Here is a 55,402-nt window from a genome sequence, read left to right on the forward strand (position 1 = left end):
CGGATCACCGAGCCTGGAGCCACTGGGTAAGGGGTCACGACCAGCACGTCGAGGGGGTCGCCGTCGTCGGCCAGGGTGTTCGGGATGTAGCCGTAGTTGGCCGGGTAGAACATCGGGGTGGCCATGAAACGGTCAACGAACAGGCAATCGCTGTCTTTGTCGATTTCGTATTTGATCGGCGCGTGGTTGGCCGGAATCTCGATTGCGACGTAGATGTCGTTCGGCAGGTCTTTGCCAGCCGGAATCTTGCTGTAGCTCATTGGGCGATGCCCCCGTTAGTTGACCAAAATGTCTTGGCCGGATTGACCAAAAAGTGGCGGCGATTATAGGCATATTCCAAGGGCTATGCCACGTACCGAAGGACGTATGGACGCCTTGGGCCAAACGCCGCGAACCCTGTGCAGGAGCCGTCGGTCGACGCTCGATTGCTTGCGAAAAGAAGAGTCGCCGCAGTCTGTTTAGTTCAGAGACACCCGTCAGGATCAGCGATTATTTCGCCAGCGGGCGCGTTCCGGCAGGACGCCTCAGTGTTGCTGGTAGTGCGGGTCGCTGGCCTGCAATTGCTGGAGCCGGGCCAGGGGATTCTGCCGGTAAAACAGCTGCAGTTGCTGGTAGACCTTCGGATAGGCCTCGTGCAGCAGATCCGGGGCGCTGAAGAAGTATTCGCTGGTGACGGCGAAGAATTCCGCGGGGTTTTCCGCGGCGTAAGGGTCGATGGCGGTTTCGGCGTCCGGGTCGTGGTCGAGCTGGCGGTTGAGGTCGTCATAGGCCGCCTGCATCACCTGCGCCCAGTCGCTGATGCGCATGTCGCTGTGCAGCGGCGGCAGGCCGTTGGCGTCGCCGTTGAGCATGTCCAGCTTGTGCGCCAGCTCGTGGATCACCAGGTTGTAGGCTTCCCAGCCGCCGCTGGCGAGCACGCCGGGCCAGGCCAGGATGATCGGGCCCTGTTGCCAGGCTTCGCCGCTGTGTTCGCCGTCCCATTCATGTTCGACGCCACTGGCATCGCGATGGCGCTGGGGGCTGAGGAAGTCGTCGGGGTAGAGGACGATTTCGTGGAAGCCCTGGTACCAGTTCAAATCCCCCAGGTGCAATAGCGGCAACTGGGCCTGGGCGGCCAGCAGCAGGCGTTCGAACTGGTGCAGCTCGACCCCGGGCAGGGCGCTCAGGTGCTTGTCGTCGAGAAACAGGACGCTGGTTTCCCGCAACCATTGATCCTCGGCATCGCTCAGGCCGTCGAGAAAGGGCAGGTGCTGGCGCACCCGTTGCCACATTTCATCGGCAACCGGGTGCTTGGCCAGCCGACGCCGGCGGCGCCAGGCACTGAGGGGCCACATAGCGATCAGTGGCTTTCAGCCTTTGCCGCCGAGCGGCCCAGGCGGCTGCGCACCACGCCGATGATCATCGGCACCAGCGACAGCAGGATGATGCCCACCACCAGCAGCGACAGGTTTTTCTTGATGAATGGCACGTTGCCGAAGAAGTAGCCCAGGGTCACCAGGCCGCCGACCCACAGGATGGTGCCGGCCACGCTGAAGGCGAAGAAGCGCGGGTACGGCATCTTGGCCACGCCGGCGACGAAGGGTGCGAAGGTACGGATGATCGGCAGGAAACGCGCCAGGGTCACGGTTTTGCCGCCGTGCCGGTCGTAGAAGTCGTGGGTCTTTTGCAGGTAGTCGCGGCGGAAGATCTTCGAGTTCGGGTTGCTGAACAGTTGTTCTCCCACCGTTCGCCCGATGATGTAGTTGGTGCTGTCGCCGAGGATCGCCGCCAGCATCAGCAGGCCGCCGAGCAGCACCGGGTCCATGGCGCCACCGGCGGCGACCGCGCCGGCGATGAACAGCAGGGAGTCGCCAGGCAGGAACGGCGTCACCACCAGGCCGGTCTCGCAGAAAATCACCAGGAACAGGATGGCGTAGATCCATGGCCCGTAGTTGGTCACCAACATGTCGAGGTAAACGTCGAGATGGAGGATGAGGTCGATCGGGTTGAAATCCATTGGGGCACCTGTGGTGACAGCCCGGCTCTGCGGGCCTGTGCGATGACTGGGGCAAAAAACTTACAGCTGGCGCAGATTCATCTTACGCCCCGAAAAGGTCGGCATTATAAGACCTGATAGGTGAAATTGGCGTTGAGTTTGTAGCGAGGGATGTCTTGACGGCGCTGGCTGGCCAGAAGCGAAAGATCGTGGCCTTCGGCAGCGTCTTCCCAGGCACTGTCGAAGGTTGTGATCGGGCGGTTGCAGAGGGGGCTTAGTCGTCGCTGATCGGCAATATGTAGTTCTTGAACTGGGTATCTTCGCGAAAACCGATGGATTCATAGGTTTTCTGCGCCACTTCGTTGTCACTGCTGGTGGAAACACGCATGCGCACGGCCTGGGTGTCCTTGGCCATTTTCTTCGCGGTGCGGATCAGGTTGTCAGCCACCAGTTGTCGGCGAGCGTCTTCGGCGACGTAGATGTCGTTGAGGATCCACACGCGCTTCAGGGACAGGGAGGAAAAGCTGGGGTAGAGCTGACAGAAACCGAGGAGTTTCTTGTCGTCATCGTCGGGCAGGGCCAGGTAGATCACCGATTCCTTGCGGCGCAGGCGCTTTTCCAGGAAGGCCCGGGACGAGTCCGGAAAAGGCAGGGCGCCATAGAACTCGCGGTATTTGACGAACAGGGGGGTCAACAGATCCAGGTGTTCGAGGGTCGCTTGAGTAATCCGCATGAGTTGTCCTCAACTTCGAATGGATACGACGGCAAACGGTTCATTACTCGGGCAGCCGTGTTTCGATGCTGCCTAAAGCCTGGAAAAAGCGCAATCGTCTCGAAAAGTCATGGCTTTGCAGGCCCCAGCAGGAAATTGCCCTTGGTGGTGTCGGGCGAGTCGCTGTCCAGCGTGTTCACCTGGGCCTCGTCTTTCAGGTTGACCCCCGAAAGCTGCCGCCTGCAGGCCTCGCGCATCAGGTACAGCAAGCGGTGGGCCGCCATGCCGTAGCTCAGGCCCTCCAGGCGCACGTTGGAAATGCAGTTGCGATAGGCATCGGTGAGCCCGACCTTCGGGTTGTAGGTGAAATATAGCCCCAGGCTGTCCGGTGAGCTGAGGCCCGGGCGTTCGCCGATCAGGATCACGGTCATTTTCGCCCCGAGCAGCTCGCCGATTTCGTCGGCCACCGCCACCCGGCCCTGCTCCACCAGGATTACCGGCGACAGCGACCAGCCTTCGGCCGCGGTCTGTTCTTCAAAACGGGCGAGAAACGGCAGGGTATGGCGATGCACCGCCAGCGCCGACAAACCGTCCGCCACGACCACCGCCAGATCCACCCCGCCCGGGTTGGCGGATGCATGATCGCGCAGGGCCTGGGCCGACTCGTCACTGAGCTTACGCCCCAGGTCCGGGCGTTGCAGGTAGCTGTGGCGATCGCTGGCGGCGCTGTGCAGCAGCAGGCTGTCGCGACCGCGTTCGGCCAGTTGGCTGCTCAACCCGGCATGGTCGAAGGGCAGGTGCACCGCATCGCGGGCCTGGGCGTGGGCGAACTGGAAGTCCAGCTGGGCGCCGGTGGGCAGGCTGGTGCCGGTGCGGCCCAGGGCGATACGCGCCGGGGTCAGGCGGCGCAGATCCAGCCAGGGGTTCTGGCTGTCGGTCGGATGTTTGTCCATGGGCCTGTCCTTACTGAAGCTGTGCCAGCGCCTGGCGGAAGGCCGGCGGCAGGTTGTGGCCGAACTGCACCTTGCCGTCGGGCTGGGTGAAGATGCCGGTTTTCGCCAGCCACTGCTCGAACTCTGGCGCCGGTTTCAGGCCCAGGGTCTGGCGGGCGTAGAGCGCGTCGTGAAAGGAGGTGGTCTGGTAGTTGAGCATGATGTCGTCGGAGCCGGGGATGCCCATGATGAAGTTGATCCCGGCCACGCCCAGCAGGGTCAGCAGGGTGTCCATGTCGTCCTGGTCGGCTTCGGCGTGGTTGGTGTAGCAGATGTCGCAACCCATGGGTACGCCCAGCAGCTTGCCGCAGAAATGGTCTTCCAGACCGGCGCGGATGATCTGCTTGCCGTTGTACAGGTACTCCGGGCCGATGAAGCCGACCACGGTGTTCACCAGGAACGGCTTGAAGTGCCGGGCCACGGCATAGGCGCGGGTTTCGCAGGTCTGCTGGTCGACGCCGAAGTGGGCGTTGGCCGACAGCGCGCTGCCCTGGCCTGTCTCGAAATACATCAGGTTCTGCCCCAGGGTGCCGCGCTTGAGGCTCAGGCCGGCCTCGTAGCCTTCCTGCAACACATTGAGGTTGATGCCGAAACTGGCGTTGGCCGCCTCGGTGCCGGCGATCGACTGGAACACCAGGTCCAGCGGCACGCCACGGTTGATCGCCTCGATGGAGGTGGTGACGTGGGTCAGCACGCAGGCCTGGGTGGGGATTTCATAACGCTGGATGATGGCGTCGAGCATTTCCAGCAGGGCGCAGATCGAGGCGATGCTGTCGGTGGCCGGGTTGATGCCGATCATGGCGTCGCCGTTGCCGTAGAGCAGGCCGTCGAGAATGCTCGCGGCGATGCCCGCCGGTTCGTCGGTCGGGTGGTTGGGCTGCAGGCGGGTCGACAGGCGCCCGCGCAGGCCCAGGGTGCCACGGAATCGGGTGACCACGCGGATCTTCTGCGCCACCAGCACCAGGTCCTGGACGCGCATGATCTTCGATGCAGCGGCGGCCATTTCCGGGGTCAGCCCGGGTGCCAGGGCACGCAGGCTCTGTTCGTCGGCGGCGTCGCTGAGCAGCCAGTCGCGAAAGCCGCCGACCGTGAGGTGGCTGACGGTGGCGAAGGCGACCTTGTCGTGGGTGTCGATGATCAACCGGGTGACTTCATCGGTTTCGTAGGGGATCAGCGCCTCTTCGAGGAAGTGCTTGAGCGGAATATCCGCCAGGGTCATTTGCGCGGCGACCCGCTCGCCGTCGTTGAGGGCGGCGACGCCGGCCAGGAAGTCCCCGGAACGCGCCGGGCTGGCCTTGGCCATGACCTCCTTGAGGCTGTCGAAGCGGTAGGTCTGGGCGCCGATGGTGTGGGCAAATGCAGCCATGGTGCGAGATCCTCCAATCAAGATTTCATTCTGCTTTCGTGTGGGGGGCGGGCTTGCACTTCTATAAGGCAGGCACCAGGCACTGGGCCCGGTGCCGGTGCAACTCACACTCCTTCGAGCATAGCGTCCGCCGGTGCTTCGGAACGTTGCTTGGCGGTCAGCTGGAAGTACAGGTAACCGGCGGCCATGAAACCGAGGAACACACAGCCGATCAGGGTGTTGAACCAGGCCATCGCCACCAGGCACACCAGCGCCAGGAACAGCGCGATGGCCGGCACCACCGGATAACCCGGCGCGCGGAAGGTGCGCTCCAGATTCGGTTCGGTCCTGCGCAGTTTGAACAGGCTGAGCATACTGATGATGTACATCACAATCGCGCCGAATACCGACATGGTGATCATCGCCGCCGTCAGGGTCATGCCTTGCAGGTTGACCAGGCCGTCGCTGTAGATCGCTGCGATGCCGATCACGCCGCCGGCGATGATGGCCCGGTGCGGGGTTTGGAAGCGCGACAGCTTGGCCAGCCCTTTGGGCAGGTAGCCGGCGCGAGCGAGGGCGAAGAACTGCCGCGAGTAGCCAAGGATGATCCCGTGGAAGCTTGCCACTAGGCCGAACAGGCCGATCCACACCAGCATGTGCATCCAGGTCGAGTTGTTGCCGACCACGGCTTTCATCGCCTGGGGCAGCGGGTCGTTGATGTTCGATAGGGTGCGCCAGTCGCCGACGCCGCCGGCCATCACCATCACGCCGATGGCGAGGAACACCAGGGTCAGGATGCCGCTGACATAGGCCCGGGGAATCGTGCGTTTCGGGTCCTTGGCTTCCTCGGCGGCCATGGCCGCGCCTTCGATGGCGAGGAAGAACCAGATCGCAAACGGGATAGCGGCGAAGATCCCCGGAATAGAGCCCAGGGTGAACTCGTTGGCGCCCGACCAGCCGTTGAGCACGAAATTGCTGAAACTGAAGCCCGGTGCGACCACGCCCATGAATACCAGCAGTTCGGCCACCGCCAGTACGGTGACCACCAGTTCGAAGGTCGCGGCGATGCTGACACCGAGGATGTTCAGGGTCATGAACACAAAGTACGCGCCGACCGCCGCGATTTTCGGGTCGAGCCCCGGATATTGCACGTTGAGGTAGGCGCCGATGGCCATGGCGATGGCGGGCGGGGCGAACACGAACTCGATCAGGGTGGCGATGCCGGCGATCAATCCGCCTTTCTCGCCGAAGGCTCGGCGGCTGTAGGCGAACGGCCCGCCCGCATGGGGGATTGCGGTGGTCAGTTCGGTGAAACTGAAGATGAAACAGGTGTACATGGTCGCGACCATCAGGGCCGTGACCAGGAAGCCCAGGGTGCCGGCGGTGCCCCAGCCGTAACTCCAGCCGAAGTATTCGCCGGAAATCACCAGGCCGACGGCAATGCCCCACAGGTGCAGGGTGCCGAGTGTGGGTTTGAGCTGTGTGGTAGAAGTCATAAGTCCTCTCTGTCTCTTTTTATTGTTCGATCTGTTGGACTTTCAGGTGCAGCGTTTGAGGTGGATGGAAGCTGTTCACGCAGCGGCGGATACTGAACGACAGGTACGCAAGGCCCGTGCCAGAGCGGCCAGGCCGTGTGTGTCAGGTCATTGGGGACGCCTTTGCAGGCTTACCTGCAAAGGCGGTTGAACAGGCGACACCGAAGCCCCGGTGTCGCCACGGGGTTTTAGAAGAAGCCCAGCGGATTGATGTCGTAGCTCACCAGCAGGTTTTTGGTCTGCTGGTAGTGGTCGAGCATCATCTTGTGGGTTTCACGGCCGACGCCGGACTTCTTGTAACCGCCGAACGCCGCGTGGGCGGGGTACAGGTGGTAGCAGTTGGTCCACACACGACCGGCCTTGATCGCCCGGCCCATGCGGTAGGCGCGGTTGATGTCGCGGGTCCAGAGGCCGGCGCCAAGGCCGAACTCGGTGTCGTTGGCAATCGCCAGGGCTTCGGCTTCGTCCTTGAAGGTGGTGATGCTCACCACCGGGCCGAAGATTTCTTCCTGGAACACACGCATCTTGTTGTGGCCCTTGAGCAGGGTCGGCTGGATGTAATAACCGCTGGCCAGGTTGCCCTCGAGTTTCTCCACCTTGCCGCCGGTCAGCAGCTGCGCGCCTTCGCCCTTGGCGATTTCCAGGTACGAGAGGATCTTGTCGAACTGCTGCTCGGACGCCTGGGCGCCGACCATGGTGTCGGTGTCCAGCGGGTCGCCGCGCTTGATCTGCTCGACCTTTTTCATCACCACTTGCATGAACTCGTCGTAGATCGACTCTTCCACCAGGGCGCGCGACGGGCAGGTGCAGACTTCGCCCTGGTTGAAGAACGCCAGCACCAGGCCTTCGGCGGCCTTTTCGATGAAGCTCGGTTCGGCCTGCATGATGTCGGCGAAGAAGATGTTCGGCGACTTGCCGCCCAGTTCCACGGTGGACGGGATGATGTTCTCGGCGGCGCATTTCATGATGTGCGAGCCCACCGGCGTCGAACCGGTGAAGGCGATCTTGGCGATGCGCTTGCTGGTGGCCAGGGCTTCGCCGGCTTCTTTGCCGAAGCCTTGCACCACGTTGAGCACGCCCGGCGGCAGCAGGTCGCCGATCAGCTCCATCAGCACGCAGATGCCCAGCGGGGTCTGCTCGGCCGGCTTGAGTACCACACAGTTACCGGCGGCCAGGGCCGGGGCGAGCTTCCAGGCGGCCATCAACAGCGGGAAGTTCCACGGGATGATCTGCCCGACCACGCCCAGTGGTTCGTGAATGTGATAGGCCACGGTGTTGCCGTCGATTTCCGCGGCGCTGCCTTCCTGGGCCCGCAGGCAGCCAGCGAAGTAGCGGAAGTGGTCGGCGGCCAGGGGGATGTCGGCGTTGAGGGTTTCCCGCACGGCCTTGCCGTTGTCCCAGGTTTCGGTGATGGCCAGCAGTTCGAGGTTCTGTTCGATACGGTCGGCGATTTTCAGCAGGATCAGCGAGCGGGCCTGTGCCGAGGTGGCACCCCAGGCATCGGCGGCGGCATGGGCGGCGTCCAGGGCTTTCTCGATGTCTTCGGCGGTGGAGCGCGGGAACTCGGCGATCGGTTGGCCGTTTACTGGCGAGGTATTGGTGAAGTACTGACCTTTGACAGGCGCGACGAATTCGCCGCCGATGTAGTTACCGTATTTGCTCTTGAACGAAACGATAGCGCCTTCAGTACCGGGGTGTGCATAACGCATGGTGGGTATCTCCTGGCTTTTGTGCTTATAGGGGAGGACGCGCTGTTGCGCTTGTAAAAGCGTAGAGCAAAGCCCGGGCCACTGCGTTGCAGGCCAGGAAAATCAAGGGTTTGCGAATGTTTCAGCGGCTGCGTGCCGGGCGTATGTGGCAGTTGTGGCACAGGCTGGGTGACACTTTGTACCCTTTATGGCACAGCCCGTGACTCATTGGTCGAAGCAGCATTGCAATGCATCCATGGCTGGAGGATGCTGGTGGGCCGCGAGGATCTGAAGAACTCTTCTGTAGCCGCTGCCGCAGGCTGCGAACGACCGCGAAGCGGGCGCTGCTCTTCAGATCGCGGAAGCCCCTGCGGGGCTTGGCGCAGCCTGCGGCAGCGGCTACAGGTGGGTGCCTTCTGAGCAGTCAGCGCAGCAGGAGAACAATAAGAAATGCACAGCAATCACCTCACCCGGCACGCCCAGCAAGTGCTGACCGTGACCCAAGGCAAGGCCCATCTGCAGGGGCCCGGCAGCGATCCTTCCATCGCCCGCTCCTGGCTGCGTTGCCTGGAGGACTATCACCTCGACCCGGCCCTGAGCATGGCGCCCACCGTGCTCGAGCACGGCCGCCTGCTGGAAAGCCGCGAACGCCTGCAGCAGGTGCTGCAGATCGCCGGCAACGAGATGACCAGCCTGCACCAGCAGCTGTCCGGCGCCGGCCATGCGGTGCTGTTGACTGACGCCCGGGGAGTGATCCTCAACTGCGTCACCGCGCCCGCCGAGCGCAAGATTTTCGAACGCGCCGGGCTCTGGCTCGGCGCCGACTGGAGCGAGGCCTGCGAGGGCACCAACGGCATCGGCACCTGCCTGGTGGAGCGCCAGTCCCTGACCATCCACCAGGACGAACATTTCCGCGGTCGTCATACCGGCCTGACTTGCTCGGCCAGCCCGGTGTTCGACCCTCACGGTGAACTGCTGGCGGTGCTCGACGTTTCCTCGGCGCGCCCGGATGTGTCGCGCCAGAGCCAGTTCCACACCATGGCCTTGGTCAATCTCTCGGCGAAGATGATCGAGAGCTGCTATTTCCTGCGCTATTTCGACAATCAATGGTTGTTGCGTTTTCACCTGCAAGCCGAGTCCGTCGGCTTGTTCAGCGAAGGCTTGCTGGCATTCGACGGAGAAGGGCGGATCAGCGCGGTGAACCAGAGCGCCTTGAACCTGCTGGGGCATATTCGCGGCGGCTTGCTGGGCAAACCGGTGGAAGCCTTTTTCGACTGCTCGCTGGACGAGTTGCTGGGTCGCGCCAGTGTCAATGCCAGCGCCAGCTGGCCGCTGCGCACCCGTGATGGGCGGCACCTGTTCGCGGTGTTGCGTGGCCAGCCGCGCAGCGTACCGAAACCGCTGCCGCCGAGGACGGTGCTGGAGCGTCCGCGTCTGCCCGAGATCTGCCTGGGCGATGCGGCCCTGCAAGACGACTTCCGCAAATCCTTGCGGGTGTTCGAGCGCGATGTGCCGTTGCTGATCAACGGCGAAACCGGCTCCGGCAAGGAGGCGTTCGCCAAGGCGGTGCACCATGCCAGCCAGCGGGCGGAGAAAGCCTTCGTTGCCTTGAACTGCGCAGCAATTCCCGAAAGCCTGATCGAAAGCGAGCTGTTCGGTTATCGCGGCGGCACCTTCACCGGGGCGCGCAAGGAAGGCATGCGCGGCAAGTTGCAGCAGGCCGATGGCGGCACGTTGTTCCTCGATGAAATCGGCGATATGCCGCTGGCCTTGCAGACCCGCCTGTTGCGGGTGCTGGAGGACCGCATGGTGGTGCCTATCGGCGGCGAGCCGCAGGCGGTCAACGTGCGCATCATCAGCGCCACTCACCGGGACCTGCTGGAGCGGGTACGGGACGGCAGTTTCCGCGAGGATTTGTATTACCGGCTCAATGGCCTGGAAATCAGCTTGCCGGCGCTGCGCGAGCGCAGCGACAAATCCCAGTTGCTGGATTTTCTCCTGGCGCAGGAAGCCGGCGATCAGCAGGTCTCGCTCGACGGCCCGGCGCGCCAGGCCCTGCTGGACTTCCACTGGCCAGGCAACGTGCGGCAACTGCGCAACGTATTGCGCACCCTGGCGGCGCTCTGCGACGACGGACGCATCGGCCTGGAGGATGTGCCGGCGATGATTCGCCAAGGCCGCCCGGCGCCAATGCCGGCGGCTGCCGATGAAGCGGGCGGATACCCGCTGGACGATGCCGAACGCCTGGCCTTGCTCAATGCCCTGGAACAACAGCGCTGGCATATGACCCACACCGCCGAGCAGCTGGGGGTGAGCCGTAACACCCTCTATAGAAAGCTGCGCAAGCATGGGATCGCTCGCTAGGCGCGGCACCGGGTTATCGTTCATCGCGAGCAATCGAGCGTCGACCGGCTGCTCCTACAGAAAATGCGCATTCCTCTGTAGGAGCGAAGCTTGCTCGCGATAGGCGGCGCAGCCGCCGATACATCGGTAACCGCAGTCCAAGGCTCCAGCCGCGTTCGAGCGATTCCCCGGCAAAAGCCCCACAGAACTCGTCACAGCCTCCGGCAGCGACAACCGCGTGTTCCCCCATCAGCTAAAGAGTGCGATTTGCAGCCCTCTACGCTAACCTGCCTCGATGTTTTACGAGGCCTTCTATGCACATTCATATTCTCGGTATTTGCGGCACCTTCATGGGCTCGATGGCGGTTCTGGCCAAAGAACTGGGCCATCATGTCACCGGCTCCGATGCCAACGTCTACCCGCCGATGAGCACCCAGCTCGAAGCCCAGGGCATCGAGTTGACCCAGGGCTACGACCCGGCCCAGCTTGACCCGGCGCCGGACCTGGTGGTGATCGGCAATGCCATGTCCCGCGGCAACCCGGCGGTGGAATATGTGCTGAACAAGGGCCTGCCCTATGTTTCCGGCCCGCAATGGCTGGCCGACCATGTGCTGCAAGGCCGTTGGGTGCTGGCGGTGGCCGGCACGCACGGCAAGACCACCACCAGCAGCATGCTGGCCTGGGTGCTGGAGCATGCGGGCATGAGTCCGGGCTTCCTGATCGGTGGCGTGCCGCAGAACTTCTCGGTGTCGGCCCGCCTGGGCGACACGCCGTTCTTCGTAATCGAAGCCGATGAATACGACAGCGCCTTCTTCGACAAGCGCTCGAAGTTCGTGCACTACCGTCCGCGCACGGCGATCCTGAACAATCTCGAGTTCGATCACGCGGACATCTTTCCCGATCTGCCGGCGATCGAGCGGCAGTTCCACCACTTGGTGCGGACTATCCCGAGCGAAGGCCTGGTCATCCACCCGACTACCGAGCCGGCCCTGCAACGGGTGATCGACATGGGCTGCTGGACCCCGGTGCAAACCACCGGCGCGGGCGGCCAATGGCAGGTCAAGCTGCTCAGCGAAGACGGCTCGAAGTTCGAAGTGATGTTCGAAGGCGAGGCCCAAGGCGTGGTCGAGTGGGACCTGACCGGCCAACACAACGTCGCCAACGCCCTGGCCACCCTGGCCGCGGCGCGCCATGTCGGCGTGGTGCCGTCCATGGGCATCGCTGCGCTGAGCGCGTTCAAGAGCGTCAAGCGGCGGATGGAGAAGGTGGCTGAAGTCCATGGCATCACCATCTACGACGACTTCGCTCACCACCCGACCGCCATCGCCACCACCCTGGATGGCCTGCGCAAGCGCATCGGCGATGCGCCATTGATCGCGATCATCGAGCCGCGCTCCAACTCCATGAAGCTCGGCGCCCACCGTGACGGGCTGCCGGAAAGCGTCAACCAGGCCGATCAGGTGGTCTGGTACGCGCCGGCCAACCTCGGCTGGGACCTGGGCGCCACCGCCGCGCTGTGCAGCGTGCCGTCGATTGTCAGCGACTCCCTGGAAGGCATCATCGAGCGGGTGAAAAGCCAGGCCAAGCCGGGCACCCACGTGGTGATCATGAGCAACGGCGGCTTCGGCGGCCTGCACGGCAAGCTGGCCGAGGCACTGCGATGAACAACGGCCCGGAACGCATCACCCTGGCGATGACCGGCGCCTCGGGCGCCCAGTACGGCCTGCGCCTGCTCGATTGCCTGGTGCGCGAAGATCGTGAAGTGCACTTCCTGATCTCCAAGGCCGCGCAGTTGGTGATGGCGACCGAGACCGACGTGACCCTGCCATCCAAGCCGCAGACCATGCAGGCCTTCCTCACCGAGTACACCGGTGCGGCAGCCGGGCAGATCCGCGTGTATGGCAAGGAAGACTGGATGTCGCCGGTGGCCTCGGGCTCCGGTTCGCCGGCGGCGATGGTGGTGGTGCCTTGCTCCACCGGTACCTTGTCGGCCATCGCCACGGGCGCCTGCAACAACCTGATCGAGCGGGCGGCGGATGTCACCCTGAAGGAACGCCGCCAGTTGATCCTGGTACCACGCGAGGCGCCTTACTCGAGCATCCACCTGGAGAATATGCTGAAGCTGTCGAACATGGGCGTGACCATTCTGCCGGCCTCTCCGGGTTTCTATCACCAGCCGCAGACCATCGACGACCTGGTGGATTTTGTCGTGGCGCGGATTCTCAACCTGTTGAATATCCCGCAAGACATGCTGCCGCGGTGGGGCGAGCATCATCTGAGCAGCGATGAGTAAGTCGCTGCTGATCCTGCTGGTCGCCCTGCAACTGGGCGGCTGCGCCACGGCACGCACGCTGAACGCGGCCAAGCCGGGCGCGCCGGTGGTGTATTCCGGGACGCGCCTGGATCTGTATGTGATGCAGGGCGGTTGTTGCCCGATGGATCGCTTCGGTGCCGAAGCACCGAGCTATCCGGGGGGCGATCTGCCGGCCAGCGCCTTGCTCGACACGCTGCTGTTGCCGCTGTCGGTGCTGACGGTATTGGGGGTTGGTTTCCAGGCTACAGGCGGGTTGTAACGACCTTGTAGCCGCTGCCGAAGGCTGCGATCAGTCGCGTAGCGGCCGTAGAGGCGGGCGGCGCGGTGGTGCGGCAAATCGCGTCGTCAGGATTGCGCCTGCTGCGCAGTCGATCGCAGCCTGCGGCAGCGGCTACAGGCGCGATCCATGGCGTTTATTTGCCCAGCTTGCGCAATTCGTCGGACTCGACGATCCGCACGCCATCCTGCTCTTCCAGCGCCAGGCGCCACATGGCCCGGGCCAGATGGCAGGCTTCGATGCCGTGGTATTTGCCGGGAATCAGCTTGGACAGCGGGCCGGCCAGCTGTTCGGCGAGACGTGGTTCGATGCGTTCGCCAAGCAGCAGCGACGGCCGGCAAATAGTCAGTTGCGGCCAGTCCTGGGCCTTCAGCGCCTGTTCCATTTCGCCTTTGACCCGGTTGTAGAAAATCGAGGATTTCGCGTCCGCGCCCAGGGCGCTGATCACCACCAGGTGCCGCGCACCCATCTCCCGCGCGCGTTTGCCGAAGGCCACCACCAGGTCCAGGTCGACGGCGCGGAACGCCTGTTCGGAGCCGGCTTTCTTGATAGTGGTGCCCAGGCAGCAGAACGCCAGGTCCACCCTGCCGCTGAGCTGCGGCAGGAGTACCGCCGGCTCGCCGACCGGGTTTTCCAGGCGCGGATGTTCGCTCAAGGGGCGCCGGCTGGGCGCCAGTACGCGGGTTACCGTGGGTTCGTTGAGCAGGCGGTCGAGCAAGTGCTCGCCAGTCAGGCCGGTCGCGCCGGCGAGCAAGATATGCTGAGGCGTCAAGTACATAATGTTTCCCCCTTGATACTGTTTCAGCTTAGTTGCTCTTTGCTTCCTTGCTGTCGTTGGCGGCGCTTTGCAGCGCCTTTCGTGCTTGTTGCTTGCGCAGATGCTGCCAGTGCGCCAAGACCCCCTTGGGCGCCCAGATCTGCGGTTCGGAGGCTTCGAAGTTGTCCGCCAGTTCACGTTCGGCCACGGTCGCCCGGGCCAGCTTGAAGGCCTGTTCCAGGTCGTCGGTCTGGTTCAGCGCCTGGGCGAACAGGGCGTCGCCGAAGTAGGTGAAGTCGGCTTCTTCCGAGCAGCCGAACGATACGCGGTCGGCCTGCGAAGCGGTCATGATCAGGGTCCGCTCATCCTTGAGCGCGGGAATGAACCCGCCGGAATAACAGGCCGAGATCACGATGATCTTGTCGCGGTTCTTCAGTGGCGCCAGTACCGCGGCCAACTCGTCGGCCGGCAGGTCGGCCAGCTCCAGGCGTGGCTGGTCGAGCACCAGTTCGTGTTCGCTGGTGCCGTGGCTGGTCAGGTAGATAAACAGCAGGTCTTCCGGGCCGCTGCGTTCGGCCAGGACCTGTACCGCGCGCCGCAGGTTTTCCCGGGTGGCCATGGGCCGGCTGTCGAGGCGGTCGCGATGGTTGACCAGGCGGATCTGCCCGTAAGCGCCGAAGCGGGTGGCGAGCATGTTGCTGACATAGTCGGCCTCGCGCAGAAACACGCTTTGCTTGCCATCGCCGGCCAGCGTCAGGCTGTAGAGCTCGATGGCGGGGGTCGACGCCGGCACTGCGCTGAGGGCGTCGTCGAGCAGGCGGCCCTGGGCCAGCAGGCCGGTCTCCAGTGGGTCGGGCAACAGTCGGCCGTCGGCATCGCGAACCCGCAGGCCATTGATCCAGTCGCCGCTTTGCACGGTGCCATCGCGCAGCACCAGCACGCCGTGGCCCTGGTAGTTGTCGCCTTCGAAGCCGCCGATATAGAAGCTGCCGTCGCTGAGGTTCAGGCGGCCCTGGCCGCTGAAGCGCCAGTCGCTGAAACGGCCGATGTAGTGGCTGCCGTCGACGCCGATCAGCTCTCCCTTGCCACTGAGGGCACCTTCCTTGAACTGGCCGATCCAGACATCGCCGTCGGCGTTTTCGTAGCGGCCCTTGCCGCTGAGCTGGTTCTGTTTGAAGCCGCCGATGTAAAGATCGCCCTCGGCGCTGCTGAAGGTGCCGTTGCCTTCCAGCTGGCCATCGACGAAGTGGCCGCTGAACTGGTTGCCGCTGGCATCGCTGCGCTGGCCTTCGCCGTTGGGTTTGCCGCGGGAGAACTGGCCCTGGTACTGGCTGCCGTCTTCCAGTTCGAGACGGCCGAGCCCGGAATACAGGTCGGACTTGAATTCGCCGCGGTAGGTCATGCCGCGTTCCTTGAGGGTGCCTTCACCGTCGCGCCGGCCCAGTTTGAAACCGCCGGTGTAGCTGCTGTCCTTGGTGGTCAGGCTGCCCTGGCCGTGGAACAGGCCCTGCTGGAATTGACCGCGGTAGACCTCGCCGTCGCTGCCGTGCCATTCGCCCTGGCCGTGCCACTGGCCGGCGTCGAACTGGCCGGCATACCAGCTGCCGTTGGGGTAGTCGATGCGCCCCTGGCCTTGCAGCAACCCGTTGACCACATCACCGCGGTAGCGGCCACCGTCCGGCAGACGGGCATCGGGAGGCAGCAGCGATTCGCCGTCTCCACATGCGGTGAGCAACAGGGTCAGAGCCAGGGGTACAAGTGGGCGCATAGCGGGATCCGGATAATTAGGGGACCGAGTATGCCGCAGCAACGAGGCTTATATATAGAGAGGCTGCGCGAAACAGCGTGAGCTGTTTCGCATCAGGAAGGTTTCAGACAAAGCAGAGGGACAAGGGCTCGGCGATGTAGGCTGGTTTTTCCTGGCCTTCGATTTCCAGTGTGGCGGTGGCCTTGAGCAGCCATTGGCCGGGTTTCTTCTCGGTGACGTCCACCAGGTCGACCTTGAGGCGGACCCTGGAATCGACCTTGACCGGCTGGATGAAGCGCACGCTGTCCAGGCCGTAGTTGACCACCATCTTCAGACCCTCGGGCAGGATCAGGATGTCTTCCATCAGTTTCGGGATCAGCGACAGCGACAGGAAACCGTGGGCGATGGTGCTGCCGAACGGCGTCTGGGCGGCTTTCACCGGGTCGACGTGGATGAACTGGAAGTCACCCGTGGCTTCGGCGAACAGGTTGATACGCTGCTGATCGATGGTGAGCCATTCGGAACGTCCTAGTTCCTTTCCGACATAATCTTTGAGCTCTGCAACAGGAACATACGGCATTGAGACTCTCCTTGGGTTTATCGGTTTTATCGTTCTAAGCGGACGGGGGCCGTACCCCCTGACCACCCACTGTAGATCATCATGGGGGTTTGCTCCGGTCAACCTTCCATGCTTTTGGCGAATGCCGGCCCATAGCGTTCGCGTGCTTATAATGCCCGGCGTTTTTTCGGGGGAGATGAGAGATGTTGTTACGCGGTCTGACATGGCTGGTGCTGTTTCAATTGCTCGGCACGGCGATCAATCATCTGTTCCTGCCGATCCTGCCGGGGCCGATTGTCGGCCTGCTGTTGCTGCTGATCTTCCTGGTGGCGCGCGGCGAGGTGGGCGAGCCGCTGAACCTGGCCGCCTCCAGCCTCCTGCGTTACCTGCCGCTGTTGCTGGTGCCGCCCGCGGTGGGCGTGATGGTGTACGCGGCGGATATCGCCGCGGACTTCTGGGCGATAGTCGGCGCGCTGGTGTTGTCGCTGGTGATCTCCATGGCCTTCGTCGGCGTGCTGATGCAGCGGCTGGTCAAGCGCCACGGACATCGGGAGGGCGGCCAATGATGTTCGATTGGCAGGGCGCCTGGGCGTCGGTGATCCACCATCCATTGTTCGGCATCGGCATTACCCTGGGCGCCTATCAACTGGTGCTCGCGGCCTTCGAGAAAACCCGCTGGATCTTTCTGCAACCGGTGCTGGTCTCCATGTTGCTGGTGATCGGCGTGCTGCTGAGCTGTGGCTTGAGCTACGCCGAGTACCGCAAGAGCACGGAGATCCTGAGCATTCTCCTGGGGCCGGCCACGGTGGCGCTGGCCGTACCGCTGTACCTCAACCTGCGGCGGATTCGACAGTTGTTCTGGCCGATATTTACTACGCTGGTGATTGGAGGGGTGGTCGCCACCGGCCTGGGCGTACTGCTGGGATGGTGGTTCGGTGCCGAGAACATGATCCTGATGACCATGGCGCCGAAATCGGTGACCTCGCCGATCGCCATGCTGGTGGCCGAACAGATTGGCGGTGTCGCAGCGCTGGCCGCGGTATTCGTATTGATCACCGGGGTGATCGGGGCGATTTTCGGTCCGGCCATCCTCAACCGCCTGCAGGTGCATAGCCCGGAAGCCCGGGGCATGGCGCTGGGCATGACGGCTCACGCGGTGGGCACTTCGGTGGCCTTGCAGGAAAGTGACGAGTGCGGTGCTTTCGCGGCGCTGGCGATGAGTCTGATGGGTGTGGCCACGGCGGTCTTCCTGCCGTTGGCGGTGTCGTTGGTGGTTTAAGGAAACCTGTATGAGCCTGGCGCTTTTCCCGCTGAACACGGTGCTGTTCCCCGACTGCATTCTCGACTTGCAGATTTTCGAGGCGCGCTACCTGGACATGATCGGTCGCTGCATGAAACAGGGCAGCGGCTTCGGCGTGGTGTGCATCCTCGAAGGCGAAGAGGTGGGCATCGCCCCGGAAGGTTTTGCGCGGGTGGGCTGTGAAGCGCTGATCACCGACTTCCATCAGCAGGACAACGGCCTGTTGGGGATTCGGGTCAAGGGCGGGCGGCGTTTTCGGGTGCTGAGCAGCGAAGTGCAGCGCGATCAGTTGCGGGTGGCTGAAGTCGAGTGGCTGGACGAGGCGCCGGAGCGGCCGCTGCAGGATGAAGACGGGGACCTGATCGCCTTGCTCAAGGCGCTGGCCGAACACCCGATGGTTGAAGCCCTGAACATGGGCACCGAAGCCACCGGCCAGCAGTCGCTGGCCAACCAGCTGGCCTACCTGTTGCCGTTCTCCGAGCTGGACAAGATCGACCTGCTGCAACTGGACGATCCGCAGCAACGCCTGGATGCGATCCAGGCGTTGCTGGACGAGTTGCAGGGCGAACTGTTCGCCTGATCCTGATCCTGTAGCCGCTCTATCTAGTAGGCATAACGCAACATGGCGTGGGGCAGATGCCTGACGGCTTCGAAGCCGAACAGCGCCATCAGCGCCGGCAAGACCAGCCACCAGATCTTGGCCGGCATGGGCTCCAGCGGGGTCTGGCGCTGGGCGACCCACAGGCTGGCGGCGCACACGCAGGCGGCAAGCATGGCGCCGGCAAGGATGTCGGAGGGCCAATGCGCGCCCAGGTAAATCCGTGACACGGCAATCGCCGCCGCCGGCAGGCAACCCAGCAGCAGCCAGGTCAGGCGCATGCGCGGCGGCTGGCCGCGGCCAGCGAGCACCGCCAGGGTCAGGAACAGGGCGAACGAACCGGAGCTGTGGCCGCTGGGCATGCTGTAGCTGGTCAGTGGGTCGGTCAGGACTTCCGGGCGTACCCGGGCGAAGAACAGCTTGGTGCCGGTGTTGGCCAATGCGGTGGCCAGCAGTGTGGTGCCCGCGAAAATCGCCTGCCGCCATTGCCGGGCAATCAGCAACAGCAGGGTGACCAGGGCGCTGGCGAACAGCATGGTGCGGAATTCGCCGAACTGGGTGAGCACCACCATCACCTCGTCCATCGCTGGGCTGCGGTGCTCCTGGACCAGTGCCATCAGGCCCTGGTCGAAATGGTTCAAGTAGGGGTAACCGATGAACAGCCCCGCCAGGATCGCCAGGCTGAGGCTGGCCACCAGCGGGCTGGCCTTGCGATGGCGGCGCACGGTGCTGTTGATGCTCAGGCCCAGCAGCACGGCGATGCTGGCGGCGACTATTCCCGCCTGCGGCCAGAAACCTTCAGGCAAGGGCAGGCGGATCGCCGCGCCCGTGGCCCAGCCCGGCAGCAGGTAGGCCACGGTCCAGCCGGCCGCGGCCAGCAGGCTGACGGCGAAAAAGCGCGGGAACGACATGTCGAACATGCCGGCGACCATCGGCAGCATGGGCCGCAAGGGGCCGATAAAGCGCCCGACCAACAGGCTGGCGATGCCATACCGCTGGAAATAGGCTTCGGCGCCGTTGATCCATTCCGGGTGATGGCGCAGGCCCGGCAGGCGACGGATATTCTGGTGAAAACGCCGGCCCAGCAGATAAGACACCACGTCCCCAAGCAAGCCGCCAAAGAACCCCAGCGCCAGGGTTTCACCCAGGGACAGTGCGCCGCTGCCGGCCATCACGGCAATGGCGAACAGCAGCACGGTGCCGGGTACGATCAGGCCGGCAATCGCCAGGCATTCGACGCAGGCGACGATGAACACGGCTGCCGCCAGCCATTGGGGGTTCATCGTCAGCCAGCCGGTTATTCCATCGAGCCATTGGCCCATAGGTTTTCAACTCCGGTTATTCGGTGGTTCAGAAACGGGCTTGCTCGCGATCAGGTCGTCCGCGGGCACGCCGGCTCCTGCGAAAGGGATCAATCGAGCAGCAAATAATCGCGACCTTCGACCTGCCCGCGACGTAGCGGGTTCCGGGTGCAGTAGGGGGCGTAGGCGGCATCGACAAAGCGGTACATCAAGTGTTCGTCGCGGCCGTGGGGAATGCCCAGGCGAGTGGTCTGGATGATGCTGGCGACGGGCGTGCCGACATCTTCGACGAACAGCACTTCATGGTCGAAGCGCTTGGCATCCCATACCGGGACTTTCAGGCCCAGGGCCTTGCACAGCAGGGTCTGGCCGGCGCAGAGCTTTTGTGAGGGGCGCGGCCGGCCGCTGGCATCGGGATTGTTCAGCAGCATCTGCGCCAGGCTGGCGGGGCCGGAGACTTCGTCGACCCAGGGGTAGGCCGACTTGATCAGCACCGCGTTGCCCGGGCCCTGGGCGCTGAAGTTCAGCGAATCGCCGCCACGGGCGTAGTACATATAGATGTGGCCGCCGTCCAGAAACAAAGCCTTACGCTTTTCTGTGTAGCCGAGGGAGGCATGGCTGCCTTTTTCCTCGCAGTAATAGGCTTCTGTTTCGATAATGCGCGCCGACAACCATAGATCGCCGACCCGATGGCGGATTATTTTGCCGAGCAGTTCACGGGCCAGAACCTGGGCATCACGATCGAAAAAGCGGTCGGGCAGGGCCTTGGGCAGCGTCGGGGTGGACAGAATGGACATGATAGCCAGGAGCGATGACGGGAATTGGTTCGGAATGATATCAATTCCAGGCTTAATTCAGGCTGAACGAGAGGTATTTGCCGTCCATTTCGACCATCCGCCCGTGACCGCTGTCCGTGGACCGGCGCGACAGCTATAATCAGCCGCTTTCCTCTTTGCCAAGACCACAGCAGACCATGACTGAGTCCGTTCTTGACTACATGACCCGTTTGGGTCGCGCTGCCCGCGAAGCTTCGCGGGTAATCGCCCGTGCCACCACTGCGCAGAAAAACCGCGCATTGCTGGCGGCTGCCGATGCATTGGACGCTGCTCGCCCCGAGCTGAGCGCCGCCAATGAGCAGGACCTGGCCAACGGCCGGGCCAATGGTCTGGAACCGGCATTGCTCGACCGTCTGGCGCTGACTCCGGTGCGTATCGACGAAATGATCGAAGGCCTGCGTCAGGTGGCCAAGCTGCCTGACCCCATCGGTGAAATCCGCGATATGCGCTACCTGCCTTCGGGTATCCAGGTCGGCAAGATGCGCGTGCCCCTGGGCGTGATCGGCATCATCTACGAGTCGCGCCCCAACGTGACCATCGATGCGGCCAGCCTGTGCCTGAAGTCCGGCAACGCCACCATCCTGCGTGGCGGCTCCGAGGCGATCAATTCCAACCGTGCCATCGCCACCTGCATCCAGCAAGGGATGGCGGTGGCCGGTTTGCCGGCGCAAGTGGTACAGGTGGTGGAAACCACCGACCGCGCGGCCGTTGGCGCGCTGATCACCATGCCCGAATTCGTCGACGTGATCGTGCCGCGTGGCGGCAAGAGCCTGATCGAACGGGTCAGCCGCGACGCCAAGGTGCCGGTGATCAAGCACCTGGACGGCGTCTGCCATGTGTTCATCGACGTGGCGGCCGATCTGGACAAGGCGATTCGCATCGCCGACAACGCCAAGACCCAGCGCTACGCACCCTGCAACACCATGGAGACCCTGCTGGTCCACCAAGGTATTGCCGAGCGCGTACTGCCGCCGCTGGCGGCGATCTATCGCGACAAGCAAGTCGAGCTGCGCGGTTGCCCGCGTACCCGTGCCTTGCTGGGCGACGATGTGATCGAAGCCACCGAAGAAGACTGGAGTACCGAGTACACCGCGCCGATCCTGTCGGTCCTGGTGGTCGACAGCCTGGACGCGGCCATCGAGCACATCAACACCTACGGTTCGCACCACACCGACGCCATCGTCACCGAGAACTTCACCGACGCCCGGCGTTTCCTCAACGAGGTGGATTCCAGCTCGGTGATGGTCAATGCCTCGACCCGGTTTGCCGACGGTTTCGAATATGGCCTGGGCGCGGAGATCGGTATTTCCACCGACAAGCTGCACGCCCGTGGCCCGGTCGGCCTGGAAGGGTTGACCAGCGAGAAATATGTCGTCTTCGGCGACGGCCATGTGCGCACTTGATGAGCAAACGTATCGGTCTGCTGGGCGGTACCTTCGACCCCGTGCACATCGGTCACCTGCGCAGTGCGCTGGAGGTGGCCGATTCGCTGGGGCTTGATGAGCTGCGCCTGACCCCCAGCGCGCGGCCGCCGCATCGCGATGCACCGCAGGTGTCGGCGCTGGACCGTCTGGCGATGGTCGAGTGTGCGGTGGCGGGCGTTTCACCCCTGGTGGTGGACGACCGTGAGCTGAAACGGGACAAGCCGTCCTACACCCTAGACACCCTGGAACAGATGCGGGCCGAGATGGCCGCGGATGACCAGTTGTTCCTGTTGCTGGGCTGGGACGCTTTTTGCGGCCTGCCTACCTGGCATCGCTGGGAAGAGTTGCTCCAGCATTGCCACATTCTGGTGCTGCAACGCCCGGATGCTGACAGCGAGCCGCCGGATGCATTGCGCAACCTGCTGGCGGCGCGCTCGGTGAGCGATCCCCTGGCCCTGCAAGGGCCCGGAGGACACATTGCATTCGTCTGGCAGACACCGCTCGCGGTGTCCGCCACCCAGATCCGTCAACTGCTGGCCAGCGGTAAGTCGGTACGTTTCCTGGTGCCTGATGCGGTCCTGGCCTATATCGATGCACACGGTCTTTACCGTGGGCCGAACTGAAGGCGCGCTGCCGGCTGATGCCGTGCAACGCGCCACACATACGAGCTGAACGAGTTTTATATGACTAACCAAGTAATGAAAGGCGAAGATCTGGTCAAGGTGGCAGTCGCCGCGCTGGAAGACGTCAAGGCCCAGGACGTCCTGGTGATCGATGTTCGCGAAAAGCAGAGCATCACCGACTACATGATCATCGCCACCGGTACTTCCAACCGCCAGATCGGCGCGATGCTGGAAAAGGTCCGCGAGATGGTCAAGGCCCAGGGCGTCAAGCCGCTGGGTGAAGAAGGCAAGGGCGACAGCGACTGGGTACTGCTGGACCTGGACGACGTGATCGTGCACATGATGACCGCCTCCGCGCGCCAGTTCTACGACCTGGAACGTCTGTGGCAGGGCGCCGAGCAGAGCCGTGCGGCCGATGGCAAGCACCACAGCCCGGAGCACACCCATGAGCACTTCACCAAGCTCAACAAAGACCAGCAATAAGGGACGGCTGTGCGCCTGCGTCTGATCGCTGTCGGTTCACGCATGCCCAAGTGGGTGGAAGAGGGTTGGCACGAGTATGCCAAGCGTCTGCCATCCGAGCTGGCGCTGGAACTGGTGGAAATACCGCTCAATACCCGTGGCAAGAACGCCGATGTGGCTCGTTTCATCCGTCAGGAAGGCGAGGCCATGCTGGCCAAGGTCGGCCCGAACGAGCGGATCGTCACCCTCGAGGTCCACGGCAAGTCCTGGAGCACCGAGCAACTGGCGGTGGAGCTGGATCGCTGGCGCCTCGACTCGCGTACCGTGAATTTCATGGTCGGCGGCCCCGAGGGGCTGGCGCCGGAAGTCTGCGCGCGGGCGGACCAGCGCTGGTCGCTGTCGCCGCTGACCTTGCCACACCCGCTGGTACGGATCCTGATCGGTGAACAGCTGTATCGCGCCTGGACAGTCCTGTCCGGGCACCCTTATCACAAATAGCCCGCGCCCCTAATGTCCCAGCCGATCCGTATCAAGGACCACGAAAAAGACGCCCGTCTGGTGCGTGGCCGGGTCGTGTTCGGGGCTATTGCCGTGGTCTGCCTGATCGGGGTGCTGATCGCGCGGCTGTATTACCTGCAGGTGATCCAGTACGACTATCACTCGACCCTGTCGGAAAACAACCGGGTTCATGTCCAGCCGATTCCGCCGACCCGCGGCCTGATCTTCGACCGTAATGGCGTGGTGGTGGCCGACAACCGGCCGAGCTTCAGCCTGAGCATGACCCGCGAGCGTTCCGGCGACTGGCGCCAGGTGCTCGATGTCATTGTCGAGGTGCTGGAGCTGACGCCGGAAGACCGGGTCCTGTTCGAGAAGCGCATGAAGCAGGGGCGTCGGCCGTTCGAGCCGGTGCCGATCCTGTTCGAGCTCAACGAAGAGCAGATCGCCCGGATCGCGGTCAACCAGTTCCGCCTGCCTGGGGTGGAAGTGGTGGCGCAGTTGGTCCGTCATTACCCCCAGGGCGCGCACTTCGCGCACTCGGTGGGCTACATGGGGCGGATCAACGAGAAAGAGCTGAAGACCCTGGACCCGGTGAACTACAGCGGCACCCACCACATCGGCAAGACCGGTATCGAGCGCTTCTACGAGCCCGAGCTGCACGGCCAGGTGGGTTACGAAGAGGTCGAGACCAACGCTCGCGGCCGCGTGTTGCGGGTGCTCAAGCGTACCGACCCGATTCCCGGCAAGGACATTGTCCTGAGCCTGGACATCAAGTTGCAGGAAGCCGCGGAGGCGGCATTGGGCGGCCGACGTGGCGCGGTGGTCGCGCTGGACCCGAGCACCGGGGAAGTGCTGGCCATGGTCAGCCAGCCGAGCTTCGATCCGAACCTGTTCGTCACCGGCATCAGTTTCAAGGCCTATGCCGAGCTGCGCGATTCCATTGACCGTCCACTGTTCAACCGGGTGCTGCGCGGCCTGTATCCGCCGGGCTCGACCATCAAGCCGGCGGTGGCGATCGCCGGTCTTGATTCCGGGGTGGTGACGGCCTCCACGCGGGTCTATGACCCGGGCTACTACCAACTGCCCAACTACGATCACAAGTACCGTAACTGGAACCGCAGCGGTGACGGTTATGTCGACCTCGACACCGCGATCATGCGGTCCAACGACACCTACTTCTATGACCTGGCCCACAAGCTGGGGATCGATCGGTTGTCGGCCTACATGAACAAGTTCGGGATCGGCCAGAAGGTCTCGCTGGACATGTTCGAGGAGTCGCCGGGCCTGATGCCGTCGCGGGAATGGAAGCGTGCCACCCGTCGCCAGGCCTGGTTCCCGGGCGAGACGCTGATTCTCGGGATCGGCCAGGGTTACATGCAGTCCACCCCGTTGCAGCTGGCCCAGGCCACGGCGCTGGTGGCGAACAAGGGCAAATGGAACCGTCCGCACCTGGCCAAGACCATCGAGGGCGAAAAGCCGGTGGACGAAAACCCGATGCCGGACATCATCCTGCGCGATCCGTCGGACTGGACGAAGGTCAATCACGGCATGCAGCAGGTGATGCACGGCGCCCGCGGTACGGCGCGCAAGGCGGCCATCGGCTCGCAATACCGGATCGCCGGCAAGAGTGGTACGGCCCAGGTGGTCGCGATCAAGCAGGGCGAGAAGTACGACCGCTCCAAGGTCCAGGAGCGCCATCGCGACCACGCCCTGTTCGTTGGCTTCGCGCCGGCGGAAAACCCGAAAATCGTGGTCTCGGTCATGGTCGAGAACGGCGAGTCCGGTTCCGGCGTGGCGGCCCCGGTGGTGCGCCAGGTGATGGACGCCTGGCTCCTCGGTCCGGATGGCCTGCTCAAGCCTGAGTTTGCCGGCCCTATCAGTGCGGAGGCTACGGCCCGTGAAGAGTAATTTCGATCGCATCCTGTCCAGCGAGGATGTGATGCGTCGCCGGGCGACGTTGCTGCAGCGCATGCACATCGACGGCCCATTGCTGATCCTGCTGCTGACCCTGGCGGCCGGCAGCCTGTTCGTCCTGTATTCGGCCAGCGGCAAGAGCTGGGACCTGCTGGGCAAGCAGGCGACGTCGTTCGGCATCGGCCTGGTGTCGATGATCGTCATTGCCCAGCTCGAGCCCCGATTCATGGCACGCTGGGTGCCGCTGGCCTATGTGTTCGGCGTGATACTGCTGGTGGTGGTGGATGTCATGGGCCACAACGCCATGGGCGCCACCCGCTGGATCAACATCCCCGGGGTGATTCGCTTCCAGCCCTCGGAATTCATGAAGATCATCATGCCGGCGACCATCGCCTGGTACCTGGCCAAGCGCACCTTGCCGCCGCAGCTCAAGCATGTGGGCATCAGCCTGGTCCTGATCGGTATTCCGTTCATTCTGATCGTTCGCCAGCCGGACCTCGGGACCTCGCTGCTGATTCTCGCCGGTGGCGCCTTCGTGCTGTTCATGGGCGGGCTGCGCTGGCGCTGGATTCTCAGCGTGCTGGCCGCCGCGGTACCGGTGGCGATCGCCATGTGGTTCTTCATCATGCATGACTACCAGAAGCAACGGATCCTGACCTTCCTCGACCCGGAAAGCGATCCATTGGGCACTGGCTGGAACATCATTCAGTCCAAGGCGGCCATCGGCTCCGGCGGCGTCTTCGGCAAGGGCTGGTTGTTGGGCACTCAGTCCCACCTGGACTTTTTGCCCGAGAGCCACACCGACTTTATTATCGCGGTCATGGGCGAAGAGTTCGGCCTGGTGGGCATTTGCGCCCTGCTGCTGATCTATCTGCTGCTGATCGGTCGGGGGCTGGTGATCACCGCCCAGGCGCAGACGCTGTTCGGCAAATTGCTCGCCGGCGCCCTGACCATGACGTTTTTTGTTTACGTTTTCGTCAACATCGGTATGGTCAGTGGCCTGTTGCCGGTCGTGGGGGTGCCGTTGCCGTTCATTAGCTACGGAGGAACTTCGCTGGTGACGCTGCTGTCAGCGTTTGGGGTTTTGATGTCGATCCATACCCATCGTAAGTGGATCGCGCAGGTTTGAATAAGGTGAAGAATTCAATGCAAGTAATGCGTGGCTGGACTGCTCGGTATGCACCGTGGGTCGGTCTGGTAGGCATCCTTGGTGCGGCGCAGGAAGCGCTGGCCGGCGGCGAATACGAAGGTTCCCCCCAAGTAGCCGAATTCGTGGGCGAAATGACTCGCGACTATGGCTTCGCGGGCGAACAGCTGATGGGCGTGTTTCGCGAGGCCGAGCGCAAGCAGTCGATCCTCGACGCCATTTCCCGGCCCGCCGAACGGGTCAAGCAGTGGAAAGAATATCGGCCGATGTTCATTACCGACGCGCGTATCGCCCGCGGTGTGGACTTCTGGCGCCAGCACGAAGCGGTACTGGCCCGTGCCGAGCAGGAATACGGCGTGCCGGCCCAGGTGATCGTGTCGATCATCGGCGTCGAAACCTTCTTCGGGCGCAACACCGGCAATTACCGGGTGATCGATGCACTGTCGACCCTGGGCTTCGATTACCCGCCACGTGCCGAGTTCTTCCGCAAGGAGTTGCGCGAATTCCTGCTGCTGGCCCGTGAAGAACAGGTCGATCCACTGACCCTGAAAGGCTCCTACGCGGGTGCCATGGGCTTGCCGCAGTTCATGCCGAGCAGTTTTCGCGCCTATGCTGTGGACTTCGACGGTGATGGCCACATCAATATCTGGACCAATCCGGACGATGCCATCGGCAGCGTCGCCAGTTATTTCAAGCGTCACGGCTGGGAGGCCGGGCAGCCGGTGGTCAGCCGGGCCGAAGTGCGTGGCGATCAGGTCGACGAAGGCCTGACCACCGGTATCGAGCCGACGAAAACCGTCGGGGAGTTGCGGGCGCTGGGCTGGTCGAGTCATGATGCGCTGCGCGATGATCTGCCGGTCACGGCTTTCCGCCTGGAAGGTGACAACGGCCCCGAATACTGGATGGGCCTGAAGAATTTCTACGCGATCACGCGTTATAACCGCAGCGTGATGTACGCCATGGCCGTACATCAGCTCTCTGAACAGCTGGTCCAAGCACGGGGCGTCAAGTAATGCTGGCATCGCCAAACCGCAAACCCCTGAAGCTGGTGGCTCTTGCCGCGTTGTCCTTGCTGGTGGTCAGTTGTTCGTCAACCCAGGCGCCGAAACAGAAAGGCCCGACGACGGCCGTACGTTCGACGCCGGGCCTGGACATCAACCGTGCCCACAAAGACGGCGCACCCTGGTGGGACGTCGATGTATCGCGCATCCCCGACGCCACGCCGACCCTGCACACTGGCCCGTACAAGGCCAACCCTTATACGGTGCTGGGCAAGACCTATTTCCCGATGGCCGAATCCAAGCGTTATGTCGCTTCGGGCACGGCTTCCTGGTACGGCACCAAGTTCCACGGGCAGAACACCGCCAATGGCGAGGTGTATGACCTGTATGGCATGAGTGCCGCGCACAAGACCCTGCCATTGCCGAGTTATGTCCGGGTGACCAACCTGGATAACCACAAGAGCGTGATCCTGCGGGTCAACGACCGTGGGCCGTTCTATTCGGACCGGATCATCGATTTGTCCTACGCCGCAGCCAAGAAGCTCGGTTATGCCGAGATCGGCACCGCCCGGGTCAAGGTCGAGGGCATCGACCCGCAGGAATGGTGGGCCCAGCGCGGTCGGCCGGCACCCTTGATGCTCAATGAGCCGAAAGCCGCGCCAGTGATGACGGCGTCCACGGGGACCGTCGAGCAATGGACGCCACCTGCACAGCAGCACGCCGCGGCCGTTGTGCCGGTGCAACTGGATGCAAAAAAAAACGCTTCTGCGCAAGCCTCTGGCCAGTATCTGCAGGTGGGCGCCTTCGCCAACCCGGACGCTGCCGAGCTCCTGCGCTCGAAGCTGAGCGGGATGGTGAGCGCTCCGGTGTTCATCAGCTCGATCGTGCGCAATCAACAGACCCTGCACCGGGTGCGCCTGGGGCCGATCGGCTCGCCGGGTGAGATCCAGCAAGTGCAGAACAGTGTCCGGCTGGCCAATCTGGGGCAGCCGAGCCTGGTAACCGCCGAGTAATCGGACATTGATTCATGGTTCACCTGCGGTATTTGGAGGGTGAACCCAGGTTGTTGGCTCGTCGTACAACAAAAGCCCGGCAAGGGTCAGTGAGTGAACAACTGAACACGCGACAGCCCTTTAGAAGGCTGTCTGAATAGTTTTGTCCGCGAGGACAAGTTTCCATTAGCAATTTCGAGAGACGGATGAACATCACCACCTTTGCCAAACGCCTGTGTCTGCTTGTCCCGCTGATCATCACGCCTGCCGCCTGGGCGGTAGAAGTGATGCCGTCGCCACCGCAGCTGGCCGCCAAGTCCTATGTGCTCATGGATGCCAGCAGCGGTAACGTGCTGGTGGAGAACAACGGTGACCAGCGCCTGCCGCCAGCCAGCCTGACCAAGCTGATGACGGCCTACATCGCGACCCTGGAAATCCGTCGCGGCCAGATCGGCGAGAACGACCCGGTGACCGTCAGCGAGAACGCCTGGCGTACCGGCGGTTCGCGGATGTTCATCAAGGTCGGCTCGCAGGTCACTGTCAGCGACCTGTTGCACGGCATCATCATTCAGTCGGGTAACGACGCCAGCGTCGCGGTTGCCGAGCACATCGCCGGCAGCGAAGATGCCTTTGCCGACATGATGAACAAGACCGCCGGCGACCTGGGCATGAGCAACAGCCACTTCATGAACCCGACCGGCCTGCCGAACCCCGAGCACTACTCGTCGGCGCACGACATGGCGGTACTGGCTCGCGCCATCATTCACGAAGACCCGGCTCACTATGCGATCTACTCGCAGAAAGAGTTCTTCTGGAACGGCATCAAGCAACCTAACCGCAACCTGTTGCTGTGGCGCGACAAGACCGTCGACGGCCTGAAAACCGGTCACACCGACGAAGCCGGCTACTGCATGGTGTCCTCGGCCGTGCGTGACGGCATGCGCCTGATCGCCGTGGTGTTCGGTACCAACAGCGAGCAGGCTCGCGCGGCCGAAACCCAGAAGCTGCTGACCTACGGTTTCCGCTTCTTCGAAACCCAGACCTTCTACCAGAAGGGCACCGAGCTGGCTCAGGCCCCTGTCTGGAAAGGCACCACCCCCCAGATCAAGGCCGGCCTGGCCCAGGACCTGACCATGACCATGCCAAAAGGCCAGCTGAAAAAGCTCGCTGCCAGCATGACCATGAATCCACAATTGATCGCGCCTATCGCCAAGGGTGACGTGATCGGTAAAGTCGAAGTGAAACTGGACGACAAGGTGGTGCACAGCGCCGATCTAATCGCTCTGGACGCGGTCGACGAAGGTGGTATCTTCCGCCGCATGTGGGATAGCATCCGTCTATTCTTCTACGGCTTGTTCAACTGATATTGTCGACCCGCGCGGCCCTCGCTCTGAAATAGAGCGGGGGCCGCGTCCGTCGCCACGGCTTACGAGGCCGTTACGCCATGACAGACACCGAAGTAAAGGCGCCAAAGATCGAATTCCCCTGCGCGGATTACCCGATTAAGGTGATTGGCGATACCGGCGTGGGTTTCAAGGACAAGATCATCGCGATCCTTGAAAAACACGCGACCGTTGACCACAAGACCCTGGCCGAGCGCCAGAGCACCAACGGCAAGTACACGACCATCCAGTTGCACATCGTCGCCACCGGTCAAGAACAGCTGTACGACATCAACAGCGAGTTGCGGGCCACCGGCTTCGTGCACATGGTGCTGTGATGCCTCAAACGCTGGGCTTTCGCGAGCTCGGCCAGATGGCCTACGAGCCGGTCTGGCAGGCCATGCAACGCTTTACCAACGAACGCGGCACCGACGCTCCCGATGAAGTCTGGCTGGTGCAGCATCCGCCGGTCTTTACCCAGGGCCAGGCGGGCAAGGCCGAACACCTGTTGCTTCCCGGGGATATCCCGGTGGTGCAGGTCGACCGGGGTGGCCAGGTGACCTATCACGGTCCTGGCCAACTGGTGGCTTATCTGCTGCTGGACGTGCGCCGCCTGGGTTTTGGCGTGCGCGACCTGGTCAGCCGGATGGAGCAGTGCCTGGTCGAGCTGCTGGCCAGCTACGGCGTGGCCGCGGCGGCCAAGCCGGATGCCCCCGGCGTTTACGTCGATGGCGCGAAAATCGCCTCCCTGGGCCTGCGGATCCGCCATGGTTGTTCCTTTCATGGCCTGGCCTTGAACGTGGACATGGATCTGCAGCCGTTTCGACGGATTAACCCCTGTGGCTATGCCGGGCTGGCAATGACCCAGCTGAGCGACCACACAGGACCGATTGAATTTGCCGAGGTAAGTGCCCGGCTGCGTGCGCAGCTCGTCAAACACCTCGACTATGCTGAGCAGACGACCCTAACGGGCGGAATCGACTGATATGACTACTGCGCAAGACGCTGTGCAAACCCTGATCCCGACGCTGGATGTTTCCGAGCGCCCGGCCCGTGCGAAAGTTGAAACCGGCGTTAAATTGCGCGGTGCCGAGAAAGTCGCGCGTATCCCGGTGAAGATCATCCCGACCACCGAACTGCCGAAGAAACCGGACTGGATTCGCGTGCGTATTCCGGTTTCCCCGGAAGTCGACCGGATCAAGCAATTGCTGCGCAAGCACAAATTGCACAGCGTCTGCGAAGAAGCCTCCTGCCCGAACCTGGGTGAGTGCTTCTCCGGCGGTACTGCGACCTTCATGATCATGGGCGACATCTGCACCCGTCGCTGCCCGTTCTGCGACGTCGGTCACGGCCGTCCGAAGCCTCTGGACGTCGATGAGCCGATGAACCTGGCAGTGGCCATCGCCGACCTGCGCCTGAAGTACGTGGTAATCACTTCGGTCGACCGCGACGACCTGCGCGACGGCGGTGCCCAGCACTTTGCCGACTGCATCCGCGAAATCCGCAAGCTGTCGCCGAACGTGCAGCTGGAAACCCTGGTCCCGGACTACCGTGGCCGCATGGAGGTGGCGCTGGAAATCACCGCGGCCGAGCCGCCGGATGTGTTCAACCACAACCTGGAAACCGTGCCGCGCCTGTACAAGGCCGCGCGCCCGGGTTCGGACTACCAGTGGTCGCTGACCCTGCTGCAGAAGTTCAAGCAGCTGGTGCCGCACGTACCGACCAAGTCCGGCCTGATGTTGGGCCTGGGCGAGACCGACGACGAAGTCATCGAGGTCATGAAGCGCATGCGCGAGCACGACATCGACATGCTGACCCTCGGCCAGTACCTGCAACCGTCCCGCAGCCACTTGCCGGTGCAGCGTTTCGTGCACCCGGACACCTTCGCCTGGTTCGCCGAGGAAGGTTACAAGATGGGCTTCAAGAACGTCGCCTCGGGCCCGCTGGTACGTTCCTCCTACCACGCCGACGAGCAGGCGAAGCTGGCCAAAGAAGGCCTGGTCTCCTGATGTAATACGCCCGCAAGGTCTTTTCCTTGCGGGCGTCATCTTCCGTTACGCCTGCGTCTCCCTCCCTTCATAGACTTTTCCTGCAAGCGCCGTGGCGTTTCGGCACTTCTGTTTGCCCGCTTTCATGTCTACTGTGCACTAGAGAATCCACACAGGGAGAACCACTGGATGACCCGCCAACCGACTGATGTCCTTTGTACGCAACGGCCAGTGCCGGCGCTGCCTTCGCAAGGGCTGATCGGCTTGATTGCACCCGCCGGGCCCGCGGCCCTGGACACCGAGCAAGCCGCCCGCTGGATGCGCGCTCGAGGTTATTCGCTGCGGATTTATCCTGGGGTCCAACAGAAGGACGGCTATCTGGCCGGTAGCGACGAGGTCCGCCTGAACGACCTGCACGCCGCTTTCGCCGATGACGATGTCGATACCATCCTGTGCCTGCGGGGCGGCTATGGCAGCCCACGCTTGCTCGACCGGATCGATTACGACCTGCTACGCCGCCATGCCAAGCCGTTTGTCGGCTACAGTGACATCACCGCGCTGCATCTGGCCATCAATCGTCATGCGGGTTTCGTGACCTTTCACGGGCCGATGCTCAATGCCGACTTGTTGGGTGACAAGCAGCCACCTACCGAGTCCTCGCTGTTCAGCCTGCTCCGGGGGCAGTTGAAGGCTGGCAGCCTGCTGCCGCATCCGGCGGCTTATCCCTTGACCACCGTCGAGCCTGGCATCGCTTGCGGTCAGTTGCTGGGAGGCAACCTGTCGTTGATCGCCGCGACCATGGGCACGCCATACGAGATCAATGCTGACGGCATCATTCTGTTTATCGAAGACATCAACGAGCCGCTGTACCGGATCGACCGTCTGCTGACGCACCTGCGCCTGGCGGGCAAGCTCGACAGGCTTCGCGGGGTGCTGGTGGGGGATGTGGCAGGAGTGGAGCCCCAGGCGCTTGCCGGACTGCTCAAGCAGACCTTCGAACCCTTGCGCATTCCTGTTCTGGCTGGATGGCGCAGTGGCCACTGCGATCCGAACCTGACCCTGCCGATGGGGGCGATGGTCAGGCTGGATGCGGGGGAGAAGCAATTGATCCTGGAGCAGGACGTGGTATTCGGCTGATCAGCCCGTGCTCGCTGCCCTTGTGGGAGCGAGCTTGCTCAACTATGGCGCCCCTATGATTCGGCGCGCAGGCCTGGCTCAACGCGAGCGCAGGCTCTCCAGCAGCTTGTGGGTCGGATAGCCGTCGGCAGGCCAGCCCAGCGATTGTTGGGCGCTGCGAATCGCCTTGCGGGTATTGGCGCCGATAATGCCATCCGGGTTGCCGGCATCGTAATTGTTGGCACTGAGCAGGCTCTGCAGCTCGATGCGCTCGGAGCGGCTGAGGGGCATGTCGTCCTTCGGCCAGACGCCGTTGATCAGGCCTGAACCGTTGAAGCGTTGTGACAGCAGGTTCACCGCCAGGGCATAGGACGAGGAGTTGTTGTACTTCAGAACGGCGCGGAAGTTGTCGAGGATCAGGAACGCCGGACCGCGATAACCCGCCGGCAACAGCAAGGCTGCCGAAAGCTGCTCGGCGCCGGCCGGAACGCTGGCGCCGTTGGGCAGCTGCATGCCCAGGCGCAGCCATTCGGCTACCGGTTTGCGGATCGCGCCATCCGCCAGCGCATAGTCGAAGCCGTTCGCCAGCTGCACTTCGAAACCCCATGGCTGGCCCTTCTGCCAGCCGGAGCTTTGCAGATAGTGCGCGGTCGAGGCCAGGGCGTCGGCCGGGCTGTTCCAGATGTCGCGGCGGCCATCGCCGTCGAAGTCCACGGCATGGGTGTTGTAGGTGGTCGGGATGAACTGGGTCTGCCCCATCGCGCCGGCCCAGGAGCCGAGCATCTTCTCGGGCTGGATGTCGCCGTGCTGGAGAATCTGCAGGGCGGCCAGCAGCTGGCTGTTGGCAAAGGCCGGACGGCGACCTTCGTAGGCCAGGGTCGCGAGGGAACGGATGACCGATTTGTTGCCCTGGAACTCACCGAAGTTGCTTTCCATACCCCAGACCGCCACCAGGGCCTGGCGATCGACGCCATAACGCTGTTCGATCTGCTGCAGGATGTCGGCGTACTGATTGAGCAGTGCCTGGCCCTTGCGCACGCGCAGCGGCGACAGGGCACCGTCCAGGTATTCCCACACCGGCCGGGTGAATTCCGGCTGGCTGCGGTCGGCCTTGATCACGCCCATGTCCGGGGTGATGCCGGCGAATGCACGGTCGAAAAGATCGGCGCGGATCCCGGCGTCCAGGGCTTCGACACGGAAGCCTGCCTGCCATTGGGCAAAGGTCTGGGTTGGCTGGATGTCCAGGTTGTCGACGGCCAGCGGAGCGACGGTTGCAGGCGCGGCGAGAGGGGCGGCTTGAATGCTTTGGAGTGGTTGGGCATCGGCGGCGGTGGGTTTTTCCGCGCAGGCGACGAGCAGGGCAAGGCTGGAGGCAGCGATCAGTTGGCGCAGGTGCCAACGACGGGAAAGACAAAAGGGCATGCACAGGTCCAGAGAATACGAATCAGATACAGACCTTATCACGCCGGCGGGGTTCTCCGCTTTATGCAGCCAGAAAGTAAGAAGCCTCCCAGCTTTTAGACTGGAAGGCTTCGCGGCGGTAGCTGCCTTTGCCCTTGGCGGGTCGTTCCTGACGGCTGCGGAACAGTGGCTGGGCGATGATGGATTTGGCCTTGTTGGGGCCATGCTTGGATGGCTTGCTCATTTTCGGTTCTCGCTTGAGGTGGGTTTGCGCGGCAGATGATCGGCCAGCTTGACCCTGCTGTCCAGCCCTGTGATGTGTAGGGTTTTTCAGCAAACCTCACGGATTCCCCCATTCCCTGTAGGAACGAGCTTGCTTGCTTCTGCAGGGCGTTGGGGTTACTCGGCTGGGAGAGGCAGACGTTGCCCGGCCATCAGCAGCGACAGGCGGCTCAGGCTGCTCCAGGGCGAACCGGCGGCCTGCCCCTTGATCTGCGCATCGATACGCTGGGCGTCGAGCAGCAATTGCGCCCAGCGCGGCGCGGAATAGCGCTGCAGGGCCTTGCTCATCAACGGCTTGCGTTTGTCCCAGACGGGCGGACGGGCCTGGCTGAACACTTTATCCAGCGGAGTGCCCTGGCTGTACTGCAGCGACATATTGGCCAGCGCCCGCAGCTCCCGGGACAGTGCCCAGAGAATCACCGGCGGCTCGACACCTTCGCCGCGCAGGCCTTCGAGCATGCGCAGGGCATGCGCGGCCTCGCCATTGAGGATGGCGTCCACCAGCCCGAAAACATCGAAGCGCGCACTGTCGGCGACTGCCGCTTGCACGGTTTCCACCGTGATCTGGCCACCTTCGGCCATCAGCTTGAGCTTTTCGATTTCCTGGGCCGCGGCCAGCAGATTGCCTTCTACCCGGGCCGCAATGAGTTCCACGGCGTCCTGGCTGGCGGAAAGCCCGGCCTGGGACAGGCGTTGGCGAATCCACTGCGGCAACTGGTTGGCATCCACCGGCCAGATCTGGATGAACTGGGTCTGCTCGCCATCGATCAGGGCCTTGCCCCATTTGGTCTTTTGCGCACTGCCATCGAGCTTGGGCAGGCTGATCAGCAGCAGGGTATCTTCGGCCGGCCGTGAGCAGTATTCGATGAAGGCCGCGGCGCCTTTATCACCCGGCTTGCCCGAAGGCAGGCGCAGTTCCAGCAGGCGTTTTTCGGCGAACAACGACATGCTCGCGCCGGCTTGCAGCAGCGTTCCCCAATCGAAATTGGCGTCGGCGCTGAATACTTGGCGTTCATCGAAGCCTTGCTGGCGGGCGGCGGTGCGAATGGCGTCGGCGGCTTCCTGGCACAGCAACGGGTCGTCGCCACTGATGACATAGACCGGTGCGAGTGTGCCTTGCAGGTGTTTGCCGAGCTGAGCGGGGGCGAGTTTCATAGGGAGGGGCAAGCGGGGCGCCTGGGCGCCCCACAAGGCTTACTGGTTCGGCAGCTGCATGGGCGACTGTTGCGGGGTTTCCGCCTCAGCCTTCTGCGCGGCTTCCAGCGCCTCGGCTTCGGCCTTGGCACGGGCATCTGCGGTCTGCTGCAGTTGATCCAGCTGGGTCGGGGTCAGCAGTTGCAGGCGCATCATCATGTTCTGCACCAGGTCGCGACGCATTTCCTTGCGCGCTTCCTGCGATTCCTGGTCGGAACCCACCAGGTTGTTGCCGTCGTGGATGTAGACCTTTTGCACTTGCAGCTTGTCGCTGAGCAGGGTCAGGTTGTTCTGGCCCTGGATTTCGTAGTTCAGCACGGTGGTCATTTCATACTCGGCCGAACGACTGCCACCGACGTAGCTGAGGCTGCGCTGGGATTCCTGCTCGCGGGTCAGCACCAGCTTGTAGGGTGCACCGGCGTAGACCTTGACGCCACTGCTCTGCAGAACCTGGCGCAGCTGGGTCACGGTTTCGCCGTAAGCGTTACGGGCGCTCAGGTCGAGTTCCTTGATCGCCAGTTCGGTGGTGCCGGTACCGCGCAGCTGAAAGCCGCAGGCGCTCAGCAGTACGGCCAGGCCCATCACCAGGAGGTTGCGTTTGATCATCTTGTTGCTCCCCTTGAAACCATATGGGCCGACAGGGCGGCCCTGGAGGTTTTATTCGGCGTCAGCCTTGGGCTGACGCCTGATCCAATTAGCTAGCGACGATATTGACCAGCTTGCCAGGCACGACGATCACTTTACGAATCGTCAGGCCTTCGGTGAAGCGCAGCACGTTCTCGTTGCTCCGGGCGGCGGCTTCGATCTCTTCACGGCTGGCGCTGGCCGGCATTTCGATCTGGCCACGCAGCTTGCCATTCACTTGAATGACCAGCTGCAGGCTGTCCTGAACCAGGGCGTTCTCATCCAGCACCGGCCAGCCGGCGTCGATGATGGCGCCGCTGCGACCCAGCTGGCTCCACAGCTCGTGGCTGATGTGCGGGGTGATCGGCGCCAGCAGCAGGGCCACGGTTTCCAGGCCTTCCTGCAACAGGGCACGGTCCTGCGAGGTGGCTTGCGGTGCTTTTTCCAGCACGTTCATCAGCGTCATGACCTGAGCGATGGCGGTGTTGAACTTGTGGTTCTGGCCGACGTCCTGGCTGGCTTGCTTGATCGCCAGGTGGATGGCACGACGAATGACTTTCTGTTCGTCGTTCAGCGAACCCAGCTCCAGTGTACCCGGCAGGCCCTGGGCTACGTGAGCCTGAGCCAGGCGCCAGACGCGCTTGAGGAAGCGATGGGCACCCTCGACGCCGGAGTCGGACCATTCCAGGCTCATGTCAGGCGGCGAAGCGAACATCATGAACAGGCGGCAGGTGTCCGCGCCGTACTGTTCGATCATCGACTGAGGGTCGACGCCGTTGTTCTTCGACTTGGCCATCTTCTCGGTGCCGCCGATTTCCACCGGCAGGCCGTCGCTGATCAGCTTGGCGCCGACGATCTTGGCCTTGCTGTCACGCTCCAGCTCGACATCGGCCGGGTTGTACCAGGTGTAGGCACCGTTGGCTTCGCGGCGGTAGTAGGTCTCGGCGACCACCATGCCTTGCGTCAGCAGGTTCTTGAACGGCTCGTTGGAACTGACCAGGCCCTCGTCGCGCATCAGCTTGTGGAAGAAGCGGGCATAGAGCAGGTGCAGGATCGCGTGTTCGATACCGCCGATGTACTGGTCCACCGGCAGCCAGTGGTTGGCCGCGGCCGGGTCGACCAGGCCACCCTCGTATTTTGGCGAGGCATAGCGGGCGTAGTACCACGAGGACTCGACGAAGGTGTCCATGGTGTCGGTTTCACGCTTGGCAGGCTTGCCGCATTTCGGGCAGCTGCATTCGTAGAACTCGGGCATGCGCGCCAGTGGCGAACCGGCGCCGTCCGGCACCACGTCTTCCGGCAGCACTACCGGCAGTTGGTCTTCCGGTACCGGTACATCACCACAGCTGTCGCAGTGGATGATCGGGATCGGGCAGCCCCAGTAGCGCTGGCGGCTGATGCCCCAGTCGCGCAGGCGGAACTGGGTGCGGGATTGGCCGAGGTTTTTCTTCAGCAGGGCAACTTCGATGGCATCGAAGGCGCCGGCAAAATCCAGGCCGTTGAACTCGCCGGAGTTGATCAGTTCGCCGTGCTCGCCGTAGGCGTCCTGCCAAGGCGCAGGCGTTTCGTCGCCAGCGCTGGTGCGCACCACGTTCTTGATCGGCAGGTTGTACTTGGTGGCGAATTCATAGTCGCGCTCGTCGTGTGCCGGAACGGCCATCACCGCGCCATCGCCGTAGTGCATCAGCACATAGTTGGCGACCCATACCGGGAGTTTTTCACCGGTCAGCGGGTGTTCGACGAACAGCGAAGTCGGCAGGCCTTTCTTCTCTTGGGTGGCGATGTCGGCTTCGGCGACGCTGCCGCCCTTGCACTCGGCGATAAAGGATTGCAGCGCCGGGTCGTTCTGCGCTGCCAGGGTGGCCAGCGGGTGCTCGGCGGCCACGGCGACGTAGGTCGCGCCCATCAGGGTGTCAGGGCGGGTGGTGAAGACTTTCAGTGCGCCCGCTTCGCCAATGGAGGCCTGGTCGTAGGGGAATTGCACTTCCATGCCACGGGATTTGCCGATCCAGTTGCGTTGCATGGTCTTGACCTGCTCGGGCCAGCCCGGCAGCTCGTCGAGACTCTCCAGCAGCTCATCCGCGTAGGCGGTGATCTTGAAGTAGTACATCGGGATTTCGCGTTTTTCGATCAGCGCGCCGGAACGCCAGCCGCGACCGTCGATCACCTGTTCGTTGGCCAGGACGGTCTGGTCGACCGGGTCCCAGTTCACGGTGCCGTTCTTGCGGTAGATCACGCCTTTTTCGAACAGGCGAGTGAACAGCCACTGTTCCCAGCGATAGTAGTCCGGCTTGCAGGTAGTGACCTCGCGGGACCAGTCCACCGCGAGGCCCAGGCTGCGCAGCTGGGACTTCATGTAGGCGATGTTTTCGTAGGTCCACTTGGCCGGTGCGACGTTGTTCTTCATCGCGGCGTTTTCCGCCGGCATGCCGAAGGCGTCCCAACCCATGGGTTGCAGTACGTTCTTGCCTTGCATGCGCTGGTAGCGGGAGATCACGTCGCCGATGGTGTAGTTACGCACGTGCCCCATGTGTAGCTTGCCGCTGGGGTAAGGGAACATCGACAGGCAGTAGTAAGTTTCCTTGCCTGGCTGTTCACTGACTTCAAAGGACTTTTGCTCATCCCAGAACGACTGGGCGGCGGCTTCGATTTCACGGGGCTGATAGTGTTCGTGCATGGCTACTTTTGAACTGAATAGGGGTGGCCTAATCCTCTTCAATGCAACGTTGGGCGGTGATGACGCCAGATATGGCGTTTTCGCTACCCAGTCGAGCTGGAAGTGGAGTTACAGGAAGCGCCGTAGCATACATGACCGCGCTCTACCGAGGGAAACCCTGATTACGCGCCGTGGGCCGTTGGTCGCGGCACCCTGCCGGTTTCGGCAGTGCGGCTAAGCTCAAAAAGGGGGAGTGATTCTTACTTTCATGAGGTGAGTGGATGGTTGAGTCGCAGCGAAAAGTTACAAAACCCGAGTTGTACGAACGATTGATAGATCGTCTGGCTTTGGCCTTGGATACAGCGAAAACAGCAGGGAGCTTGCGTAATGAGCGTCCTGCGGAGTTGGAGTTGCGGGGCCTGAGTCACGCCGAGCTCGAGGTGATCAAAGCCTATCTGGATCGTAGCGAGCGTGAGACGCAATTGAGCGTGCTCGAATGCCTGAGGCACGAAGTGACTCCACATTCGGCCAAGGTCATCTGGTTGAAAGACAAGGTGCCCGCCCGGGATGCGGTAAAGGTCCGATCCCTGCAGTTCAAGTGAGTCTGCGCAGCCCATGCGGGCATCTGCGCAGCGTCAACGCCGCGTACCTTGTGCGTGAAATCTGTTTCGTATCTGTTGTCGCTTTGCTTTTACCCACTTAGGCTTCGAGCATCTTTGGAGATGCTCGATGCCTTTTCGTTATTTCGTCAAACAACTACTCCTGCCGCCAGGTCTTCTGTTGCTGCTGCTTCTGCTTGCCTGGTGGTTTCGCCGCTCGAGGCCGCGACTGGCCGGTTTGTGTTTTGCTCTCGGCCTGGGCGGGTTCTGGTTGATGAGCCTGCCTGTGATGGTGGAGTGGGGCGCCAGTGCCCTGGAAAGTGAGCCGGCGCTGACGCAAAGCCAGTGGTCGACCCTGGCCAAACAGGCCGATGCGATTGTGGTGCTGGGGTCGGGGCGTGAACGTGGCGACCCGGCCTGGGGTTCCGACCAGCCGACCGGTGTTGGCCTGGAGCGCCAGCGCTATGCGGCGCGCCTGGCCAAGGCTTCCGGGTTGCCGATCCTGACCAGCGGTGGCCTGCACTACGGCACGCCGCCAACGGAAGCGGCGCTGATGGCCGAGTCGTTGCTGAACGATTTCGACGTGACGGTGCGCTGGCAGGAAGGGCGTAGCCGCACGACCTGGGAAAACGCCCAATTCAGCGCCCAAGTGCTGGAGCCGCAAGGCGTCAAGCGAGTGGTGCTGGTCACCCAGGCCTGGCATATGCAGCGGGCTGTCTGGAGTTTCGAACAGGCAGGATTCACCGTGGTGCCGGCGCCCGTGGGGTTCCTCGGGGTGGATAACGCCAGGCCGCTGGGTGGCTGGATGCCGGAGTTCAAGTCGATCTGGCAGAGCGGCCAGTTGTTGAACGAGGCGGTGGGGCTGGTGGGCTACAAGCTGTTTTATCGTGGAGAGTAGATTCATCGTGAGCCAGCCCGCTCCTGCAGGAATCGCAAATTCCTGGCAGGAGCAGCCGCTCGACGTTCGATGGCTCGCGATGACGTCAGACGGTCTTGGCGATCCGGCTGGCCAGCAGGGCCCAGCCGAACAGCAGGACGCTCAGGATGATCAGGGGCCACGAGCGCCACTGCAGGTAAGGCGTCAGGTTGTGCATCGGCACCACTTCGCCGTACAGGATTCCGCGTTCGAACTGCGGAATCTGCACGGTGATCTTGCCGAACGGATCGATCAGGCCGGTCACCCCGTTGTTGGTGGCGCGGATCATCCAGCGGCCGGCTTCCAAAGCTCGCATCTGGGCCATCTGCAAGTGCTGCAACGGGCCGATCGAAGTGCCGAACCAGGTGTCGTTGCTGATGGTCAGCAGCAGGTCGCTACGGGCTGACAGGCTGGCGGCGAATTCCGGGTAGACCACCTCGTAGCAGATGAACGGCGCGATCTGGTAACCCTTGGCTTGCAGTAAAGGCTGGTCGGCGGGGCCGCGGGCGAAGTCCGACATGGGCAGGTCGAAGAACGCAATCAGGCCGCGCAGCAAGTCCTGCAGGGGCACGTACTCACCGAATGGCACGAGCTTCTGCTTGAGGTACTCGCCATCGCCTTCGCCGACTACGGTAATGCCATTGAAGTAGCGCTTCTGATGGTGCACTTCCTGGCGGATCGGTACGCCGGTGATCAGCGCCGAATGCCGGTCGGCGGCGAAATTGCCCATCATGTTCAGATAACCTTCGGCCGACTCCTTGAGCACGGGCACCGCGGTTTCCGGCCACACCAGCAGATCCACGCGCTTGGAACTGAAACTCATGTCGCGGTACAGCGCCAGCTGGGAGTTGAGTTGCGCGGGGTCCCATTTCAGGCTCTGTTCGATATTGCCCTGGATCGCCGCCACGGTCAGCGGCTCGCCCGACGGGCTGGTCCAGGCATGTCCCTTGAGCGCGATACCGATCACCCAGGGGGCGACCAGCAGCACCAGGCCGGCGGCGATAAACCCCTTGCGCCCGGCACGGGTCAGGCCGGGCAGGTTGTAGAGCAGGGCGGCGGTCAGCGCCAGGGCAAAGGAGATCAGCCACATGCCACCCAGCGGGGCCAGGCCGGCCAGCGGGCCGTCGAGTTGGCTGTAGCCGGAATAGAGCCAGGGGAAACCCGTCAGGAACCAGCCGCGGAAGGCTTCCTGGCCCACCCAAAGGGCGGCGAAGGCCAGGGCATCGGCGAGAGGGGCTTCATTGCGACGCAGCCAACGCGCCCAGAGCCAGGCCGGCAGGGCGAAAAAGAAGGCGATGGCGGCAATGAAGGCCAGCATCAGTAAACCGGCCAGCAGCACCGAGGCGCCGCCGTAGGTATGGATGCTGACGTAGATCCAGCTGGTGCCGGCGGCAAACAGGCCGAAGCCGAAACACCAGCCGCGCCACAGCGCCTGACGCGGGCTCAGCTCGCGCAGGCCGGCATAAAAGAAGCCGACCGCCAGCAGTGCCAGCGGCCAGATGTCGTACGGCGCCAGGGCCAGGGTGGTGATTGCGCCAGCCGCCATGGCCAGCAGGTTACCGGGCCAGCCGGGGCGGGTTAAGCGCAGCATGTTGATCCTTAGCGGGGGATAGGCGTTAGTCGCAGCAGATGAATCCGACGGCTGTCGGCATTCAGGATACGGAAGCGATAGGCACCGATTTCGGTGATTTCGTTACGTTTAGGCAGGTGCCCGAACGCGCTCATCACCAGGCCGCCGACGGTGTCGAACTCGTCGTCGGAGAACTCGCTGTCGAAGAACTCGTTGAAGTTCTCGATCGGCGTCAACGCCTTGATCAGGAAATCGCCGCTCGGCAGGGGCTTGATGTAGCTGTCTTCCTCGACGTCGTGCTCGTCTTCGATGTCGCCGACGATCTGCTCCAGCACGTCCTCGATGGTCACCAGGCCTGCCACGCCGCCGTATTCGTCGATGACGATGGCCATGTGATTGTGGTTGGCGCGGAACTCACGCAGCAGCACGTTCAGGCGCTTGGATTCGGGAACGAAGGTCGCCGGACGCAGCAGGTCCTTGATGTTGAAGCTGTCGCCGTTCTCCTTGAGGATCAGCGGCAGCAGGTCCTTGGCCAGCAGGACGCCCATGACGTCGTCATGGCTTTCGCCGATCACCGGATAACGCGAGTGCGCGGAATCGAGGACGGACGGCAGGAATTCGCGAGGAGTCTGGGTCGCCTTGATGCTGATCATCTGCGAGCGCGGAACCATGATGTCCCGTACCTGCAGGTCAGCGACCTGGATGGCGCCTTCGACGATGGCCAGCGCTTCGCTGTCCAGCAACTTGTTCTGATGGGCTTCGCGCAGCAGCTCCAGCAGCTCCTGGCGGTTTTTCGGCTCATGGGCAAAAGCCTGGGTCAGTTTACCCAGCCACGACTTTTGCCCGCTGCTCGATCGGTCTTCGCTCATAGCGATTACTCTAAATCCTTGGTTGTTACAGATGGATGTTCTTCGGTTTCGTCGTCCGCATAAGGGTCGGGATGACCCAGTTCTGCAAGCAACGTTCGTTCCAGTGCTTCCATTTCTTCGGCTTCGTCGTCATCTATATGGTCGTAACCCAATAGATGCAAGCAGCCGTGAATCACCAGATGGGCCCAGTGGGCCTGGGGGTCCTTGCCTTGTTCGGCGGCTTCGCGCTCGACCACTTCGACGCAGATCACCAGGTCGCCGAGCAATGGAATGTCCAGCAGTTCGTCCGGCACGTCGGCGGGGAACGACAGGACGTTGGTGGCGTAGTCCTTCTGCCGCCAGGTGCGGTTCAGTTCGCGGCCTTCGGGTTCGTCCACCAGGCGGATGGTCAGTTCCGAGTCGGCGGTGCGCTGGCGCAGGGCCAGTTCACACCATTGGCGGAACAGGGCTTCGCTGGGAGCAGGCTTTTCGCTTGCCAGTTGCAGATCAAGCTCAAGCATCGTGGCGATTGCCTTTTTCCGCGGCGGACTGGGCGGACTCGTCGGCCACGCGCTGCTCGAAGCGCTCATAGGCTTCGACGATGCGTTGCACCAGCGGATGGCGCACCACGTCCTTGGGCATGAAGTGGGTGAAGCTGATGCCCGGGACGTCCTTGAGGACGTTGATCACATGGGCCAGGCCGGACTTGGTGCCCTTGGGCAGGTCGACCTGGGTGATGTCGCCCGTGATCACGGCGGTGGAGCCGAAGCCGATCCGGGTCAGGAACATCTTCATCTGCTCGACGGTGGTGTTCTGGCTTTCGTCGAGAATGATGAAGCTGTTGTTCAGCGTACGGCCGCGCATGTAGGCCAGTGGCGCAATCTCGATGACCTGGCGCTCGATCAGCTTGGCGACGTGTTCGAAGCCGAGCATTTCATACAGTGCGTCATACAACGGGCGCAGGTACGGGTCGATCTTCTGGGCCAGGTCGCCCGGCAGGAAGCCGAGTTTCTCACCGGCTTCGACCGCCGGACGCACCAGCAGGATGCGTCGTACCTGCTCGCGCTCCAGTGCGTCTACCGCACAGGCCACGGCCAGGTAGGTCTTGCCGGTACCGGCCGGGCCGATGCCGAAGTTGATGTCGTTGCCGAGGATCTCCTTGACGTAGCGCTGCTGATTCAAGCCGCGGGGGCGAATCATGCCTTTTTTGGTGCGCAGGGCCACGGCCGCTTCGGCGACAGGGTGATTGTCCAGTTCTTCGACGGCGGATTCCTGGAGGAACAGATGCACCATGTCCGGCGACAGCTCGGTACCCTTGGTTTCCCGGTACAGGCGGCGCAGGAGGTTTTCCGCGGAGGTGGTGTGCTTGGGTTCGCCGATCAGTTCGAACTGATTGCCGCGGTTGCGGATCTCGATGGTCAGGCGCTGCTCGATCAAGCGCAAATGCTCGTCGAATTGCCCGCACAGATTGGCGAAGCGGCGAGCCTCAAAGGGCTCGAGGATGAAACGATGTGGTTCTATGGGTGCGTTCAAGGTCGTTTTTTAGCCGCCCAACGGCAATAAGGGATGAATTCAAGGATAACGCCAGCGGCCTGGGTGCGAAAGCTCTTATACAAAGCAATGTCTTTCGCCACATTTTCCTTGGAAGCCGGCTTCCCGGCGATGGCGTGCCCGAGGCCACTACCGCTGGTCAGCCAGCATCGGCAGGAGGTTATTGCAGCAGCGATCCGCGCAGCGAGTGAGGCTGGGCCGAGTCGATGTGCACATCGGCAAACTGGCCGATCAGCGTCGGGTTGTCGCAGCGGAAATTGACGATACGGTTGTTCTCGGTCCGCCCCTGCAGTTCGCCCGGGTCTTTCTTCGAGTAGTCGGTAACCAGGATGCGCTGGATCGAGCCGACCATCTGTCGGCTGATTTCGAATCCTTGCTGATTCAGCCGATGTTGCAGCGCGTTCAGGCGTTCCTTTTTCAACTCTTCCGGGGTGTCGTCCGCCAGGTCGGCCGCCGGGGTGCCCGGGCGCTGGCTGTAGACGAACGAGTAGGAGAAGTCGAAGCCGACGTCTTCGATCAGCTTCATGGTCTGTTCGAAGTCTTTTTCGGTCTCGCCGGGGAAGCCGACGATGAAGTCCGAGCTGATGCAGATGCCCGGCACGGCGGCGCGCAGTTTGCGCAGCTTGGACTTGTATTCCAGCGCCGTATGGTTGCGCTTCATGGCCGCGAGAATCCGGTCGGAACCCGATTGCACCGGCAAGTGCAGGTGTTTCACCAGTTCCGGCACTTCGGCGTGGGCCTGGATCAGGCTGTCGGAGAATTCCAGCGGATGGGAGGTGGTATAGCGGATGCGCTCGATACCATCGACCGCCGCGACCACACGGATCAGTTCGGCGAGGTCGGCCAGGCGGCCGTCGTGGGTCTGGCCACGGTAACCGTTGACGTTCTGCCCCAGCAGGGTGACTTCGCGCACGCCGTTTTCCGCCAGGTGAATGATCTCGCAGATCACGTCGTCGAACGGCCGGCTGACTTCCTCGCCACGGGTGTAGGGCACCACGCAGAAGGTGCAGTACTTGCTGCAGCCTTCCATCACCGAGACATAGGCACTCGGGCCGTCGATGCGCGGCTCTGGCAGGTGGTCGAATTTCTCGATTTCCGGGAACGAGACGTCGACCTGCGGCAGCTTGCTGCTGCGGGCGGCATCGATCATTTCCGGCAGGCGGTGCAGGGTCTGCGGGCCGAAGACCACGTCGACATAGGGCGCACGATCGCGGATGGCTGCGCCTTCCTGGCTGGCCACGCAACCGCCGACGGCGATGACCATGTCCGGGTTGGCCAGCTTCAGCTCGCGCCAGCGACCCAGTTGGGAATACACCCGGTCCTGGGCTCGTTCGCGGATCGAGCAGGTGTTGAGCAGGATGACGTCCGCGTCTTCGGCGCGAGCGGTGACTTCCAGGGCCTGGTGTTCACCCAGCAGATCGACCATGCGCGAGCTGTCGTACTCGTTCATCTGGCAACCGTGGGTTTCTATGTAGAGCTTCTTGGCCATGGACGGAGTCATCACGTGATTCAAAGAACCGCGCATTATAGGGAACATGGCCTGAGGTTCCTACCGCTGCGCGTCCGGTGGCTATGCTATAGTTCGCGCCCTCTTTTATATCCCCCGATGTGTTACCCGCCCACCATGACCAAACGTGAAGCTCCAATCTACAAGGTGATTTTCCTCAACCAGGGACAGGTGTTCGAAATGTACGCCAAGCAGATCTATCAAAGTGATCTGTGGGGTTTCCTGGAGGTGGAAGAGTTCGTCTTTGGCGAGCGCACGCAAGTGGTCGTCGATCCGAGCGAAGAGAAGCTCAAGGCCCAGTTCGAAGGCGTGGTACGCAGCTTTGTGCCGATGCATTCGATCGTGCGCATCGACGAGGTCGAGCGCCTGGGCACGCCGAAGATCAGCGAGGCGCGTGGCGTGAGCAACGTCATGCCGTTTCCGATGCCGATGCCTGAGAAATAAGGGCTGTATCGAGAAGAGCGTCGCATTCCATCGCGGGCAAGTATGCTCGCGATGCGCTCAAGGCAGGGGTGAGAAGGGCGAACGCCCGTCGGCGCTCTGCAATTCCATCAGGTATTTGCGGAAAATCTGCCCCAGCACCTGGGTGGCGACTTCCAGCTCATCGCGCTGCATGTGCTCGGCCACTTCGTCGGCCGTGTCCAGTGCCTCTTCGGCACCGTTGACCGCCGCCATCTTCAGCACGATATAGGCCTGAACGTTGTTGGCCGGTACGCCTTCGCCGCGAAAGAACATGGTGCCGAGTTTGAATTGCGCCTGGGCGTGGCCTTGCAGCGAGGCCTTTTCAAAGTAGCTCAAGGCCTGATTGAGATCGCGCGGGGTATTTTTACCTTCGTAGTAGAACTCGCCCAGCTCGTATTGCGCTTGCGCATCCCCTTCGTCAGCCGCCTTCTGGCAGACCGCCAGGGCCTCGGACAGATCCTGTGACTGAGTATTGAGGGTGCAGCGACCCATCGCTGGGATCAACAACGAGTTGCCGCCTGCTTGTGCGTGCGCGAGCAGGGGCTGAAGGAGCAACAGGCAGCCCAGTGCAAGGGCGCGGCCGGTGCGGTTCATGGGAATCGACTTACCTCTGAAGGGCGCGCGGACCCATCGAGGGATCCAATAAGCGCGCATTATGAAATAAGCAGGGCCAACCTTACAAAGTCTTTACTCGTTTTTCTGCTGCGCGGGCGCGATATCCGCCGCTTTCGGGGCTGTTTCGGGAGTTGGGGCGCGAATGCGGCGTAAAACCGGCGCCAGCAAGTGTGGCGCCGGTTTGGCGGGGAAGGTTACTTCAGGGCAGCGAAAGCGCGTTCGGCCGCGTCCAGGGTCAGTTTCAGCTCGGCGTCGCCGTGGGCGATCGAGGTGAAGCCGGCTTCGAAGGCACTCGGGGCCAGGTAGACACCGCCTTCGAGCATCAGGTGGAAGAAGCGTTTGAACAGATTGGCATCGCTGGCCATCACATCGTCGAACGTGACGATATCGTCGGCGCCGCTGAAATACAGGCCGAACATGCCGCCCGCCTGGGTGGTCACGAACGGGATACCGGCGGCGTCAGCGCGTTGCTGCAGGCCGTCGAGCAGGCGGCTGGTGTAGTCGCTCAGCTCGGCGTGGAAGCCCGGACGGCTGATCAGGCGCAGAGTAGTCAGGCCGGCGGCCATGGCCAGCGGGTTGCCCGACAGGGTGCCAGCCTGGTAGACCGGGCCCAGCGGCGCGATGTGCTCCATGATCTGGCGTTTACCGCCGAAGCAACCCACCGGCATGCCGCCGCCGATGATCTTGCCGAAGGTTGACAGGTCCGGGGTCACCCCGTAGTGCGCCTGGGCACCGCCCAGGGCGACGCGGAAACCGGTCATCACTTCGTCGAAGATCAGCACCACGCCGTGCTTGTCGCACAGGCTGCGCAGGCCTTCGAGGAAGCCCGGGGCCGGTGGCACGCAGTTCATGTTGCCGGCCACCGGCTCGACGATGATGCAGGCCACTTCCTGGCCGACCTCGGCGAGCATCTTCTCGACCGCGTCGATGTCGTTGAACGGCAGGGTCAGGGTGTGTTTGGCGAAAGCCGCCGGTACGCCGGCCGAGCTGGGCACGCCCTGGGTCAGCGCGCCAGAGCCAGCCTTGACCAGCAGGCTGTCGGAGTGGCCGTGGTAGCAGCCTTCGAACTTGATGATGCTGTCGCGGCCGGTGAAACCGCGGGCCAGGCGGATCGCGCTCATGGTCGCTTCGGTGCCGGAGCTGACCATGCGCACCATTTCCATGGACGGCACGATGGAGCAGACCAGGTCGGCCATTTCGGTTTCCATGGCGGTCGGGGCGCCGTAGGACAGGCCGTGTTCCAGCTGTTTGCGCACCGCGTCCAGCACATCCGGATGGCTGTGGCCAAGGATCATCGGCCCCCAGGAGCCGACGTAGTCCACATAACGCTTGTCGTCTTCGTCGGTGACGTAGGCGCCTTCGGCGTGTTTGAAGAACAGCGGAGTGCCGCCCACGCTCTTGAACGCACGCACAGGCGAGTTCACGCCGCCGGGGATGTGTTTCTGGGCATTGGCAAACAGGGTTTCGGAACGAGACATGATCGGACTCTCGAAAATCAGCGGTTAGAAGAGGGTGTTGAAGGCGCGGGCGCGGCGGGTCACTTCCTGGGCGCTGTCGGCACCGAACAGGCCATGGACCACGGCCAGCAGGTCGACGCCATGGGCGACCAGCGGCGCGGCGTTCTCCAGGGTGATGCCGCCGATCGCGCAGATCGGCAGGTGCAGCCGGGCGCGGGCCTGGTCCAGCAGCTCCAGGTTGGCCGTCGGCGCGCCGGGCTTGGTGTTGGAATTGAAGAAGCGACCGAAGGCGACATAGCTGGCGCCTTCCTTGGCGGCTTGCTCGGCCAGCTCCAGCTGGGCGTGGCAGGTCGAGCCGATGATCGCCTGGCGGCCGAGCAGGGCACGGGCCGGAGTCAGCGGGCCATCGGTCTGGCCCAGGTGTACGCCGACACCGATGCGCGCGGCCAATTCGGCGTCGTCATTGATGATCAGTTGCGTCTTGTAGCGCTCGCACAAGCTGTGCAGGGCTTCGGCTTCGCGCAGGCGGCGGGCCTCGTCGCTGCTCTTGTCGCGGTATTGCAGGAGGGTCACGCCACCGTCGAGCGCCGCCTCCACGTACTGCAGGAATTTGCCGGCCAACAGTTGGCTGTCGGTAATGGCATACAGACCACGTAGTTTCATCGAGCGAGCCTCATGGCTTACGAGCAGAAGTCCAGCGGCAGGCGGCGCGGTACGAACTGGCCTTGGCCCAGTTGCTCGGCGTCGCGCAGGGTGCGCCAGGTGTAATCGAGGGCCGACTTCACGGCGCTGGCCAGGTTTTCGCCCTGGGCCAGGCGTCCGGCCAGGGCGCTGGCCAGGGTGCAACCGGAACCGTGATAACTGCCCGGCAGCCGCTGGCAGGTGTAGGTGTGACGGCTGCCGTCGCGGCTGTACAGGCGATTATGCACTTCATGCTCGTCGCCATGGCCGCCGGTGATCAGCAGGTGTTTGACGAACGGCAGGAGCTTTTCCGCGCACTGGTCCGCAGTGCCTTCGGGCAACTCGGCGAGGATTCGTGCTTCCGGAAGGTTCGGGGTGGCGATGGTCGCCAGTGGCAGCAGGCGTTCACGCATGGCGTAACCGACCTCGTCCTTGCCCAGGCGCCCGCCGCCGCCGGCGCGCAATACCGGGTCGCAGACCATCGGCAGGTGCGGATGCGCCTGCAACAGCTCGACCACGGTGTCGACCATTTCCAGCGAGCCGAGCATGCCCAGCTTGACCGCGGCGACCGTGGAGTCGTTGAGTACGGCGTTGGCCTGGGCCAGCACCCACTCGCGATCCAGCACACGGAAGTCGCTGACGTTGACCGTATCCTGCACGGTCAGCGCGGTCACAGCGGGAGCTGCATGGCAACCCTGGGCGAGCAGGGCTTCGATATCTGCCTGCAGGCCGGCGCCGCCACTGGGGTCGTGGCCGGAGAGACAGAGGACAACGGGGCGAGAGCTGTAGATATTCATGGTGCGCGAGCTTACCACCAAACATCTTTTTTGCACGGCTCCTCGCGTGTCGGCCGGGGCTGGTTTTTCCGCCTTGCCGGCAAGTTGACCGAGGCAACAGCTCTAGATCAATGGATAGCGCTGAAACGCCCGTTCTAGAGCCTTTAAACTAAAACTTTTCGTGGTGTTCATTGGCCACCAACGGCTATGCTAGAGTGGATCCAAACCAATAACAGGTCATGCCGGTTTTACGTCTACTCAAAGGGAAATGGGGGGCTTCCTGACACCACCGGACAGGCCACGCTGGGGCTTTATGCGCTATTTGCTGATGTTGCTGTTGAGCTTGCCGATGCTGGCTGGCGCGGTCGAGTTCGACGAGTTCACCCAAAGCCTGCCCTTGGGTCGGGTGATGCAGGTGTTTGAAGACGCAAGTGGTCAGGCAACGATCGCGGATGTCAGCACAGCGGCGATGGCCGGTAGTTTCAAGACCCATGACAAGGCCACCCTCAACGCCGGTTACTCCCGCTCGGCATTCTGGCTGAAAATCCATCTCAGCTACCGTCCCGCCAACCCTTCCATACGACACACCTGGCTGCTGGAGCTGGCCTATCCGCCGCTCGATCATCTGGAACTGTATGTGCCCGATGAAACCGGGGGCTACCGTCTGGCCCAGCGCACCGGCGATGCCTTGCCGTTCGACAGCCGGCAGATCCGCCAGAACAATTACCTGTTCGACCTGAGCTTCGCGCCCTACGAGCAAAAGACCCTGTTCCTGCGCCTGCAGAGCCAGGGCTCGGTCCAGGCGCCGGTGACGCTCTGGTCCAGCACGGCGTACCTGGAAGCGCAGCCGGTGCGCCTGTATGTACTCGGCCTGATCTACGGCGTGCTGCTGGGGATGCTGGTCTACAACCTGTTCATTTACCTGAGCGTGCGCGACACCAGTTACCTCTATTACATCCTCTACATCGCCTCGTTCGGGCTGTACCAACTGTCGGTGAACGGCGCCGCGGTGGAGTACTTCTGGCCGGACAACCCGTGGTGGGCCAACGCGGCAACGCCATTTTTCATCGGCGCGGCGGCCCTGTTCGGCAGCCAGTTCGCCCGCAGTTTCCTGCAGACCGCCAGCCACAGCCGCTGGGTCGATCGCCTGCTGCTGGTGCTGATCCTGTGCAGCGCCGTGGTGGTGGCCTTGTCGCTGATGACCAGCTACGCCCTGGCGTTGCGTCTGGCCACGGCCCTGGCGCTGATCTTTACCGTGGTGATCTTCGTCTCCGGCATCGTCGCCTGGTGCCGCGGCATGCGCGTGGCGCGCTACTTCATCATCGCCTGGTCGGCGTTCCTGGTGGGCGGGATCATCAATACCCTGATGGTGCTGGGTTATCTGCCGAACATGTTCCTGACCATGTATTCCAGCCAGATCGGTTCGGCCATCGAGGTGGCGCTGTTGTCGCTGGCCCTGGCCGACCGCATCAACTCGATGCGCGAGCAGCAGGCGCAGACCCTGTTCGATGCCGGGCAGAAGCTCGAAGTGCTCAACCAGCAGCTGGCCCACAGCAACCGGCTCAAGGATGAGTTCCTCGCCACCCTGACCCACGAACTGCGCACACCGATGAATGGGGTGATCGGTTCCCTGGAACTGATGCAGACCGTCGATCTCGATCCGGAGCTGGAGCAATACCAGCAGACTGCCGCCGGTTCGGCCCGGGACATGATGCGCATGGTCAATGGCATCCTGACCCTGACCGAGCTGCAGGCCGGCAAGCTCAGTGCCCAGCACGAGGGCTTCAGCCTGCGTTCGCTGCTCGATGCCTTGCTGGGCCAGTTTTGCGCCAACGCCTCGGCCAAGGGGCTGGGCTTCGATGTCGACCTGGCCGCCGGGTTGCCCGATCGGCTGCTGGGCGATCGCGGCAAGTTGAGCCAGTGCCTGGAGTGCCTGCTGGACAATGCCATCAAGTTCACCCGGGTGGGTGGCCTGGTCCTGCGAGTGACTGGCAAGCCGGTGGCAACCGGGCGGGTGGCGATGACCTTCGCGGTGATCGACACCGGCATCGGTTTCGTCAATCTCGATGAGGCCTCGTTGTACCAACGCTTCTTCCAGCTCGATGGATCGATGACCCGTGAATACGGCGGATTGGGCGTGGGGCTGGCGATCTGTCGGCAACTGGTGGATCTGCTGGGTGGCCATCTGACCCATGAATCGGAGCCGGGGCGTGGCAGCTGTTTCCGCCTGGAGGTGACCTTCGATGTGGACGGCGAGCAGCCGATGGCCTCCCAGCCGGCCTTGCGGGTCCGCGCCGTCCGGCGCATGCCGCAGGATTGCAGCGTGCTGCTGGTGGACGACAACAGCATCAATCAACTGGTGATCCGCGGCATGTTGCTCAAGCTGGGTTATCAGGTACGCACGGCCGAGAACGCTCGCGGGGCGCTGGCGTTGTTGCGCCGAGAGTCGGTGGATGCGGTATTGCTCGATTGCCAGATCGAGCAGGCCGAGGCGCTCAAACTGTGCGACCAGGTGCATGGCATGCCGGGTTGCGCCAAGTTGCCGGTGCTGCTGGTGTCGGCCTTGGCACATGGTCTGGATGCTGAGCGCTGCCTGCTCGATTACCTCTCTTGGCCGGTGAAATTCGAAGAGTTGCAAAGCGTTCTGGCGCGTCGGGTACTGGCCTCGGAACAGGGCGAAAGCGCCGGCATTTAGGCGGGTATGCCACTTTGTTCGGTGGGGAGGGGGTGCTTAACTGAGGTTCTGGCACACCCCTCAAGGAGCCCCGACATGAACCTGCATCAGTTCGCCGAGACCCACGAAGTCACCAACCAGCCACCTTCCCTGGACGGTACCAACCTCTATCGAATCGATCTGCCGTTGCAGGAGTGGGCACGGCGTTTCGGCGCTGGTTGGGCCGAAGCGCGGATCGACGCCTACGGTGCCCTGGCCGGTGGGCCGCTGATGGAAGCGGGGTTCCTGGCCAACCAGAACAAGCCGGTATTCACCAGCCATGACCGTTACGGGCATCGCCTCGACCTGGTGGAGTTTCATCCGGCGTATCACGAGCTGATGCGCACCGCCATCGAGCACGGCCTGACGTCCTTGCCCTGGGCTCATCCGCAATCCGGGGCGCATGTCGCGCGCGCCGCCATGACCTATCTGCACAGCCAGGCCGAGGCCGGCAGCGGTTGCCCGCTGACCATGACCTTCGCCTGTGTGCCGGCGCTGAAGCTGCAGCCGGATCTCGCCGAGCAGTGGCTGCCGAAAGTCCTCGCCACCGAATATGACCCGCGCAATGTCGGCATGGCCCACAAGGCCGGCGTCACCATCGGCATGGCGATGACCGAGAAACAAGGCGGCACTGATGTGCGCGCCAACACCACCAAGGCGTATCCGGTGGGTGCTACGGGGCCAGGGCAGGCTTATGAACTGGTGGGCCACAAATGGTTCTGTTCGGCGCCGATGTGCGACGCCTTCCTGACCCTGGCCCAGACCGAAAAAGGCCTGACCTGCTTCCTGTTGCCTCGCCATCGTCCGGATGACAGCCGCAACCAGTTCTATATCCAGCGCCTGAAAAACAAGCTCGGCAACTGCTCCAATGCCTCCAGCGAAGTGGAGTTCCGTGGGGCCCTGGCGTGGATGATCGGTGAAGAAGGCCGCGGCGTGCCGACCATCATCGAAATGGTCGCCATGACCCGCTTCGATTGCATGGTCGGCTCCAGCTCGCTGATGCGCCAGGCGCTGACCCAGGCCGCCCATCATTGTGCCCATCGGCTGGTGGGCGGGCGTGTACTCAGCGAGCAACCCTTGATGCAGAACGTACTGGCCGACCTGGCGCTGGAAAGCGAGGCGGCGCTGGCCTTGAGCCTGCGCATGGGCCGCGCGCTGGATAACCTGGATGACCCGCAAGAAGCCATGTTCTCGCGACTGGTGACGGCGGTGGGCAAGTACTGGATCTGCAAGCGGGCCCCGGCAATGATCAACGAGGCCGCCGAGTGCATGGGCGGCGCCGGTTATGTCGAGGAGAGCATTCTGCCGCGGCTGTACCGCGAAGCGCCGGTCAACTCGACCTGGGAAGGTTCCGGCAACGTGCAGTGCCTGGATGTGCTGCGCGCCTTGTCCAAGGAGCCGGGCGTGCTCGATGCGTTGTTCGCCGAGCTGGGCGATGGCCATGGCGACAGGCGCCTGGCCGCGCATATCGCCAACCTGAAAGGCGCCTTCCAGGACACCGACGACATTCAGTACCGCGCCCGCCAGCTGACCGAGGACATCGCCCTGGGCCTGCAGGCCAAGCTGCTGCTGGAAGCTGGCAACGCGGCGGTCAGCGATGCCTTTATCGCCAGTCGCCTGGGTTCGGCAGGAAGGGTCTACGGCACCTTGCCGCGAGGGTTGGATGTGGAGGCGATAGTCGCGCGCTCCACCCCGACAGGCTTCTGACTGGTTTGTTGTAGGGGCGAGCTTGCTCGCGATAAATAGTCCAGGCTACCGATCGGCTGGGGCCTGAAAGATCTTTCGCGAGCAAGCTCGCTCCTACGCATATTCCGCTGTTCCCGTGAGACGGCGTTGCAGGCAAGATGAAGGCCTGCAAGATCAGAACACAGGATGCTTACCGTGACCGAAGCTTTTATTGTCGTTCAAACCGCCGAGCAAGCCGTGGACCGGCTTGCCGCTTTGCATGAGCGGGCCACCACGTCGCTGAGCCAGGCGCTCAAGCGTTACCTCAAGGATCGTGTCGAACCGGACGCCGAACAGCGCGCCCTGTTTCGTTACCCGGAATTGCGCCTGACTTATCTCTGTCAGGGCGAAGTCCCGCAGACCACCAGGGCCTACGCCAAGGTCCAGTTGCCGGGTACCTACAGCGTCACGGTCACCCATCCCGCCGCCTTCCGTAAGTACCTGCTGGAACAGCTGGTGCCACTGATGCACGACTTCACCGTGACCGTGGAAGTGGGCGTCAGCGAGCAGAACATCCCGTATCCGTACGTGGTCGAGCAGGGCGATGAACTGGCCGGTTCCGGCGTCACCGCCGCGGTGCTGGCGCGGGTGTTCCCCAGCACCGACCTGTCTGCCGCCACCGATGGCATCGCCGACGGGCTGTACGATTGGGAAAACACCCATCCGCTGCCCCTGGCGCTGTTCGATGCCGCGCGGGTGGATTTCTCCCTGCGCCGCCTGGTGCACTACACCGGCAGCGACTGGCGCCATGTGCAGCCATGGATCCTGCTGACCAACTACCACCGCTATGTCGACCAGTTCATCACCCACGGCCTGGAGCAACTGCGCAGCGATCCGCGGTTCGTGCGCATGGTCCTGCCGGGCAATGTGATCATCGAGAAGGGCATGGATCACGGCGAAGCCTCGTCGATCGCCGCCGGGGTGGTCTGGCACCGCTACCAGATGCCGGCTTATCACCTGCAGGCCAGCGACGGCCACGGCGTGACCCTGGTGAACATT

General features: G+C 63.0%; 53 protein-coding genes (2 of these 53 cut by a window edge). 26 read left to right on the plus strand and 27 right to left on the minus strand.

All coding sequences use genetic code 11. The annotated features are described in order from the left end of the window. From ppa to exaC, 8 genes are all read right to left on the minus strand, one after another. Window positions 1–260, minus strand: the 5' portion of a protein-coding gene (gene ppa, locus AC07Y9_RS17720; protein WP_003228599.1) for an inorganic diphosphatase. It extends 268 nt beyond the left edge of the window; only the first 260 of its 528 coding nucleotides appear in the window; its start codon is at window positions 258–260; its stop codon lies beyond the left edge, outside the window. 264 nt (window positions 261–524) lie between these two features. Next, window positions 525–1,334, minus strand: a complete 810-nt coding sequence (locus AC07Y9_RS17725) for a M90 family metallopeptidase (protein WP_102679454.1) — start codon at window positions 1,332–1,334, stop codon at window positions 525–527. A 5-nt stretch (window positions 1,335–1,339) separates the two neighbouring features. Next, window positions 1,340–1,996 carry a DedA family protein gene (locus AC07Y9_RS17730; RefSeq protein ID WP_102679455.1) on the minus strand — a complete coding sequence of 219 codons (657 nt, stop codon included), beginning with the start codon at window positions 1,994–1,996 and terminating at the stop codon, window positions 1,340–1,342. Window positions 1,997–2,249: 253 nt separating this feature from the next. Then, window positions 2,250–2,708 carry a GNAT family N-acetyltransferase gene (locus AC07Y9_RS17735; RefSeq protein WP_009045805.1) on the minus strand — a complete coding sequence of 153 codons (459 nt, stop codon included), beginning with the start codon at window positions 2,706–2,708 and terminating at the stop codon, window positions 2,250–2,252. A gap of 107 nt (window positions 2,709–2,815) precedes the next feature. After that, window positions 2,816–3,640, minus strand: coding sequence for an ethanolamine ammonia-lyase subunit EutC (gene eutC / locus AC07Y9_RS17740; RefSeq protein ID WP_102679456.1), 825 nt, complete (start codon window positions 3,638–3,640; stop codon window positions 2,816–2,818). 10 nt (window positions 3,641–3,650) lie between these two features. Next, complete coding sequence (locus AC07Y9_RS17745; RefSeq protein WP_102679457.1) at window positions 3,651–5,045, minus strand: ethanolamine ammonia-lyase subunit EutB; 1,395 nt, start codon at window positions 5,043–5,045, stop codon at window positions 3,651–3,653. Between the two features lie 104 nt (window positions 5,046–5,149). Next, on the minus strand, window positions 5,150–6,520 hold the full coding sequence (gene eat, locus AC07Y9_RS17750; protein ID WP_087091881.1) for an ethanolamine permease: 1,371 nt from the start codon (window positions 6,518–6,520) through the stop codon (window positions 5,150–5,152). Between the two features lie 227 nt (window positions 6,521–6,747). Continuing rightward, window positions 6,748–8,268, minus strand: coding sequence for an acetaldehyde dehydrogenase ExaC (gene exaC / locus AC07Y9_RS17755; protein WP_009045801.1), 1,521 nt, complete (start codon window positions 8,266–8,268; stop codon window positions 6,748–6,750). 429 nt (window positions 8,269–8,697) lie between these two features. On the opposite strand from exaC, the gene AC07Y9_RS17760 reads away from it, so the two are divergent. The 4 genes from AC07Y9_RS17760 (at window position 8,698) to AC07Y9_RS17775 (ending at window position 13,163) form a co-directional block, all read left to right on the plus strand. Further along, entirely contained in the window at window positions 8,698–10,611 is a 1,914-nt protein-coding gene (locus tag AC07Y9_RS17760) for a sigma-54-dependent Fis family transcriptional regulator (protein WP_102679458.1), read from the plus strand. Between the two features lie 293 nt (window positions 10,612–10,904). Beyond that, window positions 10,905–12,254, plus strand: a complete 1,350-nt coding sequence (gene mpl / locus AC07Y9_RS17765; protein WP_092420621.1) for a UDP-N-acetylmuramate:L-alanyl-gamma-D-glutamyl-meso-diaminopimelate ligase — start codon at window positions 10,905–10,907, stop codon at window positions 12,252–12,254. Beyond that, window positions 12,251–12,883, plus strand: coding sequence for a flavin prenyltransferase UbiX (gene ubiX / locus AC07Y9_RS17770; RefSeq protein ID WP_007927126.1), 633 nt, complete (start codon window positions 12,251–12,253; stop codon window positions 12,881–12,883). Before mpl ends, ubiX begins: the two co-directional genes overlap by 4 nt. Next, window positions 12,876–13,163: a YceK/YidQ family lipoprotein gene (locus AC07Y9_RS17775; protein WP_102679459.1), complete on the plus strand. Its 288-nt coding sequence runs from the start codon at window positions 12,876–12,878 to the stop codon at window positions 13,161–13,163. The genes ubiX and AC07Y9_RS17775 overlap by 8 nt, the downstream gene beginning before the upstream one ends. Before the next feature lie 154 nt (window positions 13,164–13,317). On the opposite strand, the gene AC07Y9_RS17780 is transcribed toward AC07Y9_RS17775, so the two are convergent. The 3 genes from AC07Y9_RS17780 to AC07Y9_RS17790 all read right to left on the minus strand — a co-directional run bounded on the left by AC07Y9_RS17780 (window position 13,318) and on the right by AC07Y9_RS17790 (window position 16,265). Continuing rightward, complete coding sequence (locus tag AC07Y9_RS17780; RefSeq protein ID WP_007927124.1) at window positions 13,318–13,959, minus strand: oxidoreductase; 642 nt, start codon at window positions 13,957–13,959, stop codon at window positions 13,318–13,320. A 28-nt stretch (window positions 13,960–13,987) separates the two neighbouring features. Then, a complete protein-coding gene (locus AC07Y9_RS17785) occupies window positions 13,988–15,706 on the minus strand; it encodes a C13 family peptidase (protein ID WP_102679460.1) in 1,719 nt (572 codons plus the stop codon). A 103-nt stretch (window positions 15,707–15,809) separates the two neighbouring features. Then, on the minus strand, window positions 15,810–16,265 hold the full coding sequence (locus AC07Y9_RS17790) for a MaoC family dehydratase (RefSeq protein ID WP_087091885.1): 456 nt from the start codon (window positions 16,263–16,265) through the stop codon (window positions 15,810–15,812). 182 nt (window positions 16,266–16,447) lie between these two features. Here AC07Y9_RS17790 and AC07Y9_RS17795 point away from each other — a divergent pair, with 182 nt between their 5' ends. Genes AC07Y9_RS17795 through AC07Y9_RS17805 form a run of 3 tightly spaced genes read left to right on the plus strand, consistent with a single transcriptional unit; the run spans window position 16,448 to window position 18,124 of the window. Then, the gene (locus AC07Y9_RS17795; protein WP_009045794.1) at window positions 16,448–16,810 is read left to right on the plus strand and encodes a CidA/LrgA family protein; all 363 of its coding nucleotides are present in this window, start codon (window positions 16,448–16,450) and stop codon (window positions 16,808–16,810) included. Next, window positions 16,807–17,523 carry an LrgB family protein gene (locus tag AC07Y9_RS17800; protein WP_007927117.1) on the plus strand — a complete coding sequence of 239 codons (717 nt, stop codon included), beginning with the start codon at window positions 16,807–16,809 and terminating at the stop codon, window positions 17,521–17,523. Before AC07Y9_RS17795 ends, AC07Y9_RS17800 begins: the two co-directional genes overlap by 4 nt. A 10-nt stretch (window positions 17,524–17,533) precedes the next feature. After that, window positions 17,534–18,124 (plus strand): LON peptidase substrate-binding domain-containing protein, encoded by a 591-nt coding sequence (locus AC07Y9_RS17805; protein ID WP_007927116.1) that lies wholly within the window; start codon window positions 17,534–17,536, stop codon window positions 18,122–18,124. Window positions 18,125–18,147: 23 nt separating this feature from the next. Here the strand turns inward: AC07Y9_RS17805 and AC07Y9_RS17810 are convergent, their stop codons facing one another. Both AC07Y9_RS17810 and AC07Y9_RS17815 read right to left on the minus strand, forming a co-directional pair. Continuing rightward, the gene (locus tag AC07Y9_RS17810) at window positions 18,148–19,464 is read right to left on the minus strand and encodes a bifunctional DedA family/phosphatase PAP2 family protein (RefSeq protein ID WP_102679461.1); all 1,317 of its coding nucleotides are present in this window, start codon (window positions 19,462–19,464) and stop codon (window positions 18,148–18,150) included. A gap of 89 nt (window positions 19,465–19,553) precedes the next feature. Continuing rightward, window positions 19,554–20,240, minus strand: a complete 687-nt coding sequence (locus AC07Y9_RS17815; RefSeq protein ID WP_007927114.1) for a DNA-3-methyladenine glycosylase — start codon at window positions 20,238–20,240, stop codon at window positions 19,554–19,556. A 176-nt stretch (window positions 20,241–20,416) separates the two neighbouring features. Between AC07Y9_RS17815 and AC07Y9_RS17820 the strand changes: the two genes are divergently transcribed. From AC07Y9_RS17820 to AC07Y9_RS17880, 13 genes are all read left to right on the plus strand, one after another. Next, on the plus strand, window positions 20,417–21,682 hold the full coding sequence (locus tag AC07Y9_RS17820; RefSeq protein WP_102679462.1) for a glutamate-5-semialdehyde dehydrogenase: 1,266 nt from the start codon (window positions 20,417–20,419) through the stop codon (window positions 21,680–21,682). Then, on the plus strand, window positions 21,682–22,326 hold the full coding sequence (gene nadD, locus AC07Y9_RS17825) for a nicotinate-nucleotide adenylyltransferase (RefSeq protein WP_007927112.1): 645 nt from the start codon (window positions 21,682–21,684) through the stop codon (window positions 22,324–22,326). The genes AC07Y9_RS17820 and nadD overlap by 1 nt, the downstream gene beginning before the upstream one ends. Window positions 22,327–22,386: 60 nt before the next feature. Then, a complete protein-coding gene (gene rsfS / locus AC07Y9_RS17830; RefSeq protein ID WP_007927111.1) occupies window positions 22,387–22,809 on the plus strand; it encodes a ribosome silencing factor in 423 nt (140 codons plus the stop codon). A gap of 9 nt (window positions 22,810–22,818) precedes the next feature. Then, window positions 22,819–23,286: a 23S rRNA (pseudouridine(1915)-N(3))-methyltransferase RlmH gene (gene rlmH / locus AC07Y9_RS17835; protein ID WP_102679463.1), complete on the plus strand. Its 468-nt coding sequence runs from the start codon at window positions 22,819–22,821 to the stop codon at window positions 23,284–23,286. A 12-nt stretch (window positions 23,287–23,298) separates the two neighbouring features. Then, a complete protein-coding gene (gene mrdA, locus AC07Y9_RS17840; protein WP_102679464.1) occupies window positions 23,299–25,194 on the plus strand; it encodes a penicillin-binding protein 2 in 1,896 nt (631 codons plus the stop codon). 31 nt (window positions 25,195–25,225) lie between these two features. Beyond that, a complete protein-coding gene (rodA, locus tag AC07Y9_RS17845) occupies window positions 25,226–26,329 on the plus strand; it encodes a rod shape-determining protein RodA (protein WP_051003959.1) in 1,104 nt (367 codons plus the stop codon). 17 nt (window positions 26,330–26,346) lie between these two features. Further along, the gene (gene mltB, locus AC07Y9_RS17850; RefSeq protein ID WP_102679465.1) at window positions 26,347–27,360 is read left to right on the plus strand and encodes a lytic murein transglycosylase B; all 1,014 of its coding nucleotides are present in this window, start codon (window positions 26,347–26,349) and stop codon (window positions 27,358–27,360) included. Continuing rightward, on the plus strand, window positions 27,360–28,361 hold the full coding sequence (locus AC07Y9_RS17855; protein ID WP_007927105.1) for a septal ring lytic transglycosylase RlpA family protein: 1,002 nt from the start codon (window positions 27,360–27,362) through the stop codon (window positions 28,359–28,361). The genes mltB and AC07Y9_RS17855 overlap by 1 nt, the downstream gene beginning before the upstream one ends. Before the next feature lie 185 nt (window positions 28,362–28,546). Continuing rightward, window positions 28,547–29,704: a D-alanyl-D-alanine carboxypeptidase family protein gene (locus tag AC07Y9_RS17860; RefSeq protein WP_102679466.1), complete on the plus strand. Its 1,158-nt coding sequence runs from the start codon at window positions 28,547–28,549 to the stop codon at window positions 29,702–29,704. Between the two features lie 80 nt (window positions 29,705–29,784). Then, complete coding sequence (locus tag AC07Y9_RS17865; protein WP_007927103.1) at window positions 29,785–30,060, plus strand: DUF493 domain-containing protein; 276 nt, start codon at window positions 29,785–29,787, stop codon at window positions 30,058–30,060. Continuing rightward, complete coding sequence (gene lipB / locus AC07Y9_RS17870) at window positions 30,060–30,707, plus strand: lipoyl(octanoyl) transferase LipB (RefSeq protein WP_025807692.1); 648 nt, start codon at window positions 30,060–30,062, stop codon at window positions 30,705–30,707. Before AC07Y9_RS17865 ends, lipB begins: the two co-directional genes overlap by 1 nt. A gap of 1 nt (window position 30,708) precedes the next feature. Next, window positions 30,709–31,731, plus strand: a complete 1,023-nt coding sequence (gene lipA, locus AC07Y9_RS17875) for a lipoyl synthase (RefSeq protein ID WP_102679467.1) — start codon at window positions 30,709–30,711, stop codon at window positions 31,729–31,731. Between the two features lie 168 nt (window positions 31,732–31,899). Continuing rightward, window positions 31,900–32,847, plus strand: a complete 948-nt coding sequence (locus AC07Y9_RS17880) for a S66 peptidase family protein (protein WP_102679468.1) — start codon at window positions 31,900–31,902, stop codon at window positions 32,845–32,847. A 78-nt stretch (window positions 32,848–32,925) separates the two neighbouring features. On the opposite strand, the gene AC07Y9_RS17885 is transcribed toward AC07Y9_RS17880, so the two are convergent. The 5 genes from AC07Y9_RS17885 to leuS form a co-directional block, all read right to left on the minus strand. After that, window positions 32,926–34,248, minus strand: a complete 1,323-nt coding sequence (locus tag AC07Y9_RS17885; RefSeq protein ID WP_102679469.1) for a lytic murein transglycosylase — start codon at window positions 34,246–34,248, stop codon at window positions 32,926–32,928. 61 nt (window positions 34,249–34,309) lie between these two features. Beyond that, window positions 34,310–34,471 carry an alternative ribosome rescue factor ArfA gene (gene arfA, locus AC07Y9_RS17890; RefSeq protein ID WP_007927093.1) on the minus strand — a complete coding sequence of 54 codons (162 nt, stop codon included), beginning with the start codon at window positions 34,469–34,471 and terminating at the stop codon, window positions 34,310–34,312. A 155-nt stretch (window positions 34,472–34,626) separates the two neighbouring features. After that, window positions 34,627–35,664 carry a DNA polymerase III subunit delta gene (gene holA, locus AC07Y9_RS17895; RefSeq protein ID WP_007927092.1) on the minus strand — a complete coding sequence of 346 codons (1,038 nt, stop codon included), beginning with the start codon at window positions 35,662–35,664 and terminating at the stop codon, window positions 34,627–34,629. A 39-nt stretch (window positions 35,665–35,703) separates the two neighbouring features. Beyond that, window positions 35,704–36,309 (minus strand): LPS-assembly lipoprotein LptE, encoded by a 606-nt coding sequence (locus tag AC07Y9_RS17900; protein WP_102679470.1) that lies wholly within the window; start codon window positions 36,307–36,309, stop codon window positions 35,704–35,706. A gap of 88 nt (window positions 36,310–36,397) precedes the next feature. Then, complete coding sequence (leuS, locus tag AC07Y9_RS17905; RefSeq protein WP_102679471.1) at window positions 36,398–39,004, minus strand: leucine--tRNA ligase; 2,607 nt, start codon at window positions 39,002–39,004, stop codon at window positions 36,398–36,400. A gap of 260 nt (window positions 39,005–39,264) precedes the next feature. On the opposite strand from leuS, the gene AC07Y9_RS17910 reads away from it, so the two are divergent. Further along, the gene (locus AC07Y9_RS17910) at window positions 39,265–39,585 is read left to right on the plus strand and encodes a hypothetical protein (RefSeq protein WP_009045783.1); all 321 of its coding nucleotides are present in this window, start codon (window positions 39,265–39,267) and stop codon (window positions 39,583–39,585) included. Between the two features lie 127 nt (window positions 39,586–39,712). Continuing rightward, a complete protein-coding gene (locus tag AC07Y9_RS17915) occupies window positions 39,713–40,480 on the plus strand; it encodes a YdcF family protein (RefSeq protein WP_102679472.1) in 768 nt (255 codons plus the stop codon). 85 nt (window positions 40,481–40,565) lie between these two features. On the opposite strand, the gene lnt is transcribed toward AC07Y9_RS17915, so the two are convergent. From lnt to miaB, 5 genes are all read right to left on the minus strand, one after another. Next, window positions 40,566–42,089, minus strand: coding sequence for an apolipoprotein N-acyltransferase (lnt, locus tag AC07Y9_RS17920; protein WP_102679473.1), 1,524 nt, complete (start codon window positions 42,087–42,089; stop codon window positions 40,566–40,568). 8 nt (window positions 42,090–42,097) lie between these two features. Continuing rightward, the gene (locus AC07Y9_RS17925; protein ID WP_007927086.1) at window positions 42,098–42,937 is read right to left on the minus strand and encodes a CorC family transporter; all 840 of its coding nucleotides are present in this window, start codon (window positions 42,935–42,937) and stop codon (window positions 42,098–42,100) included. Between the two features lie 5 nt (window positions 42,938–42,942). Beyond that, the gene (gene ybeY, locus AC07Y9_RS17930; RefSeq protein ID WP_087091895.1) at window positions 42,943–43,437 is read right to left on the minus strand and encodes an rRNA maturation RNase YbeY; all 495 of its coding nucleotides are present in this window, start codon (window positions 43,435–43,437) and stop codon (window positions 42,943–42,945) included. Next, the gene (locus AC07Y9_RS17935; RefSeq protein ID WP_007927082.1) at window positions 43,430–44,449 is read right to left on the minus strand and encodes a PhoH family protein; all 1,020 of its coding nucleotides are present in this window, start codon (window positions 44,447–44,449) and stop codon (window positions 43,430–43,432) included. The genes ybeY and AC07Y9_RS17935 overlap by 8 nt, the downstream gene beginning before the upstream one ends. Window positions 44,450–44,627: 178 nt before the next feature. Further along, window positions 44,628–45,956 carry a tRNA (N6-isopentenyl adenosine(37)-C2)-methylthiotransferase MiaB gene (gene miaB, locus AC07Y9_RS17940; RefSeq protein ID WP_162235145.1) on the minus strand — a complete coding sequence of 443 codons (1,329 nt, stop codon included), beginning with the start codon at window positions 45,954–45,956 and terminating at the stop codon, window positions 44,628–44,630. Window positions 45,957–46,091: 135 nt separating this feature from the next. Here miaB and AC07Y9_RS17945 point away from each other — a divergent pair, with 135 nt between their 5' ends. Then, window positions 46,092–46,418: a DUF1820 family protein gene (locus AC07Y9_RS17945; RefSeq protein WP_007927079.1), complete on the plus strand. Its 327-nt coding sequence runs from the start codon at window positions 46,092–46,094 to the stop codon at window positions 46,416–46,418. Between the two features lie 57 nt (window positions 46,419–46,475). On the opposite strand, the gene AC07Y9_RS17950 is transcribed toward AC07Y9_RS17945, so the two are convergent. The 4 genes from AC07Y9_RS17950 to AC07Y9_RS17965 all read right to left on the minus strand — a co-directional run bounded on the left by AC07Y9_RS17950 (window position 46,476) and on the right by AC07Y9_RS17965 (window position 49,986). Next, window positions 46,476–47,030 (minus strand): tetratricopeptide repeat protein, encoded by a 555-nt coding sequence (locus tag AC07Y9_RS17950; protein ID WP_007927077.1) that lies wholly within the window; start codon window positions 47,028–47,030, stop codon window positions 46,476–46,478. 215 nt (window positions 47,031–47,245) lie between these two features. Continuing rightward, window positions 47,246–48,529 (minus strand): glutamate-1-semialdehyde 2,1-aminomutase, encoded by a 1,284-nt coding sequence (gene hemL, locus AC07Y9_RS17955; protein ID WP_007927075.1) that lies wholly within the window; start codon window positions 48,527–48,529, stop codon window positions 47,246–47,248. Between the two features lie 24 nt (window positions 48,530–48,553). Further along, window positions 48,554–49,171, minus strand: a complete 618-nt coding sequence (gene thiE / locus AC07Y9_RS17960) for a thiamine phosphate synthase (protein ID WP_102679474.1) — start codon at window positions 49,169–49,171, stop codon at window positions 48,554–48,556. 17 nt (window positions 49,172–49,188) lie between these two features. Further along, window positions 49,189–49,986 carry a hydroxymethylpyrimidine/phosphomethylpyrimidine kinase gene (locus tag AC07Y9_RS17965; RefSeq protein ID WP_007927070.1) on the minus strand — a complete coding sequence of 266 codons (798 nt, stop codon included), beginning with the start codon at window positions 49,984–49,986 and terminating at the stop codon, window positions 49,189–49,191. Window positions 49,987–50,278: 292 nt separating this feature from the next. Here AC07Y9_RS17965 and AC07Y9_RS17970 point away from each other — a divergent pair, with 292 nt between their 5' ends. The 3 genes from AC07Y9_RS17970 to amn form a co-directional block, all read left to right on the plus strand. After that, a complete protein-coding gene (locus AC07Y9_RS17970) occupies window positions 50,279–52,660 on the plus strand; it encodes a hybrid sensor histidine kinase/response regulator (protein ID WP_102679475.1) in 2,382 nt (793 codons plus the stop codon). Window positions 52,661–52,735: 75 nt separating this feature from the next. Beyond that, window positions 52,736–54,385, plus strand: coding sequence for an acyl-CoA dehydrogenase family protein (locus AC07Y9_RS17975; RefSeq protein WP_102679476.1), 1,650 nt, complete (start codon window positions 52,736–52,738; stop codon window positions 54,383–54,385). A gap of 165 nt (window positions 54,386–54,550) precedes the next feature. Next, window positions 54,551–55,402 carry the 5' portion of an AMP nucleosidase gene (gene amn, locus AC07Y9_RS17980; RefSeq protein WP_162136172.1) on the plus strand. It continues 621 nt past the right edge of the window, so the window shows 852 of its 1,473 coding nt (coding positions 1–852); the start codon lies at window positions 54,551–54,553; its stop codon lies off the right edge, out of view.

This window comes from Pseudomonas sp. GW456-L12, assembly GCF_059424045.1.

What these genes read in the sequence shown, in the direction of transcription:
- AC07Y9_RS17725 (WP_102679454.1), bottom strand. Translation starts at nt 1,334, where the DNA reads ATGTGGCCCCTCAGTGCCTGGCGCCGCCGGCGTCGGCTGGCCAAGCAC.
- AC07Y9_RS17730 (WP_102679455.1), bottom strand. Translation starts at nt 1,996, where the DNA reads ATGGATTTCAACCCGATCGACCTCATCCTCCATCTCGACGTTTACCTC.
- AC07Y9_RS17735 (WP_009045805.1), bottom strand. Translation starts at nt 2,708, where the DNA reads ATGCGGATTACTCAAGCGACCCTCGAACACCTGGATCTGTTGACCCCC.
- eutC (WP_102679456.1), bottom strand. Translation starts at nt 3,640, where the DNA reads ATGGACAAACATCCGACCGACAGCCAGAACCCCTGGCTGGATCTGCGC.
- AC07Y9_RS17745 (WP_102679457.1), bottom strand. Translation starts at nt 5,045, where the DNA reads ATGGCTGCATTTGCCCACACCATCGGCGCCCAGACCTACCGCTTCGAC.
- eat (WP_087091881.1), bottom strand. Translation starts at nt 6,520, where the DNA reads ATGACTTCTACCACACAGCTCAAACCCACACTCGGCACCCTGCACCTG.
- exaC (WP_009045801.1), bottom strand. Translation starts at nt 8,268, where the DNA reads ATGCGTTATGCACACCCCGGTACTGAAGGCGCTATCGTTTCGTTCAAG.
- AC07Y9_RS17760 (WP_102679458.1), top strand. Translation starts at nt 8,698, where the DNA reads ATGCACAGCAATCACCTCACCCGGCACGCCCAGCAAGTGCTGACCGTG.
- mpl (WP_092420621.1), top strand. Translation starts at nt 10,905, where the DNA reads ATGCACATTCATATTCTCGGTATTTGCGGCACCTTCATGGGCTCGATG.
- ubiX (WP_007927126.1), top strand. Translation starts at nt 12,251, where the DNA reads ATGAACAACGGCCCGGAACGCATCACCCTGGCGATGACCGGCGCCTCG.
- AC07Y9_RS17775 (WP_102679459.1), top strand. Translation starts at nt 12,876, where the DNA reads ATGAGTAAGTCGCTGCTGATCCTGCTGGTCGCCCTGCAACTGGGCGGC.
- AC07Y9_RS17780 (WP_007927124.1), bottom strand. Translation starts at nt 13,959, where the DNA reads ATGTACTTGACGCCTCAGCATATCTTGCTCGCCGGCGCGACCGGCCTG.
- AC07Y9_RS17785 (WP_102679460.1), bottom strand. Translation starts at nt 15,706, where the DNA reads ATGCGCCCACTTGTACCCCTGGCTCTGACCCTGTTGCTCACCGCATGT.
- AC07Y9_RS17790 (WP_087091885.1), bottom strand. Translation starts at nt 16,265, where the DNA reads ATGCCGTATGTTCCTGTTGCAGAGCTCAAAGATTATGTCGGAAAGGAA.
- AC07Y9_RS17795 (WP_009045794.1), top strand. Translation starts at nt 16,448, where the DNA reads ATGTTGTTACGCGGTCTGACATGGCTGGTGCTGTTTCAATTGCTCGGC.
- AC07Y9_RS17800 (WP_007927117.1), top strand. Translation starts at nt 16,807, where the DNA reads ATGATGTTCGATTGGCAGGGCGCCTGGGCGTCGGTGATCCACCATCCA.
- AC07Y9_RS17805 (WP_007927116.1), top strand. Translation starts at nt 17,534, where the DNA reads ATGAGCCTGGCGCTTTTCCCGCTGAACACGGTGCTGTTCCCCGACTGC.
- AC07Y9_RS17810 (WP_102679461.1), bottom strand. Translation starts at nt 19,464, where the DNA reads ATGGGCCAATGGCTCGATGGAATAACCGGCTGGCTGACGATGAACCCC.
- AC07Y9_RS17815 (WP_007927114.1), bottom strand. Translation starts at nt 20,240, where the DNA reads ATGTCCATTCTGTCCACCCCGACGCTGCCCAAGGCCCTGCCCGACCGC.
- AC07Y9_RS17820 (WP_102679462.1), top strand. Translation starts at nt 20,417, where the DNA reads ATGACTGAGTCCGTTCTTGACTACATGACCCGTTTGGGTCGCGCTGCC.
- nadD (WP_007927112.1), top strand. Translation starts at nt 21,682, where the DNA reads ATGAGCAAACGTATCGGTCTGCTGGGCGGTACCTTCGACCCCGTGCAC.
- rsfS (WP_007927111.1), top strand. Translation starts at nt 22,387, where the DNA reads ATGACTAACCAAGTAATGAAAGGCGAAGATCTGGTCAAGGTGGCAGTC.
- mrdA (WP_102679464.1), top strand. Translation starts at nt 23,299, where the DNA reads ATGTCCCAGCCGATCCGTATCAAGGACCACGAAAAAGACGCCCGTCTG.
- rodA (WP_051003959.1), top strand. Translation starts at nt 25,226, where the DNA reads ATGCGTCGCCGGGCGACGTTGCTGCAGCGCATGCACATCGACGGCCCA.
- mltB (WP_102679465.1), top strand. Translation starts at nt 26,347, where the DNA reads ATGCAAGTAATGCGTGGCTGGACTGCTCGGTATGCACCGTGGGTCGGT.
- AC07Y9_RS17855 (WP_007927105.1), top strand. Translation starts at nt 27,360, where the DNA reads ATGCTGGCATCGCCAAACCGCAAACCCCTGAAGCTGGTGGCTCTTGCC.
- AC07Y9_RS17860 (WP_102679466.1), top strand. Translation starts at nt 28,547, where the DNA reads ATGAACATCACCACCTTTGCCAAACGCCTGTGTCTGCTTGTCCCGCTG.
- AC07Y9_RS17865 (WP_007927103.1), top strand. Translation starts at nt 29,785, where the DNA reads ATGACAGACACCGAAGTAAAGGCGCCAAAGATCGAATTCCCCTGCGCG.
- lipB (WP_025807692.1), top strand. Translation starts at nt 30,060, where the DNA reads ATGCCTCAAACGCTGGGCTTTCGCGAGCTCGGCCAGATGGCCTACGAG.
- lipA (WP_102679467.1), top strand. Translation starts at nt 30,709, where the DNA reads ATGACTACTGCGCAAGACGCTGTGCAAACCCTGATCCCGACGCTGGAT.
- AC07Y9_RS17880 (WP_102679468.1), top strand. Translation starts at nt 31,900, where the DNA reads ATGACCCGCCAACCGACTGATGTCCTTTGTACGCAACGGCCAGTGCCG.
- AC07Y9_RS17885 (WP_102679469.1), bottom strand. Translation starts at nt 34,248, where the DNA reads ATGCCCTTTTGTCTTTCCCGTCGTTGGCACCTGCGCCAACTGATCGCT.
- arfA (WP_007927093.1), bottom strand. Translation starts at nt 34,471, where the DNA reads ATGAGCAAGCCATCCAAGCATGGCCCCAACAAGGCCAAATCCATCATC.
- holA (WP_007927092.1), bottom strand. Translation starts at nt 35,664, where the DNA reads ATGAAACTCGCCCCCGCTCAGCTCGGCAAACACCTGCAAGGCACACTC.
- AC07Y9_RS17900 (WP_102679470.1), bottom strand. Translation starts at nt 36,309, where the DNA reads ATGATCAAACGCAACCTCCTGGTGATGGGCCTGGCCGTACTGCTGAGC.
- leuS (WP_102679471.1), bottom strand. Translation starts at nt 39,004, where the DNA reads ATGCACGAACACTATCAGCCCCGTGAAATCGAAGCCGCCGCCCAGTCG.
- AC07Y9_RS17910 (WP_009045783.1), top strand. Translation starts at nt 39,265, where the DNA reads ATGGTTGAGTCGCAGCGAAAAGTTACAAAACCCGAGTTGTACGAACGA.
- AC07Y9_RS17915 (WP_102679472.1), top strand. Translation starts at nt 39,713, where the DNA reads ATGCCTTTTCGTTATTTCGTCAAACAACTACTCCTGCCGCCAGGTCTT.
- lnt (WP_102679473.1), bottom strand. Translation starts at nt 42,089, where the DNA reads ATGCTGCGCTTAACCCGCCCCGGCTGGCCCGGTAACCTGCTGGCCATG.
- AC07Y9_RS17925 (WP_007927086.1), bottom strand. Translation starts at nt 42,937, where the DNA reads ATGAGCGAAGACCGATCGAGCAGCGGGCAAAAGTCGTGGCTGGGTAAA.
- ybeY (WP_087091895.1), bottom strand. Translation starts at nt 43,437, where the DNA reads ATGCTTGAGCTTGATCTGCAACTGGCAAGCGAAAAGCCTGCTCCCAGC.
- miaB (WP_162235145.1), bottom strand. Translation starts at nt 45,956, where the DNA reads ATGGCCAAGAAGCTCTACATAGAAACCCACGGTTGCCAGATGAACGAG.
- AC07Y9_RS17945 (WP_007927079.1), top strand. Translation starts at nt 46,092, where the DNA reads ATGACCAAACGTGAAGCTCCAATCTACAAGGTGATTTTCCTCAACCAG.
- AC07Y9_RS17950 (WP_007927077.1), bottom strand. Translation starts at nt 47,030, where the DNA reads ATGAACCGCACCGGCCGCGCCCTTGCACTGGGCTGCCTGTTGCTCCTT.
- hemL (WP_007927075.1), bottom strand. Translation starts at nt 48,529, where the DNA reads ATGTCTCGTTCCGAAACCCTGTTTGCCAATGCCCAGAAACACATCCCC.
- thiE (WP_102679474.1), bottom strand. Translation starts at nt 49,171, where the DNA reads ATGAAACTACGTGGTCTGTATGCCATTACCGACAGCCAACTGTTGGCC.
- AC07Y9_RS17965 (WP_007927070.1), bottom strand. Translation starts at nt 49,986, where the DNA reads ATGAATATCTACAGCTCTCGCCCCGTTGTCCTCTGTCTCTCCGGCCAC.
- AC07Y9_RS17970 (WP_102679475.1), top strand. Translation starts at nt 50,279, where the DNA reads ATGCGCTATTTGCTGATGTTGCTGTTGAGCTTGCCGATGCTGGCTGGC.
- AC07Y9_RS17975 (WP_102679476.1), top strand. Translation starts at nt 52,736, where the DNA reads ATGAACCTGCATCAGTTCGCCGAGACCCACGAAGTCACCAACCAGCCA.